Origin of the sequence: Parasphingorhabdus sp. SCSIO 66989 (genome assembly GCF_032852305.1) — a bacterium.
Classification (GTDB): domain Bacteria; phylum Pseudomonadota; class Alphaproteobacteria; order Sphingomonadales; family Sphingomonadaceae; genus Alterisphingorhabdus; species Alterisphingorhabdus coralli.
On the sequence record NZ_CP136594.1, the window covers coordinates 342,988 to 400,658 of the forward strand.

The 57,671-nt window shown below is 58.3% G+C and carries 49 protein-coding genes and 1 tRNA gene (2 of these 50 only partly in view); 22 read left to right on the top strand and 28 right to left on the bottom strand.

Annotation, left to right across the window (positions count from 1 at the left end):
- Together RB602_RS01620 and RB602_RS01625 are read left to right on the top strand one after the other, a co-directional pair.
- On the top strand, nt 1–3,999 hold the final stretch of the coding sequence (locus tag RB602_RS01620) for a hypothetical protein (protein WP_317082347.1). 5,526 nt of this gene lie to the left of the window's left edge; the window shows 3,999 of its 9,525 coding nt (coding positions 5,527–9,525); the start codon falls outside the window, past its left edge; its stop codon occupies nt 3,997–3,999.
- A 210-nt stretch (nt 4,000–4,209) separates the two neighbouring features.
- Nucleotides 4,210–5,604, top strand: a complete 1,395-nt coding sequence (locus RB602_RS01625) for a mechanosensitive ion channel family protein (protein WP_317082349.1) — start codon at nt 4,210–4,212, stop codon at nt 5,602–5,604.
- Between the two features lie 1,656 nt (nt 5,605–7,260).
- Here the strand turns inward: RB602_RS01625 and RB602_RS01630 are convergent.
- The 10 genes from RB602_RS01630 to RB602_RS01675 all read right to left on the bottom strand — a co-directional run bounded on the left by RB602_RS01630 (nt 7,261) and on the right by RB602_RS01675 (nt 19,208).
- Nucleotides 7,261–9,933: a carboxypeptidase-like regulatory domain-containing protein gene (locus tag RB602_RS01630; protein WP_317082351.1), complete on the bottom strand. Its 2,673-nt coding sequence runs from the start codon at nt 9,931–9,933 to the stop codon at nt 7,261–7,263.
- A gap of 154 nt (nt 9,934–10,087) precedes the next feature.
- Nucleotides 10,088–10,930, bottom strand: coding sequence for a fimbrial biogenesis chaperone (locus tag RB602_RS01635; RefSeq protein WP_317082352.1), 843 nt, complete (start codon nt 10,928–10,930; stop codon nt 10,088–10,090).
- A gap of 389 nt (nt 10,931–11,319) precedes the next feature.
- Nucleotides 11,320–11,817: a DUF4402 domain-containing protein gene (locus RB602_RS01640; protein ID WP_317082354.1), complete on the bottom strand. Its 498-nt coding sequence runs from the start codon at nt 11,815–11,817 to the stop codon at nt 11,320–11,322.
- A 254-nt stretch (nt 11,818–12,071) separates the two neighbouring features.
- Complete coding sequence (locus tag RB602_RS01645) at nt 12,072–13,118, bottom strand: ParB/RepB/Spo0J family partition protein (protein WP_317082356.1); 1,047 nt, start codon at nt 13,116–13,118, stop codon at nt 12,072–12,074.
- A complete protein-coding gene (locus tag RB602_RS01650; protein WP_317082358.1) occupies nt 13,115–13,900 on the bottom strand; it encodes a ParA family protein in 786 nt (261 codons plus the stop codon). The genes RB602_RS01645 and RB602_RS01650 overlap by 4 nt, the downstream gene beginning before the upstream one ends.
- 65 nt (nt 13,901–13,965) lie before the next feature.
- Nucleotides 13,966–14,532 carry a 16S rRNA (guanine(527)-N(7))-methyltransferase RsmG gene (rsmG, locus tag RB602_RS01655; RefSeq protein WP_317084617.1) on the bottom strand — a complete coding sequence of 189 codons (567 nt, stop codon included), beginning with the start codon at nt 14,530–14,532 and terminating at the stop codon, nt 13,966–13,968.
- A 95-nt stretch (nt 14,533–14,627) separates the two neighbouring features.
- The gene (gene mnmG / locus RB602_RS01660; protein ID WP_317082360.1) at nt 14,628–16,475 is read right to left on the bottom strand and encodes a tRNA uridine-5-carboxymethylaminomethyl(34) synthesis enzyme MnmG; all 1,848 of its coding nucleotides are present in this window, start codon (nt 16,473–16,475) and stop codon (nt 14,628–14,630) included.
- 77 nt (nt 16,476–16,552) lie between these two features.
- Nucleotides 16,553–17,575, bottom strand: coding sequence for a RhuM family protein (gene rhuM / locus RB602_RS01665; RefSeq protein ID WP_317082362.1), 1,023 nt, complete (start codon nt 17,573–17,575; stop codon nt 16,553–16,555).
- 66 nt (nt 17,576–17,641) lie between these two features.
- Nucleotides 17,642–18,928 carry a tRNA uridine-5-carboxymethylaminomethyl(34) synthesis GTPase MnmE gene (gene mnmE, locus RB602_RS01670; RefSeq protein WP_317082364.1) on the bottom strand — a complete coding sequence of 429 codons (1,287 nt, stop codon included), beginning with the start codon at nt 18,926–18,928 and terminating at the stop codon, nt 17,642–17,644.
- Between the two features lie 10 nt (nt 18,929–18,938).
- Nucleotides 18,939–19,208, bottom strand: a complete 270-nt coding sequence (locus tag RB602_RS01675) for a DUF6489 family protein (protein ID WP_317082366.1) — start codon at nt 19,206–19,208, stop codon at nt 18,939–18,941.
- Nucleotides 19,209–19,333: 125 nt separating this feature from the next.
- Here RB602_RS01675 and RB602_RS01680 point away from each other — a divergent pair, with 125 nt between their 5' ends.
- Complete coding sequence (locus RB602_RS01680; protein WP_317082368.1) at nt 19,334–20,035, top strand: dienelactone hydrolase family protein; 702 nt, start codon at nt 19,334–19,336, stop codon at nt 20,033–20,035.
- A 129-nt stretch (nt 20,036–20,164) separates the two neighbouring features.
- Here the strand turns inward: RB602_RS01680 and RB602_RS01685 are convergent, their stop codons facing one another.
- The 4 genes from RB602_RS01685 to hemE all read right to left on the bottom strand — a co-directional run bounded on the left by RB602_RS01685 (nt 20,165) and on the right by hemE (nt 23,873).
- Nucleotides 20,165–20,899: a YjbE family putative metal transport protein gene (locus RB602_RS01685; RefSeq protein ID WP_317082370.1), complete on the bottom strand. Its 735-nt coding sequence runs from the start codon at nt 20,897–20,899 to the stop codon at nt 20,165–20,167.
- 30 nt (nt 20,900–20,929) lie between these two features.
- Nucleotides 20,930–22,186, bottom strand: a complete 1,257-nt coding sequence (gene rho / locus RB602_RS01690; RefSeq protein ID WP_317082372.1) for a transcription termination factor Rho — start codon at nt 22,184–22,186, stop codon at nt 20,930–20,932.
- A gap of 184 nt (nt 22,187–22,370) precedes the next feature.
- Nucleotides 22,371–22,811, bottom strand: coding sequence for a CopD family protein (locus RB602_RS01695; protein WP_317082374.1), 441 nt, complete (start codon nt 22,809–22,811; stop codon nt 22,371–22,373).
- Nucleotides 22,812–22,832: 21 nt separating this feature from the next.
- Nucleotides 22,833–23,873: a uroporphyrinogen decarboxylase gene (gene hemE, locus RB602_RS01700; RefSeq protein ID WP_317082376.1), complete on the bottom strand. Its 1,041-nt coding sequence runs from the start codon at nt 23,871–23,873 to the stop codon at nt 22,833–22,835.
- A 356-nt stretch (nt 23,874–24,229) separates the two neighbouring features.
- On the opposite strand from hemE, the gene RB602_RS01705 reads away from it, so the two are divergent.
- The 10 genes from RB602_RS01705 (at nt 24,230) to RB602_RS01750 (ending at nt 30,863) form a co-directional block, all read left to right on the top strand.
- On the top strand, nt 24,230–25,090 hold the full coding sequence (locus RB602_RS01705; protein WP_317082378.1) for a pyruvate, water dikinase regulatory protein: 861 nt from the start codon (nt 24,230–24,232) through the stop codon (nt 25,088–25,090).
- Complete coding sequence (locus RB602_RS01710) at nt 25,087–25,683, top strand: Maf family protein (RefSeq protein WP_317082380.1); 597 nt, start codon at nt 25,087–25,089, stop codon at nt 25,681–25,683. Before RB602_RS01705 ends, RB602_RS01710 begins: the two co-directional genes overlap by 4 nt.
- Nucleotides 25,680–26,516, top strand: coding sequence for a shikimate dehydrogenase (gene aroE, locus RB602_RS01715; RefSeq protein WP_317082382.1), 837 nt, complete (start codon nt 25,680–25,682; stop codon nt 26,514–26,516). Before RB602_RS01710 ends, aroE begins: the two co-directional genes overlap by 4 nt.
- Nucleotides 26,513–27,166, top strand: a complete 654-nt coding sequence (gene coaE / locus RB602_RS01720; protein WP_317082384.1) for a dephospho-CoA kinase — start codon at nt 26,513–26,515, stop codon at nt 27,164–27,166. Before aroE ends, coaE begins: the two co-directional genes overlap by 4 nt.
- Before the next feature lie 17 nt (nt 27,167–27,183).
- On the top strand, nt 27,184–27,909 hold the full coding sequence (gene dnaQ / locus RB602_RS01725; RefSeq protein ID WP_317082386.1) for a DNA polymerase III subunit epsilon: 726 nt from the start codon (nt 27,184–27,186) through the stop codon (nt 27,907–27,909).
- Nucleotides 27,910–27,957: 48 nt separating this feature from the next.
- The gene (gene hpf, locus RB602_RS01730; RefSeq protein ID WP_317082388.1) at nt 27,958–28,536 is read left to right on the top strand and encodes a ribosome hibernation-promoting factor, HPF/YfiA family; all 579 of its coding nucleotides are present in this window, start codon (nt 27,958–27,960) and stop codon (nt 28,534–28,536) included.
- A gap of 101 nt (nt 28,537–28,637) precedes the next feature.
- Nucleotides 28,638–29,114 carry a PTS sugar transporter subunit IIA gene (locus RB602_RS01735; protein ID WP_317082390.1) on the top strand — a complete coding sequence of 159 codons (477 nt, stop codon included), beginning with the start codon at nt 28,638–28,640 and terminating at the stop codon, nt 29,112–29,114.
- Entirely contained in the window at nt 29,111–29,584 is a 474-nt protein-coding gene (locus RB602_RS01740) for a PaaI family thioesterase (protein WP_317082392.1), read from the top strand. The genes RB602_RS01735 and RB602_RS01740 overlap by 4 nt, the downstream gene beginning before the upstream one ends.
- 23 nt (nt 29,585–29,607) lie before the next feature.
- Nucleotides 29,608–29,952, top strand: a complete 345-nt coding sequence (locus RB602_RS01745; protein WP_317082394.1) for a DUF1491 family protein — start codon at nt 29,608–29,610, stop codon at nt 29,950–29,952.
- 179 nt (nt 29,953–30,131) lie between these two features.
- Complete coding sequence (locus RB602_RS01750; protein WP_317082396.1) at nt 30,132–30,863, top strand: cell wall hydrolase; 732 nt, start codon at nt 30,132–30,134, stop codon at nt 30,861–30,863.
- Between the two features lie 247 nt (nt 30,864–31,110).
- Here the strand turns inward: RB602_RS01750 and dapD are convergent, their stop codons facing one another.
- Nucleotides 31,111–31,965 (bottom strand): 2,3,4,5-tetrahydropyridine-2,6-dicarboxylate N-succinyltransferase, encoded by an 855-nt coding sequence (gene dapD, locus RB602_RS01755; RefSeq protein WP_317082398.1) that lies wholly within the window; start codon nt 31,963–31,965, stop codon nt 31,111–31,113.
- On the bottom strand, nt 31,962–32,696 hold the full coding sequence (locus tag RB602_RS01760; RefSeq protein ID WP_317082399.1) for a pyrimidine 5'-nucleotidase: 735 nt from the start codon (nt 32,694–32,696) through the stop codon (nt 31,962–31,964). The genes dapD and RB602_RS01760 overlap by 4 nt, the downstream gene beginning before the upstream one ends.
- Nucleotides 32,697–32,873: 177 nt before the next feature.
- On the opposite strand from RB602_RS01760, the gene RB602_RS01765 reads away from it, so the two are divergent.
- Nucleotides 32,874–35,330, top strand: coding sequence for a S8 family peptidase (locus RB602_RS01765; protein WP_317082401.1), 2,457 nt, complete (start codon nt 32,874–32,876; stop codon nt 35,328–35,330).
- Here the strand turns inward: RB602_RS01765 and queG are convergent.
- On the bottom strand, nt 35,327–36,469 hold the full coding sequence (gene queG / locus RB602_RS01770; RefSeq protein WP_317084618.1) for a tRNA epoxyqueuosine(34) reductase QueG: 1,143 nt from the start codon (nt 36,467–36,469) through the stop codon (nt 35,327–35,329). The genes RB602_RS01765 and queG overlap by 4 nt on opposite strands.
- A 125-nt stretch (nt 36,470–36,594) precedes the next feature.
- Here queG and RB602_RS01775 point away from each other — a divergent pair, with 125 nt between their 5' ends.
- The 4 genes from RB602_RS01775 to msrB all read left to right on the top strand — a co-directional run bounded on the left by RB602_RS01775 (nt 36,595) and on the right by msrB (nt 40,855).
- A complete protein-coding gene (locus RB602_RS01775; protein ID WP_317082404.1) occupies nt 36,595–37,533 on the top strand; it encodes an ABC transporter ATP-binding protein in 939 nt (312 codons plus the stop codon).
- Complete coding sequence (locus RB602_RS01780) at nt 37,530–38,747, top strand: ABC transporter permease (protein ID WP_317082405.1); 1,218 nt, start codon at nt 37,530–37,532, stop codon at nt 38,745–38,747. Before RB602_RS01775 ends, RB602_RS01780 begins: the two co-directional genes overlap by 4 nt.
- Before the next feature lie 206 nt (nt 38,748–38,953).
- The gene (locus RB602_RS01785; RefSeq protein ID WP_317082407.1) at nt 38,954–40,267 is read left to right on the top strand and encodes a cytochrome P450; all 1,314 of its coding nucleotides are present in this window, start codon (nt 38,954–38,956) and stop codon (nt 40,265–40,267) included.
- An 81-nt stretch (nt 40,268–40,348) separates the two neighbouring features.
- Entirely contained in the window at nt 40,349–40,855 is a 507-nt protein-coding gene (msrB, locus tag RB602_RS01790) for a peptide-methionine (R)-S-oxide reductase MsrB (protein WP_317082409.1), read from the top strand.
- 203 nt (nt 40,856–41,058) lie between these two features.
- Here the strand turns inward: msrB and RB602_RS01795 are convergent, their stop codons facing one another.
- The 3 genes from RB602_RS01795 to RB602_RS01805 are packed head-to-tail and all read right to left on the bottom strand — an operon-like array spanning nt 41,059 to nt 43,391.
- Nucleotides 41,059–41,433 carry a VOC family protein gene (locus tag RB602_RS01795; RefSeq protein WP_317082411.1) on the bottom strand — a complete coding sequence of 125 codons (375 nt, stop codon included), beginning with the start codon at nt 41,431–41,433 and terminating at the stop codon, nt 41,059–41,061.
- Nucleotides 41,434–41,474: 41 nt separating this feature from the next.
- The gene (locus RB602_RS01800; protein WP_317082413.1) at nt 41,475–42,149 is read right to left on the bottom strand and encodes an RlmE family RNA methyltransferase; all 675 of its coding nucleotides are present in this window, start codon (nt 42,147–42,149) and stop codon (nt 41,475–41,477) included.
- 3 nt (nt 42,150–42,152) lie between these two features.
- The gene (locus RB602_RS01805; RefSeq protein ID WP_406568428.1) at nt 42,153–43,391 is read right to left on the bottom strand and encodes a Ppx/GppA phosphatase family protein; all 1,239 of its coding nucleotides are present in this window, start codon (nt 43,389–43,391) and stop codon (nt 42,153–42,155) included.
- Between the two features lie 163 nt (nt 43,392–43,554).
- Between RB602_RS01805 and RB602_RS01810 the strand changes: the two genes are divergently transcribed.
- Nucleotides 43,555–43,628, top strand: a tRNA-Gln gene (locus RB602_RS01810).
- A 16-nt stretch (nt 43,629–43,644) separates the two neighbouring features.
- On the opposite strand, the gene RB602_RS01815 is transcribed toward RB602_RS01810, so the two are convergent.
- The gene (locus RB602_RS01815; protein ID WP_317082419.1) at nt 43,645–44,694 is read right to left on the bottom strand and encodes a tetratricopeptide repeat protein; all 1,050 of its coding nucleotides are present in this window, start codon (nt 44,692–44,694) and stop codon (nt 43,645–43,647) included.
- Nucleotides 44,695–44,928: 234 nt separating this feature from the next.
- On the opposite strand from RB602_RS01815, the gene RB602_RS01820 reads away from it, so the two are divergent.
- Nucleotides 44,929–45,228 carry a hypothetical protein gene (locus tag RB602_RS01820; RefSeq protein ID WP_317082421.1) on the top strand — a complete coding sequence of 100 codons (300 nt, stop codon included), beginning with the start codon at nt 44,929–44,931 and terminating at the stop codon, nt 45,226–45,228.
- Nucleotides 45,229–45,569: 341 nt separating this feature from the next.
- On the opposite strand, the gene RB602_RS01825 is transcribed toward RB602_RS01820, so the two are convergent.
- Nucleotides 45,570–46,238, bottom strand: coding sequence for a putative 2OG-Fe(II) oxygenase (locus tag RB602_RS01825; RefSeq protein ID WP_317082423.1), 669 nt, complete (start codon nt 46,236–46,238; stop codon nt 45,570–45,572).
- Nucleotides 46,239–46,363: 125 nt separating this feature from the next.
- Between RB602_RS01825 and RB602_RS01830 the strand changes: the two genes are divergently transcribed.
- Nucleotides 46,364–47,263 carry an HpcH/HpaI aldolase/citrate lyase family protein gene (locus RB602_RS01830; RefSeq protein ID WP_317082425.1) on the top strand — a complete coding sequence of 300 codons (900 nt, stop codon included), beginning with the start codon at nt 46,364–46,366 and terminating at the stop codon, nt 47,261–47,263.
- Nucleotides 47,264–47,365: 102 nt separating this feature from the next.
- Here RB602_RS01830 and RB602_RS01835 read toward each other — a convergent pair whose 3' ends face one another.
- Together RB602_RS01835 and RB602_RS01840 are read right to left on the bottom strand one after the other, a co-directional pair.
- A complete protein-coding gene (locus tag RB602_RS01835) occupies nt 47,366–49,828 on the bottom strand; it encodes a YbcC family protein (protein WP_317082427.1) in 2,463 nt (820 codons plus the stop codon).
- 12 nt (nt 49,829–49,840) lie between these two features.
- Nucleotides 49,841–51,412 carry a proton-conducting transporter transmembrane domain-containing protein gene (locus RB602_RS01840; RefSeq protein ID WP_317082428.1) on the bottom strand — a complete coding sequence of 524 codons (1,572 nt, stop codon included), beginning with the start codon at nt 51,410–51,412 and terminating at the stop codon, nt 49,841–49,843.
- A gap of 118 nt (nt 51,413–51,530) precedes the next feature.
- Between RB602_RS01840 and RB602_RS01845 the strand changes: the two genes are divergently transcribed.
- On the top strand, nt 51,531–52,403 hold the full coding sequence (locus RB602_RS01845) for a LysR family transcriptional regulator (protein ID WP_317082429.1): 873 nt from the start codon (nt 51,531–51,533) through the stop codon (nt 52,401–52,403).
- 3 nt (nt 52,404–52,406) lie between these two features.
- Here the strand turns inward: RB602_RS01845 and RB602_RS01850 are convergent, their stop codons facing one another.
- The 4 genes in view from RB602_RS01850 to RB602_RS01865 are tightly spaced (at most 38 nt apart) and all read right to left on the bottom strand, a layout consistent with a single transcriptional unit that may run on beyond the window.
- Nucleotides 52,407–53,765 carry an alpha,alpha-trehalose-phosphate synthase (UDP-forming) gene (locus RB602_RS01850; RefSeq protein ID WP_317082431.1) on the bottom strand — a complete coding sequence of 453 codons (1,359 nt, stop codon included), beginning with the start codon at nt 53,763–53,765 and terminating at the stop codon, nt 52,407–52,409.
- A 13-nt stretch (nt 53,766–53,778) separates the two neighbouring features.
- Entirely contained in the window at nt 53,779–55,563 is a 1,785-nt protein-coding gene (locus RB602_RS01855; RefSeq protein ID WP_317084620.1) for a glycoside hydrolase family 15 protein, read from the bottom strand.
- Nucleotides 55,564–55,601: 38 nt separating this feature from the next.
- Nucleotides 55,602–56,384, bottom strand: a complete 783-nt coding sequence (gene otsB, locus RB602_RS01860) for a trehalose-phosphatase (RefSeq protein WP_317082433.1) — start codon at nt 56,382–56,384, stop codon at nt 55,602–55,604.
- Nucleotides 56,385–57,671 carry the 3' portion of a gamma-glutamyltransferase family protein gene (locus RB602_RS01865; RefSeq protein ID WP_317082435.1) on the bottom strand. The gene runs 507 nt beyond the window's last position, so the window shows 1,287 of its 1,794 coding nt (coding positions 508–1,794); the start codon falls outside the window, past its right edge — the gene reads right to left on this strand; the stop codon is at nt 56,385–56,387. It abuts the gene before it with no gap.

The following is a 57,671-nucleotide window of genomic DNA, read 5'->3' on the forward strand; positions in this document are numbered from 1 at the left end:
ACCGTGGGCCAGTTGAACGCCGCCATCAGCGGCGCGGGCTTTGCCGGCAGCGACTATGTCGTCGTCAACTCCACCGGCACAGCGGCCAGCGCGACCGGCACCGATGCAATTGCCATTGGTCAGGAAGCGGTGGCGAGCGGCCCGGTAGCGCTCGCTATCGGACGCGGAGCCGATGCGACCCAGTCCCAATCGGTTGCGCTGGGTGCCTCCGCAGAAGCCTTGGGCGGCGGTTCAACCGCTGTCGGCTTCAGCGCGGAAGCAACCGAGGGTGACGCAACCGCCATCGGCAATGCGGCCGAAGCCTTGGGCGCGGATGCCACGGCAGTCGGCGCAGGCTCGGCGGCCTTTGCTGACAGTGTCGGGGTGGGCGCAGGCGCTCAGGCCCAGAATGAGCGCGCCATTGCTGTGGGGCGCACCGTGGTTGCCGCTGGTGAAGGCGCGATTGCGATTGGCAGCGATGGTAATGACGTCGACTTTCCTTCTGATCCCAATATCGAGATCGGTGCGCAGGCCATAGGTGACTATGCCATCGCGCTGGGGGCGGATGCGGTCGCCCTGGGCGAAAGCTCCATCGCCACGGGTGATGGCGCGTCTGCGGCCGGGCTCGATTCCATTGCCATTGGCACCTTTTCCACCGCGACCAATGTCGACAGCGTTGCGATAGGCTTTAACGCGCTCGCCGATGGCGATTTCGCGGTCGCCTTTGGCTCAGAAAGCCTGGCATCGGGTGAAGATGCGGTGGCCTTGGGCGCGCAGGCCGTTGCCCTTGCTGATGACGCCATAGCGATTGGCGATGACAGTCTGGTCGAGGGCGATAACGGCATTGCCATTGGCGATGATGCCAGGGCGCTGGCCGCCGATGGGGTGGCGATAGGCGAAAGCGCCTTTATTGATACCACTGCGCAAAACAGCCTGGCCTTCGGTAAAGACGCATCGGCAACAGCGGCCAATGCGGTGGCGCTGGGGGCTGGCTCGGTCGCTGATCAGGCGGATACGGTCTCTGTGGGTGCCAGTGGCGCTGAACGTCGTATCGTCAATGTTGCTGACGGCAGCGCAGCAACGGATGCAGCGACTGTCGGCCAGGTCGATACTGTAGCCACAGCAGCAGCAGCGGCACAGGGCGATGCAACACAGGCGCTGGCAAATGCGGCCGCAGCCCAATCGTCGGCTGATGGCGCTCAGGGTGATGCGACGCAGGCTTTGGCGGATGCGGCTTCTGCTCAGACAGCGGCAGATGCTAATGCGGACGAACTCGTCTTCTTCGCGGCCAATGGTGCAGGCGCGGCAAGCGTGACTGGTGCAAACTCGGTCGCTATCGGTGCCGGTTCGGTGGCTGATGAGGATAACACCGTTTCGGTTGGCGCGGCGGGTAGTGAGCGCCGTATTGTCAATGTTGCCGATGGCACCGCAGATGCGGATGCAGCTACGGTCGGGCAGCTCAATACCGCCATCGCCAATGTCTCTGTCGGCGGTAATCCCTTTGTTGCGATCAACAGCACCGGTCTGGCCGCCAATGCGAGCGGCGCAAATGCGGTGGCGATAGGGCAGGCAAGTGCAGCCTCGGGCGCAAATGCAGTGGCCTTGGGCGCGGACTCGGTTGCGGATCGCGATAATAGCGTTTCTGTGGGTGCGGCCGGCAGCGAGCGGCAGATCACCAATCTCGCCGCTGGCACACAGGACAGCGATGCGGTCAATCTGGCGCAGCTGACTGCGGTGGGTGATGCAACTACCACCGCGCAAACTGCGGCCGATGCGGCGCAGAATGACGCGACACAGGCGCTGACAGATGCAGCCGCCGCGCAAGGTGATGCAACACAGGCCCTTGCGGACGCAGCAACAGCGCAAACTGCGGCGGACGATGCCCAGACCGATGCCGATCAGGCTCTGTCCGATGCTTCGGATGCGCAAGCCAGTGCGGATGCAGCTCAGGACAGCGCCGATGCCAATGCCGAAGAGCTGGCCTATTTTGATGTCAACTCCACTGGCGCAGGCGCGGTGGCTTTCGGCACAGATGGCATAGCCATCGGACAAAATGCACAGGTCGGCAATGGTGCCGTTAACGGCATTGCCCTCGGCAATGGCGCGATTGTCGGCGACAACATCACCAATGCGGTGGCGCTGGGCGCGGGATCGGTCGCCGATCGCAACAGCACTGTCTCTGTTGGCGCGGTGGGCAGCGAGCGGCAGATCGTCAATGTTGCAGCCGGAACGCAGGATACGGACGCGGTCAATCTGGCACAGCTGACGACCGTGGGCGATGCCGCCAGCACAGCGCAAACCGCCGCCGATGCGGCGCAAAATGATGCTACACAGGCGCTGGCCGATGCCGCCGGTGCGCAGGGCACTGCCGACACCGCTTTGGCCAATGCCGCCACCGCCCAAAGCTCTGCCGATCAGGCGCTCAGCGAGAATGTCACCCAAAATGGCCTGATCGCTGGCAACGCCGCCAGTGCGGCCGCGGCGCAAAACACGGCAGATCAGGCGCTTGCCGATGCGGCGACGGCGCAAGGCACCGCTGATACGGCCCTGGCCAATGCCGCCACGGCGCAATCATCGGCCGATCAGGCATTGGCCGAAAATGTTGTGCAAGATGGCCTGATCGCCGCCAACGCCACCAGTGCAGCCGCAGCGCAAAGCACTGCGGATCAGGCATTGGCGGACGCCGCGACTGCAAAGGGAACCGCGGATACGGCGTTGGCCAATGCCGCCGCTGCCCAATCATCAGCGGATCAGGCGCTCAGTGAGAATGTTGTGCAGGATGGCCTTATCGCCGCCAACACGGCAAGCGCAGCAGCTGCGCAAAACACCGCCGATCAAGCACTGTCCGATGCTGCAACCGCGCAAGGGACGGCCAATACGGCCATATCCAATGCCGCGGCGGCACAGGCGCGAGCCGATCAGGCGTTTAACGATGCCGCGACGGCGCAGCTAACAGCAGACGAGGCTCGGGTTGAGGCGCGCGACGCCATGATGGCCGCGACGCAGGCTGGTGTGGACAGTGCCGAAGCTCAGGCACAGGCCGATGCGGCGTTTCAACGTGCGGTTGAGGCGCAGGCCGATGCCGATCTGGCCCGCAACAATGCAATGCAGGCGCAGGTGGACGCCGATGCGGCCTTTGCGCTCGCCGAGAGCAACAGCGAGGAGCTGGAATATTTTGCGGTTAATTCAACTGAACCAGGCTCCAGCGCAACCGGCAGCGATGCAGTTGCCATCGGCCCACAAAGCACGGCATCGGGCGACCGCTCGGTGGCCATTGGTGCCATGGCCGAGGCCAGCAACGGCCAGTCGGTCTCCATCGGCTATAGCAATGTCGCCAGCGGCGATGGCGCGGTCGCTATCGGCAATCCCAATAGCGCCATCGGCACCGGAGCGGTGGCGCTGGGCGCAGGCAATAGTGCTACCGGCACCGGTGCCGTTGCCTTGGGCAATCTGAATGTCGCCAATGGAGAAGGGGCAATCGCACTGGGCAATGGCGCAATGGCCACTGCCGATGGCGCCGTCGCGATCGGCAATGGTGCCATCGCCGATCGTCCCAACCATGTTGCGCTGGGCTCAAGCGTCTCAACCTATCGGTTTGCAGGTCTCACTTCTGATGTCAGCAATGCCGCGCAACAGGGCGTTGTCAGTCTGGTCACCACCGACGCACTGGGCAATCTTGGTACCAGCAGCCTCAACCTCGCCTCGCTCAACCAGCTGGATGGCCGGGTGGCGACGCTGGAAGGGCAGATGGTCGCCGCTTTCGATCTCGCCAATACGGTGGACCGCGATGCGCAGCGCGGCATCGCCTCGATCGCAGCACAAGCCAACCCGCATTTCCCAAGCGCAGCGGGGCGGACAAGCTATGCCAGCAACTTTGCGGTGTATCGCGGTGAGGTCGGCTTCTCCCTCGGCCTGATGCATCGCCTCGACAGCGAAGCACCATTCGCGGTCACCGCAGGTGTGAGCTATGCAGGCGGCAACTCGACCGCAGTGCGTGCCGGCATTGCCGGGGAGTTTTGAGGGCACATCAAACTATCTCGTGCGGCAAACAATGACCCGGGGCCAAAGCCCCGGGTCTTGTTCGGCTGTCCAAGATGGCTCTGCTTGCTGACAAGCCGTTACACTATGGACCAGCTTTGGCGTTGTTCCACCGGTTATGCATGATAGACTGGGCAAACAGCAGCCATACAGGACTGCCTCGTTCCCCTTTTCACGATTTCCGGTGATAGCATGTTGCGGCCCCATATTCTTCTATTTGCCCTCGGCCTGTTTCTGGCGGCTTCCCCTGTGTTGGCACAAGAAGCCGAGCTAGAGATTCCCGAGGCGGAAGAGCCGCTTGACCCGGATGATGTGCGCACGGCGCTGGAAGATATTATCGATGGTGAGGATGCTGACCCGGCGGAAGCGATCAGCACCGGCAATCCGGATATCGCCATCGACGCGCTCGACATTGTTCTCGAGCCGCTGACGGCGGGGGAGCTGGAGCCCGAAATTGCCGGATGGCAGGCGCTGCTGCGCGCCGCGATTGAGGATCTGGCCGCTGCCGAGATGGAGCTGTATCGCTTCAACCAGCAGCGGGCGCGTGCGGCGGCGCAAGATGCGGGCATCAGCGAAACGGACGCCGAGGGCGACACAGTCAGCCCGGAAAAGCTGGCGCTGATCGACCGGATATCGGCCTTGCGCGAGGTGCGCACCGCGCGGGCGGATCGGTTGCGCCATGTGCTCGATACCCAGATTGCCCGGGGCGGTGACCCGGAAGATCAGGAAGAGGTCCGCGCCTATATCGCCGATGTTGGCGGCGTGCGTGTCGATACGCAAAATCTGCAGACCACCATGTTAACGGTGCAGGAATGGGCCGGCGCGCGCGATGGTGGCCAGCGGCTGTTGCGCAATATCGGCGCGGTGCTGCTCAGCACATTGGGCTGGTATGTGCTTGGCTGGATCATCGGGCTGATCGTCTCGCGCACCTTTCGCCGCGCCGATCTTTCCTCCGAATTGCTCAGCCGCTTCCTGCGCAAATGGATTGCGCGCATTGCCGGCTTGCTCGGTTTCCTGTTCGGGCTGGCGTCTATCGGCGTCAATATGACCCCGGTTCTCGCCTCTATCGGCGCGGCGGGCTTTATCCTCGCCTTTGCGCTGCAGAACACCATCAGCAATTTTGCCAATGGCATATTGATCCTGTTCCAGCGGCCCTTTGATGCCGGGGACGAGATTGAGGCGGCGGGCGTGACCGGCATTGTCGAGCATGTCTCGCTCTTCTCCACCCATCTCAGCACCGCAGAAAACCGCAAGGTGATTATCCCCAATAATATGATCTGGGACGATGTGGTGGTCAATTCCACTGGCACCGAAACGCGGCGGCTCTCCATCGAAATCGAGGTCAGTGCCGATGATCATGATCTGGACGAGGCAGAGGCCAAGCTGGAGCAGATCATGAATGAGCATCCCGACATTCTGCCCGACCCGGCCCCCGAAGCGACGCTCACCGGCGTCAGCGCCGAGGCGATCACCTTCACCTGCTGGCCCTGGGTGCTGACCAAGGACAAAGACCGAATGCGCCGCGAACTGGTGGCCCAATTCGGCCGCGAGCTTTCAGTGCTGAAGGGCGTGACCAAGAACCGGTAGCGCAGGGCTTCGGGTTACGTTTACGGTTCACGCGATCCCTTAATTGTCGATATGCGCGGCGCAATTGTGGCAGTCTGATAGCCCCCCAAGCCCTCCCCTGGAGGGGAGGGCTTATTGTGTCGCACAAAGGCGCAAAGGCACAAAGATGCTATCCCCTTGGCGCAACCCCTTAGTGCCTTTGCGCCTTCGCGCGAGCATATATTCCCCTACCGCTTGTGGTAATGGTTAGGGTATGCGGCAACGAGCTTAGTGATCTTAGAAAACATGAAAATCAGCACCATATTCGCTATTACAATCGCCAATACGATAGCCCAAAACTCTCCGCGTCGATCATAACCCACAGCTGGTCCAATCACTGAATGGATTAGTTCAACATAAACCGCAAAGAATGAAAAACAAAAATGATTGGCCTTCATACATTCAATTTGCGAATATATTTCAATCGCAATCCAGATATTTAGACCCAATGCAAATGCAGCATTCAATCTCATGATTCTTCATTCTGAGTAGGTAGAAAGCCCTCCGCGCCGCAGTGGGAACATTTTTTGGGAAGCCAGAAAGGCCCATAGAGTGTCGACAATATAAGCCACTTGCCGCTTCTTAGCCACGGCAGACGCCCGCAATTCAGGCATTTTTCCGTGTAGGCGCACATAGGGAGAAACATCAGTACTACGCCAGTAAAAGCCCGAATACCCGATTGGCTCTGGCTGCCGAATATGATCACATAAAAGAAACATACAGCTAAATAAATCCAAATACGAATACGCATCGACATTAAATAAGACATTTATTGTCCTCAGAACTACACTAAATAAGTCGACAGTCTAATAAACCCCTTAATTACCGAGAGGAAGGCGCAGGGGTAATTCGGGGATAGTTTCATGGGCAATGCGCTCAAACGCGACCGAAGCCATCAAAAACTGTCCCCGAATTACCCCGAATTACGCGAATTGCCTCAGCACCCTCTTACACGCTCTAACAATACGCACACCAAACATGTCCTACAAGCGCCATCGCTGCTATTCTTGTTTCGGCTCTTTCTATCCGTTGATCTCCCGCGACTATTTTCGCTGTTTACGGGCAAATGTGTCACCCGGCCTGTCTGGGTGCAAGCTATTGGCTTAAGCCATTGCCTTGCAACAGGAAAATGGCCGCACCACGCCCAATCCCTACGAAAATTACAGGGTGACACCCTGTCACTTGTGTCACCTTTGGTTGGAATATCTCCGCGCCTCCGTGTCTCCGCGTGAGACTATTTCCCGCCCGATTGCGGGCAAGGTTTGTTCAAAAGGCATTGCGCGAGTGGCGGGCCCCCACCCCGCTGCGACTAAGCGCCTTACGGCGCCAAGTCTCGCTGCCCCTCCCCTAAAGGTGGAGGGGGTATAGCGCACAACCCCTTTGCGTCCTTCGCCTCTTCGCGAGAAACACTTGGCATTGCGAGAGCCTGCCACTTTGTTAGTCGGCAGCGACTATAGCAGCATATTGCCTGTGCCCCTCCACCACCTTTGGTGGTCCCCCTCCCCGAGACAAGCTCGGGGAGGATTTTCCTCTCCGCGACTTCGCGTCTCCGCGTGAGATCATTCACGCGTTTCTGCAGCTCATAGGCGTGAACTTTGTGAACTTTGTGCAGCCATCATGCACGCCAGGGCACCGTCCCTAATCCTGCGCCTCGGCAATCCGTCGCCGCCAGCCCTGTATGCGGATGGCACCCAGATTGACCAACGGTTCAGCATCATCCAGCACTATCGCCGGGGCCTTGAGTAGCTGGTCCGCCTCGATGGCATCTGCGGAGAGCTTTTCGACCCGCAGGGTATAGCGGCCATAGGGCACGCGATCGAACAGGAAGAAACCGTCAAATTCGGTCTCGGTGCTGGTGTGTATCCGGCCTTCCACGTCGAGAAGTTCCAGCTTCACCCCGCCAATACCGGTGCCGCTGGGCCGCACCAATGTGCCGTCTATCTCGCCCGCCGCCACCAGCGGCAGCTCGACCCGTGCGGCGACGCCCGGTCTTGGGGTCACCACGATCCCGGCACCGGCGGGCTGCAAATAGGGATCGGGCAGGCTGCCGGCATCGACGCCGACCAGCACCGGCTGAAACGGTTGCAAGCCATCGATCACCGAGCGGCCATTGGCATCAGTCGGGGTCAGCGCCACGGTGCGTCCGGCGGTCAGTTCGACATCGGCTTCCAGCGGCTCATCATGCTGGCGGATGCCATCGGCATTGATATCGCGGAACACCGTCGCCATCACCTGGCCATTGGTCGCCAGCCGCTCATTGCTGAAACGCAGCTGGCCATTGCGCGGATCGGGGCCGAGGCTGAAGGCAAGATTGATCCCGGCGGCAAAAGACCCATCGCTGGCCGCTTCAACACTGGTGTTCAATGAGAATTTGTCAAACTGGCGGATATAGCCAATGCCCAGGCGGGTGCGGTCAAGCTGGGCGTCAAAGCCAAGCTCTGCACGCCAGTTGGACCGCCGGCCCTGTCGCCATTCGCCGACTATGGTAGCTGATTGGAAGCGCGACTCCGGCGACAGACGGAAACGCGACTCCCCGCGCAGGCGGAACTTGCCAAGCCGGATATTGGCGCGCAACGCGGTGTCGAGCAGACCATCGGGGTCAGGGCCAAAGCGGCTGGTATTGCGCACCCATTGCACCTCGCTGGTCAGCGACAGGTTACGCACCGCATAGGAGAAGCGGCCCGACGCCTCGAGCGTATCATTGCCAGTATTGCGCGATCGGTGCACCGCCTCCACCTCAATCGGGATGGTCGCATCGCCAGAACGGAAAAAGTGCGTCAGCGACAGGCGCTGGCGCCGGGTGACATTTTCCTGCAGCTGATCGGACCGGAAGCCATCATTGCCCCAGATGCTTTCCGCACGGACAAAGCTCTGGCCGAACTGACCAAGAAACTGCCCGCGCACGGCATGATTGCCATCTGCATCATAAGCTCCGGAGATTTCGATCAGTGCTTGTCCGACGGCCCTGCGGCCCGACAACTCGAAGATGTTCGATCTCCTGCCAAAGATATTGAGGCTGTGAAACGCCGCGCCCAGCGATGTTCGCTTGTCGAGGCCATGTTCCAGCCCTAATGTGCCGCGCCAACCCTGGGTCGGCACCTCAACCGGATCGCGCAGCGTGATCAGATCGCGTCCGGCCTGGGTTGCACCGGCCCAATAATAGGTGTCGCCTGGCGGAATACTGTCCTGCCCCACCGGCAATGACAGCTTTTCGCGGCGTACCTGACCTTGCGGGCCGTAGAGCACGATCTCGAAATCATTGACCCCGAACAGCAGCGGCACATCGATAAATTCATAGCGGCCATCGGCGCGGTTCTCGGTAAAAGCCAAAAGCTGGCCATTGCGATACAGCTCGGCATCCCAGCCGACGGGCAGCGATCCACGAAAGCTGGTGCGGTCAAAGGTGTCGGGGCGCTGGAGCGGACGATTGGTCACCAGCGCACCACGGCCAATCACGCTTTGCGCCACCAAGGGCGTGGAAATGGTCGCGACATCGCCCACCGCCACCTGTGTCGCCTTGAGCGGGCCCAGCATGTCACCGCGTGGATCGGCGCGATAGGCCCGTACACGCAGGCTGTTCGGCACGCCTTCATTGTCCGATGCCAGCCGTGCATCGACCGAGGCCTTGCCAATCTCGCCCGAGGCAAACAGTTCATAGCGCACATCAAACTGCCCCCTGCCCTGCGCCTGGTCGCGCAATCCGCCGACCGACAAAACCGCATCAACCGAAGGCGTTTCCCAGACCGAATAAGGCTGGTCCGCCTGCGGCAGATCGGCAAGGTCAAAGGCCTTGACCGGGCGGATACGTGCGGCACGCGCCTTGCGTTCAGCGGCGCGCTGAAACGGCAATTTGCGCTCCGAGGTCAGCAGCAACAGCGCATTGGAAAGATCAGGGGTCAGTGTCACGCCCAGCCAGTTGGACAAAGCGCGGCTATCCACGCACCAGCCTTCGGGCGTATCATAAAGATCGCCCGGCGCCAGTGACTGCCTCTTGTTCATGTTTTGTACTATATTCTGGTCACGGTCAACGGTGAGATTTTCCTCCTCCGCGAAAATCCAGCCAGTTGCGCGGCGCGACTTTTTGTCAAGCCGCACCGGAATATCGAGCGCCATAATCACATCGGCAAAATCGACGCAGACGCCCCTATCGGTGACATAGCCGCGCACCCCATCACCCAGTCGGAACTGGCCTGAGCGGATATCGAGAAGCAGAAAATCATCGTCATTGGCCTGCCAGCCATTGCTCGCACTATCGCTACCTATGGTGAACGATGCCTCCGCGGCGCTTTCATTTTGCGCAAAGCCAGGCACGGCAAAAACCGCAGACAGACAGGCTGTCGCTGCGGCTAATGCTCTGAAAACAGGCTTTTTTAGGGAAAGGAGAGAGATCATGATATTGCGATTTGCAGATCAGCAGGGCCAGCCGGGTATATGCCCGCTCCTCTCTGGCCGAGCGCCCAGGTGCCTATTGCAGCACCGTGTCCATCTTGGTGATCAGGCCGCCGCCGGCATTGCTCGCCTCATAATAGGCAATCGACACTGGCCCTTTCATCGCGCTGGCCAGCTCCTCCGGGATCGGGAAGCGCACCGTGCGGCCATCCAGCTCGGGATAGACGGCGATACCGCGTGCCACCAGCAATGGCTCGTCTGCACCCGGCTTGGTCACGCGAATCTCGCCAAAGGTCGAACCCTCGCCCAGCCGCGCCAGATCGAAAGCCAGCGCTGCGCCTTCATTGTCACGCTCGATGCGGCCATTGGCGATGCTCGCCGTAGCCTCGAGGCGGCCTTTGCGCACGATAATCGGGATGGTCACGCCGTAGATCGGGGTCAGGGCAATGGCGAGGCCTTCGGTCGGCGCTTCGCTCTGCTCTGTCACTGAACGCGCATCGGGAATGGCACGGAACAGCATATGTGCACGATATTCGCCATCGGGCAGATCCGCAGGTGGACGGATACCGATGCGGATCGCCTGGGGCTGGTTCGGCGGCAGGGTGACGCGGCGTGGCGCATAGCGGATCATTTTCAGCGCCGCCTGTTCCAGCGCATTGGCCTCTTCCTGGCTAACCTCATCAAGACGGCCATCAGCCGTCATCCGCCGCAATTCCAGGCTGATGCGATAGGTAGCGGTCTCATCGCCGACATTGTTGAGGATCACCTCGGTGCCGCGCTGCCCATCGAGCACCACCCGCGTCGGCGCGACCAGCAAGTCGCCGCCCGCAGCATGCGCCGGACTTGTTGCCAGAGTGCCTAGCGTACAGACCGACAAAGCGGCATATGTAAGAAAAGCGGCGAGACAGCTACGAAACATGCGGATAATCCCTCTGCGATATGTGTCAGGACACACAGGCAGAAAACTCTCCCCGCCAGTGCATCCGCTCACCGCATGTCATCGCTGAATATGGTTGATATTTCGCTAACCATAGCTGTCAGCGTTTTGGAAACCCGCTTTCGCGTTGCATTGCACCGTCATTGCGAGGAGCGAAGCGACGACGCAATCCAGTGCGGTTTATGATGGCCCTGGATTGCCGCGCTCCCTCTGGTCGCTCGCAATGACGCATGGAATTGGGTGTTTGGGAAACTCGGCCTCGTCTACGTTTTAAGCATAAAAAAGGTGCCCAACGCGCGAGCGCCAGACACCTTGAGCTTTTATATGTGAGGCCGAATTAAATGCGCATCGGCTCGTAGTTGGATCAGCTATTACTGATAATCGACGGTCACTTCAAAAGTGCCACTATAGGCACCATCGGCCTGGCTATCGCCAACGGTCAGCGTGCCGCCGACGGCGAAGCTGTCACCACCGGCGAGAACCAAAGTGGCGTCCGAACCAGACAGAGCAGCAGTCATGCTGTCGCCGTCATTATTGGTCAGCGTCACATTGTTGTCGACGGTGATATCAACGGTTTCGCCGGTGGTACCGGTAACGTCAAAACCTGCGGCCGAGACGGTGCCCGAGCATACCAGGTTCGCATCACAAGCGGAAAGCGCGCCTGCTGCGCTGATAACCACATCACCACCGGTATCCCCGACAACGATGGTGCCGAAGTTCAGCGCCGAGCCGTCCGATTCAACCGTAACCTGTTGCAGAATTTCTGCGGTCGCAACGGCTTCTGCCGTATCTGCATGTGCAGCGGTTGAGGTCATGGCCGCCATAGCCGCAGCCGAAACTGCCATTGCTTTAAAAATCGTCTTGTTCATCTCTGGTCCCTTCCAAATCGCACCGTGCGATAATAGTGAAAGCCGATGCCCGTTTCACGGCGCATCGTGATGAATGGCAAATCCCACTCCATTCGCGGACGCTTATGACGATCAGCGGTTCAGGCTTTGCTGAAGATTATGGTTAATGGCGCATTAGGAAATGGCGTTACCCAGCATTTACCATGACGGTTCACCAGAGCTTTTCTACCAAAGCCAGGCAAGAAAAGCGATATTATTGCTTTAATATCAGTATATTAAAGGAAATCGCCCGACAATCTCTGACATAGCAAATCAAGCTGGTCGAGACTGGAATAGCGCACCGAAATATCGCCAGATGTGCCATTGGCCCCTGGCTTTATACTGACATTCATGCCGAGAAGATCAGACAAATGCCGCTCAACCGCCGCGATATCCGATTCGGCCTGTCCGGCCAGGGGAGCGCTTTTTGTCTCCAGCTTTTGCTTTGAAGGCTTGGGTGCGTCGCCCGCACGCGCCAGCTTCTCCACCTCGCGCACCGACAGACCCTGCTTGACCACCCGCTGCGCCAGATCCTGTGGTGCTGGGGAGTTGATCAGCGCCCGGGCATGACCCATGGAGAGATCGCCTTTATCAACCATCTCCAGCACCGCATCAGGCAGCGCCAACAGCCGCATCATATTAACGACATGGCTGCGCGACTTGTCGACCAGCTGCGCCAGATCGGCGGGACTGAGCTGCTGCTGTTCGGTCATCTGCTTATAGGCGCGTGCTTCTTCAACCGGTGTCAGGTCTTCGCGCTGAATATTCTCGATCAAGGCAATGGCGAGCGTCTGCTCATCGTCGAGATCGCGGACAATGGCGGGGATTTCGTGCAATCGTGCCCGCTGTGCCGCGCGCCAACGCCGTTCCCCGGCCACCAGCTGATAATGGCCGCTCTTATTGGCAGGCCGCACGATAATCGGCTGGATCACCCCGCGCTGGGCTATGCTCGCGGCCAGCTCATCAAGCGCGGCGTCAGCAAAATAGCGGCGGGGCTGATCGGGATGCGGCGCAATATTGGCAACCGAGATCGAAGCCACGCCATTGGCAGCAGGCGGCGCGGCAATCGTCGTGCCTTCTGCTTCAGAAACAGAGCCAGCCTCAGCCGAACGGGCCGCAATGGGCCGTTCGGGGCGGGCCTCGCCCAACAGGGCGCTCAGACCCCTACCCAATCCGCTAGGCCGCTTGGATGCCGCTACTGTCTTTTTGACACTGGCCTTTTTGTCACCCTTCTTCTCGCTGTTCTTTTTCTTGGTCATCTTGGTCTCGGTGCTTTCGCTCATGCGGCAACCTTTCGTTCGGGCAAGCGGGCAATCAATTCTTTGGCAAGGTCAATATAGGCGGCAGACCCAGCGCAGCGGTGATCATAGATAAGTGCCGGCATGCCGTGGCTTGGTGCTTCAGAAAGGCGCACATTACGCGGGATCACCGTTTCAAACACCAGATCGCCCAGACATTCGCGCACATCCTCGCTGACATGGTCAGTCAGCCGATTGCGGCGGTCATGCATGGTGAGGACCACGCCCAAAATGGCAAGGTCAGGGTTGAATACCTGCTGCACCCGTTCGACCGTCTGGAGCAACTGACTCAGCCCTTCCAGTGCGAAGAACTCGCATTGCAGCGGCACCAGCAGCGAATTGGCTGCAACCAGCGCGTTGAGGGTCAACAAGCCAAGAGATGGCGGGCAATCGATCAGGCATACATCATAGCCCTTACCCCGGCTTGCTTCGGCTATCGCGTTTTTCAGCCGCTCGGTTCTGTCTTCGAGTTCAACCATTTCGACCTCCGCACCGGACAGATCAACGGTCGCAGGCACGACTTCAAGGTTGGGAATGTTTGTCGGTCGGGCGCTGTCAGCAATCGTGGCATTGCCAGTGAGCACGTTATAGCTAGAACGCTCGCGCTCACCCAGCGGGACACCCAGACCGGTCGAGGCATTGCCCTGTGGATCAAGGTCAATCAGCAAAGTGCGCCAGCCTGTCGCCGCCAAGGCGGTGGAAACATTGATCGCCGAGGTGGTTTTGCCCACCCCACCCTTCTGATTCGCGACGGCTATGGTGATCATTTTGGCGTCATTCCTTTGCGCATTTGACCGCCAAAGCGATCTGCTCCACTGAAAACGCCATATAATCAGGCGCTTATCTTGCCCTGGCCGCACAAAATCCCGGCGTCGGGATCGGTGAGCGAGTGTTTCACGTGAAACAGTTTCTGCCATTTGCGCGGCAGGGCGTCCAGTTCATGTACCGCATTTTTGCCTTTGGGCAGAATCCAGAAAGTGTTTTCTGTGGAAAAGCGCCCCGCCAAAGTCAGCAATTTCGGCAAAGGCGCAAAGGCGCGGGCAGTGATGACACCCGTTTCGCAGCTCTCCATGGCCTCCAATCGACCGCCAAAAATCGTTACGCTATTGGCGAGATCGAGCGCATCGACCACCTGCTGAAGAAACTCTACACGCTTGCGGCGCGACTCTACCAGGATGGCCGGCATATCCGTGCAAATTGCCACAACGAGGCCGGGCAATCCGGGGCCGGAACCCAGATCAAGCCATGGTCCCCGATGATCGTCGGGAATATGCTGTAGTAGCTGCGCACTATCGACAATATGCCGCGCCCAGACCGTCTCCAGCGTCGAGCGCGCAATCAGATTTTGCTGTTCTGACTCAGCCTTGAGCATCGCGACATAGCGCTCAAGCCGCTCCATCGTTTCACGTGAAACACCAAGATCATGCGCCAGCCATTCGCGCGCAGCCTGGTCCGTGGTGATAATGGAATGCGTCACAAGATCGCGAGATCAGTCTAGGCAGCGCGTCGCTTGGCATGGACCAAAATCGCCGACAGCGCCGCAGGGGTAATGCCGCGAATACGTGATGCCGCGGCGAGAGTTTCCGGGCGCGCTGCTGTCAAGCGGTCAATCATCTCGTTGGAAAGGCCGGGAAGAGCGCTATAATCCAGATCATCGGGCAGGCTGATCCGCTCACTATTGCGGATATCGCGAAGCTCTGCATCCTGCCGCTTGAGATAAGGCGCATAGCGCGCATCTTCGGTAATCTCGTCAGCCAGCTCCGCCTCACACGCTAGATCAGGGCGGATCGTCGCGATATCGTCGAGATGGATGTTGGGAAAGCGCAGCCAGTCAAACAGGCTCTGCTTACCCGCATCGCGCTTGACGGCAATATCCGCCGCTATCAGCGCTTCTGCACCGACCTGCTCGTCCAGAGCCTCGACGATACGCGTCTTGCTAGCCGCCCGCTCCTCAAACCAGCGGGAGCGCTCGGCACCAACGCAGCCGGTTGCAATCGCCATTCCCGTCAGCCGGTCCGAAGCATTGTTGGCGCGTAAGCGCAGCCGATACTCGGCCCGCGAGGTGAGCATGCGATAGGGCTCCGTCACCCCATGCAGCACCAGGTCATCAATCATTACCGCGATATAGCTATTGGCACGGTCAAGGGTCGGCATCGCCTTGTCCTGCACTGCACAGGCCGCCGCCATCCCCGCAACCAGTCCCTGCGCCGCCGCTTCTTCATAGCCGGTGGTGCCATTAATCTGCCCAGCGCAATACAGGCCGGGAATCGCCGACAGCTGCAAATCGCGGCCCAAAGCGCGCGGATCAATATGGTCATATTCGACCGCATAGCCCGGAATAACGATTTCCGCGCGCTCAAGCCCGGCCATGGCATTGACCATCGCCTGCTGAATATCGGTCGGCAGCGATGTGCTGATGCCATTGGGATAGATCAGCGGATCATCCAGCCCCTCAGGCTCCAAGAAAACCTGATGCCCGTCACGGTCGCCAAAGCGGTGAATCTTGTCCTCAATCGACGGACAATAGCGCGGCCCTTCACCCTGAATATCGCCACCAAATAGCGGCGAGCGATCAAGGCCGGAGCGGATAAGATCATGCGCCTTCTCATTGGTCCGCGTAATCGCGCAGAACAGTGCCGGATTGGTGCGTTCTTTTGTCAGCGGCGACATGGTCCAGTCGTCGTCATCGCTGGGCTGCACTTCCAAGCGGCTCCAGTCGATGGTGCGGCCATCGATCCGCGGCGGCGTTCCGGTCTTGAGCCGCGCCATCGGCAGATCATGGCCGTAAAGCTGATCGGCCAGCTTTGTTGCCGCCCGTTCTTCGATCCGGCCACCCTCATAACGCTCATCGCCGCGGAACAATCGCCCACCGAGAAAGGTTCCCGTCGCCAATATCACCCGTTCGCCATGGACAATGCTGCTATCACCCAGCACCACGCCTGAAAGCTTGCCATTGGGCATATGTAACGACGCCGCTTCGCCCTCGACCACGGTCAGCGTGTCCAAGTCAGCCATCATCTGCTGGATAGCGGCGCGGTAGAGCTTGCGATCCGCCTGCACCCGCGGCCCCTGCACCGCACTGCCCTTGCTACGGTTGAGCATGCGGTAATGGATCGCCGCCGCATCCGAGGCGCGGCCGATCAGCCCGTCAAACGCATCGACTTCACGCACCAAATGGCCCTTACCCAGGCCGCCCATGGCCGGGTTGCACGACATCGCTCCCAGCCCATCACGGCTGAAGCTGATCAGCGCCACGCGGCAGCCCATGCGCGCCGCGACCGCCGCGGCTTCGCACCCGGCATGGCCACCGCCGACCACAATAATGTCAAATGTCTGGCTCATGGCTGCGCCCTATAACTGCGGGTCAAAGACTCTGATAAGTCTGCAATCCACCGAAAGTGTTTCACGTGAAACATTGCCTACTTTTTCTCTTTGCGCAGTCGTTTGGCCTGCTTCCTTAAATCGTCAATGTTACTAACGACCTGATCGGCTAAAGCAGCCTTTTGTTCTTCTCTCCATAATACATATTCGCGTTTAGCATGCCGGTCTGCGTCAGCTTTACGGACTGTCCCACCACTCTGCAAGATGCTACGTCCTAAATCCTTGAGTTGTTTGTCCAACAAAATAGCTGCCTGAGACATGGTCGTCAGTCTTCCCAGATCAAGCTGATCTTCGAATATGTCTAACAAGATCGATGTCAGCCGATTCAATTCGTTAATCTCGGTTTTGCCAAGATAGTTTTTTGATACAGTCACATCTGATTTGCGAATATTGGCTTTTGGCCAGTTGGTAAGGCCAAGGTTTTCGGAGCGCGCGTTTGCTCTGTTTTTGATGATTTCTGACGGTGTTGATGAACTCACCGCATAGACCAGCTTGGCCTGTGTTCTCCGATAAAACTCGGTCCATTTGGACGAACCCGGCTCATAATCCTGGCACATTGCACATATGTTTTTGAGTTCGCGGTAAAGATTTGCCTCATCTGAGCGAATATCACGGACTATTTCCCGGAGTTCTTTTATACGGTCATAGTTTTCAGGATTTTTGAGCCGAGGGGTGTCAATAACAAAACCTTTTGATGCAAATTGCACCAGTTTGTCGGTTGCCCATTTGCGGAAGATAGTCGCCTGCTTCGATGATACTCGATATCCCACTGATATGACCATATCGAGACTGTAAATTGCGGTAGGCTTGGTTGATGAAGCACTTTGCATTTTCTGCAAATTGCTACTGTCCAGCTCCCCTTCATCGAGAATATTGTTGATGTGTCGCGATATGACCGAAACATCCCGCCCATAAAGCTCGGCTATCTGAGCTTGCGTCATCCAAAGAGCATCTGAAGTATAACGCAGCTCTACCTTAGCACCCTCGTCATCGCCATAAATGAGAACAGGGATACCATTCTCCTCTTCGGTCAGATGGACGGGCTCATTACTACTAACCATATTGACCCCCATAGAACAATAAGTGAACAATATAGGCTTGCTTCCGCGCTGGCAAGCTCTTCCGGATTACTTCCCGATGCAGAATTTTCCGAACAGCGTATCGAGCATATCCTCAACATGGCTGCGACCGGTAATCTGGTCGAGCGCGAGACGTGCCAGACGCAATTCTTCGCCCACCACCAGCATATCCTCACCCAGTTGCGCTCGACCCAGTGCCTCGGCAAAAGCACGCAAAAGGCCGCGCTGCCGCGCATTCCAGGCGGGTTGGTCCAGTGGCGGCAATAGAGTTTGCGCCAATTTGGTAAGCTGGGAGATCAGCGCTTCAACCCCCTCCCCTGTTTTGGCTGACACAACACAATCGGCCCCGGCTTTATCAGCCCCAAGATCGGCCTTGGCGGCAATATCGATCAAAGCCGGATGATCGGGCTTGTCCCACGCTGCGCCCAGCCATAGCACGATATCTGCCCGCACCAGTGCCTGTTGCGCCCGGTTTATGCCGATGGCCTCGACCGCGTCAGCGCTATCCTCGCGCAATCCGGCGGTATCGGTGAAGATATAGGCGATACCGTTCAGCGTTACCGGCGCCTCGATAATATCGCGTGTGGTTCCGGCAATATCGGTGACAATCGCCGCTTCGCGCTGCACCAGCCGATTGAGCAAAGTCGACTTGCCCGCATTGGGCGGCCCGGCAATCACCACGCGCAGGCCGTCATGCAATCGCTCCGCCGGTGGCGTTGCCAGCGCTGTCTCCACCTCACTCGCAAGATCGGAGAGAAAACGGCGCAGCTTCTCTGCCGAGGCGGCATCGACATCATCCTCATCGGAAAAATCGAGCTCGGATTCGACCAGTGCCGAGCCTTGCAATAATCGCTGCCGCCAATCCTCAATCTGGCGCGATAGCAGGCCACCAGCCTGATCAAGTGCCTGTTTGCGCTGGCGCTCGGTTTCTGCCGCGAGGAGATCGGACAGCGCCTCGGCCTCGGCCAGATCCATCACGCCATTGGCAAAGGCGCGGCGGGTAAATTCGCCTGCCTCGGCGGGACGGCAGCCGTCAATCGCGCCCAATGCGGCACTGACCGCGACAATCACCGCCCTGCCCCCATGGCAATGCAGCTCGGCACAGTCCTCGCCTGTCGCGGTGCGCGGTCCGGGGAACCACAGCACCAGCGCACTATCGAGGATATGGCTATCCACCGGATGTTTAAGCGAACGCAATACCGCGCGGCGCGGTTCGGGTAGTTCTCCCGCCAGTGCTGTTAGCGCAGCACCACTATGCGGACCGCTGATACGGATAACCGATATGGCCGAAGGCGGCGCGCCGCTCGACACGGCAAAGATCGTGTCCGGCGACATGAGGGTTTGGTCAGTCCTTCTTCTTGTCCGAACTGCTCTTGCTACTTCCGGTCATCCCTGCGGCCCCGGCCTGCATCAGCGACTGGAAGAAGCGCATCCCCATCTCGCCCATCGGCGCGATGTTCTTGGTCAGCGTCTGCATCTGCTCGAGCGTAGTTGCGCCTTTCATCATATCCTTGACGCTATCGACATAGGCCTGGTTGACCTCGCTGACATCGGGCAGCCCCAACAGGCGGCGCATCTCTTCCGGTGTGCAATCCAGTTCGACATTCATTTTCATGGTTCTTCTCCCGAAAAGCGAGCGCATGGCATCGCCTGCTGATTTGCCCTTAACCCGTAACAGATTGTCGCTAATGTGCGCCTGAAACGACCGAAAAGCAATGACCGAGGAAAGGACAAGTCTATATGGGCAGCATGGAAAATATCGCAACTGGTGAGGGTGACAGCGAATTTGGGGCCTATGTCAGCACGCCTGATGCGGCGGCGCCGAAAGCTGCAATTATTGTGATTCAGGAAATCTTCGGCGTCAATCGCGGCATTCGCAGCAAATGTGATGCATGGGCCGAGGCTGGCTATCTCGCCATCGCACCTGATCTGTTTTGGCGGCTGCAACCGGGCATTGCACTCGACCCCGATGTTGAGAGCGAATTCCAGCAGGCGCTCGATTGGATGGGTAAATTCAATCAGGATCAGGGAGTGCGTGATATCGCCGCAACTATCGACCATGCCCGCGCAGCCATGGACGGTGGTAAGGTCGGCTGTGTCGGCTACTGCCTCGGCGGTCGCCTTGCCTTTATGGCCGCTGCGCGCACCGATATTGATGCCTCGGTCGGCTATTATGGCGTCGGCATTGATGGCCTATTGGGCGAGAAGGACGCGATTACCACACCCTTGATGTTGCATATCCCGACCGAAGACGGCTTTGTCGATGCCGCGACGCAAAAGGCAATGCATGAATGGCTGGATGATCATCCGCAGATCGTGCTGCATGACTATGTCGGGCTTGATCACGGCTTTGCAACGGAATTTGGCAAACGCCGCGATGAAGAAGCCGCGCAACTCGCGGATGGGCGTACTGCGGCCTTTTTTGCCGAGCATTTGGGTTAAAGTCTTTGCGATTTCAGCTTTAGCCATTCCATTCTAATCGTTCTTCTCGAGCGAAGTCGAGAGACATTGTAACTGGAGAACTGTGTCTCGACTACGCTCGACACGAACGGAGTTTAACGAAGGCCTCGCTTAACCCATTGCCAACTGCATCAACCCGACATTCGGATCGACAAAACCGTCATAGATCATGGTGCAGGCAACATAGATAATCACCAGCAGGCCGAGATAGGCGATCCATTTATAGCGCTCGATATATTTGGCGATGATATTGGCGGCGAGGCCCATCAAAGCCACCGACAGTAACAGGCCGATTACCAATATCCCGGGATGCTCGCGCGCGGCGCCGGCGACGCCGAGGACATTGTCGAGGCTCATCGACACGTCCGCCGCGGTTACCGCCCAGACAGCGCCCCAGAAGCTTTTGGACGGTGCCAGACCACTATCCTCATCGCCTTCAATTTCAGGCGAACCCTCTGATTCTCCGCCCATTTCGCGGATTTCGCGCCAGAAGCGCCACGCCACCCAGAGCAGCAAAAGGCCGCCTGCGAGAATCAATCCGACAATGCCGAGCAAGACACTCACCATCAGAGCGAAGACAATGCGCAGCACCAGGGCCGCACTAATCCCGATCAGGATGACTTTGCGCCGCTGATCTGCTGGCAGTCCGGCGGCGAGTGCGCCGACAACGATGGCGTTATCAGCGGCGAACACCAGATCGATGAGAATGACCTGACCAAAGGCCCAAAGCGAGGATGGCGAGCCAAATCCGCTGAGGTCATTCATAATCGCCAGCCACAGCGCGCCGAAGGAGTCATAGCCTCCCATGAACGCGCTCGCTTGTGCCAGTTGGGTGAGAATTTCCATCTATGCTGTCCAGTACGGTGTTTAATCCGCTTACTGGTTCATACTATCGAAGAAATCTTCGTTGGTCTTGGAATCCTTCATCTTGTCGAGCAGGAATTCCATCGCGTCGATGGTGCCCATCTGCATCAATATGCGGCGCAAGACCCACATCTTGCTGAGCGTATCCTTCTCGACCAGAATTTCTTCCTTACGCGTGCCGGACTTGCCGACATCGAGCGCCGGGAAGATGCGCTTGTCAGCAACCTTGCGATCGAGCACGATCTCGCTGTTGCCGGTGCCCTTGAATTCCTCAAAGATCACCTCGTCCATGCGGCTGCCAGTATCGATCAGGGCGGTTGCGATAATCGAGAGCGAACCGCCCTCTTCAATATTCCGCGCTGCGCCAAAGAACCGCTTGGGGCGTTGCAAGGCATTGGCATCGACACCGCCGGTCAGCACCTTGCCCGAGCTGGGGACCACTGTATTATAGGCGCGGCCCAGTCGTGTAATCGAGTCGAGCAGGATGACCACATCATGCTTATGCTCGACTAGGCGTTTGGCCTTTTCAATAACCATTTCAGCGACTTGTACGTGGCGGCTGGCGGGCTCATCAAAGGTGGAGCTGATCACCTCGCCATTGACCGAGCGCTGCATATCGGTCACTTCTTCCGGGCGCTCGTCAATCAGCAGCACCAGCAGATAGACCTCGGGGTGATTGTCGGTAATCGCCTTGGCAATATTCTGCAACAGCACCGTTTTACCGGTACGCGGCGGCGCGACGATCAGTGCGCGCTGGCCTTTACCCTGGGGCGAGATGATATCGATCACCCGCGCCGATTTGTCCTTCACCGTCGGATCAAGCGTATCCAGCGACAGCTTCTGATCGGGATAAAGCGGGGTCAAATTGTCGAAGTTAACACGGGTGCGGACCGCCTGCGGATCTTCAAAATTAACTTCGGTAAGCTTGGTCAGAGCAAAATAGCGCTCGCCATCACGCGGCCCGCGAATTTCGCCCTCTACCGTATCACCGGTGCGCAGACCGAATTTGCGAACCTGATTGGGGGATACGTAGATATCATCGGGGCCGGCAAGATAATTGGCTTCGGGTGAGCGCAAAAAGCCAAAGCCATCGGACAGCACTTCAATCGTGCCGAGACCCATAATCTGCTCGCCATCCTCAGCCAGTTGTTTGAGAATGCCAAACATCAGATCCTGACGCCGCATGGTTGAGGCGCCTTCAACCCCCAGTTCTTCCGCCATGGAGACGAGTTCAGCAGGGGTTTTCTGTTTTAGTTCTTTAAGATGCATGACGCACAAATCCGAGTTGAAAAGAGAGTCTGGCCAGCGTGAAACAGTCAGATCGAAATGAGAAAAGCTAGCGCGGTTACTATTTGGGGAGTGGCGCTATATACCCGAACGGGCTTGGCGCAATAAATACGCTCTCCGGTGCTCCATGTCAATGAAACACCGTGCTGACATTATGATAGTCTGCCTAAATCGGCCGGACGATAACCAATATTACAATAATCGCCGCGGCAATGCCGGGCACTTCATTGAGCAGGCGCAAAGTCTTGCCGCTCATCGGTCGCTCACCGCGCGCCAATTTCTTCGAATATCCGACCATCCAGCCATGATAACCTGACAACAATAGCACAAACAGCAGCTTGGCATGGAACCAGCCCTGGCTGAATGCCCCGGTATAATAAGCCAGTGCCAGGCCGACGATCCAGACAATGATCAAAGACGGGTTGAGAATAATCTTGCGCAGACGTGCTTCGCGCTCAACCCATTGTGCATCCTCGGTCGATCCTTCGGGTGACTCCTGGTGATAGACAAAAAAGCGAGGCAGCATGAACAACCCCGCCATCCAGAAGATGACGAAGATCAGATGCGCCGATTTAAGCCATTCATAGAGCAATGCGAAGATATCCATCAGAGTCCGGGAGATGCAAAGTTATGATCCACTACGCACAAGAGTAAGCAGCTTCTCGACATGTGCAATAGGGGTTTCCTTGATAATGCCATGGCCGAGGTTGAAAATATGTGGCCGCTCGGAAAATGCCTCGAATATGTGTGCCACAGCGCTATCGAGTGCCTCACCGCCCTCTAGCAAAGCTAGCGGATCAAGGTTGCCCTGCACCGGCATATCAGCCGGGAGGTAAGTATGTGCCCAGACCGGGTCCACCGTCTCGTCAATCCCCAGCGCATCGATGCCGGTTTCACGGGCATAAGCAGGCAGCTTGCCACCTGCGCCTTTGGGGAAGCCGATAATCGGCGTATCGGGATGGCGTTGTTTCAGCGCGGCTACAATCGCCGCATTGGGCGCGATCACCCAGCGCTCAAACTGTGCCGGAGACAATGTCCCTGCCCAGCTGTCAAACAGCTGTACCGCATCAACACCCGCCTTTATCTGACCTGAAAGATACTCCACGGTCTGCGCGGTAATGGCATCGATCAGGGCGCTGAACGCGGCGACATCCTGATAGGCCATAATTCGCGCCTCGGCCTGATCCTTGCTCCCCTGCCCGTGCACCATATAAGTCGCCACCGTCCAGGGTGATCCGGCAAAGCCCAAAAGCGCACGCTCTTTATCATAATCGTTGTCGAGCATATGGCGCACTAGGCGCACTGTCTCATAAATCGGATTCAGACGCTCCGGCACCGCTTCAAGGCCTGCAAGGTCATGATCAACCATTTTCGGGCTCAGATGCGGTCCCTCGCCCGCGAGAAAGGCAAGATCCTGCCCCATCGCATGCGGGATATTCAAAATGTCGGCAAACAGGATCGCCGCATCAAAGCCGAAACGACGGATCGGCTGGATCGTAATTTCCGCCGCAGCCTCGCTATCATAGACCAGCTCAAGAAAGCCGCCCTTCTTTGCCCGCAATTCGCGATATTCGGGAAGATACCGCCCTGCCTGGCGCATAAGCCAGACGGGACGGGTTTCGGTGCGCTCGCCTTTGAGCTGCCTTACGATCAGTGCATTCTCGCTCATATATAATCTTTATATATTAGAATCTTTAGATGATGTTTGTTGTCGGGATGACAAATGGGATAAAACCTCTTTGCAGCAATTTTCGACAGATTGACAGAGCGGATTCATGGTTTGGTTAATGAGTCGTTTGCCTTATCCGCATTTTGCACAGGCTGTGGATGGACAAAGTGCCATGTGGATATCTGGTGGGAGAAAAATCGACGCTATGGGCAGAAAAACAGCATTGGCATTTGTCCGCTGATTTGTGCACAGGCTTTCCAGAGGGTTTATGCGCGGAGATTGCGGAGCGTGAAATCGCGACGCTATGGCGATGATCACAGCGTTGATAGATATCAGAGGATCAGAAAGCAAAGGCCATGGGCGCAAAACAGTTGCATCTCCATCTCCTGTCTGACTCTACCGGTGAAACGCTGGAAAATATCGCCAAGGCATCGCTGGCGCAATTTGATGGCGTCGAGATTATCAAGCATTTCTGGCCGATGGTGCGTTCGGAAAGCCATTTGGACCGGATATTGACCGAAGTGGCGGCCAATCCAGGCTTGGTATTGTTCACCCTTGTGAATCCAACGACGCGGCGCAAGCTGGAGCGGCAATGCCGCACATTAGGATTGCCTGCGGTACCGGCACTGGATGCCGTGACCGATGCTCTCTCTAATCTGCTGGGGCAAGAAGCGAAAGCGCGGCCGGGGCGTCAGCATATATTGGATGCCGCCTATTTTGAGCGGGTCGAGGCGATTCAGTTCACCATTGCGCATGATGATGGCGTTGCCTGGGAGAATTGGGAGGAGGCGGATATCGTGCTGGCGGGTGTTTCGCGTTCATCCAAAACGCCAACCTCAATCTATCTCGCCAATCGTGGATTTAAGGTGGCGAATATCCCTATCGTCCCGCAATCGCCGCCGCCCGATGCGCTGTATAATCTGAAATTTCCATTGGTGGTCGGCCTCACCACCAATGCCGACCGGCTGGTGCAGGTGCGGCGCAACCGTCTGTTATCGTTGAATCAGGCCCCGGAAACCGATTATGTTGATGCCGATGCGGTGCAGGAAGAAATTCGCTACGCCCGGAGGATGTTTGCCGATAATGGCTGGCCGGTGATTGATGTGACACGCCGGTCCATCGAAGAAACGGCAGCGGCGATTATCAATTTGGTCAATGATCGGGCGATGGCGCGGTCGCAGGGTGATGGCGAGACCGCCGAGCAGTATAAAGCATGAACCTGATCCTCGCATCGCAAAGCCAGTCCCGACAGACTATGCTGCGCAATGCCGGCGTCCCCTTCGTGGAGCAAGCTGCGCATCTGGATGAAGAAACATTGCGCGACGGTTTGGTCGATCGGGGCACCAGTCCGCGCAATATCGCCGATGCTCTTGCCGAGGCAAAAGCGCTAAAAATCTCGCTGACCCATGGCGAAGCGCTGGTCCTCGGTTCCGATCAGATATTGGAAACCGCTGATGGTTCGATGCTCAGCAAAGCACCCTCACCCGAAGCGGCCAAAGCGCATTTGCAAAGGCTTTCCGGGCAAAGACATACACTGCATAGCGCTGCCGTGATCGCGGAAAATGGCGAGCCCGTATGGCGCGCACTCGAGAGCGTCAAAATGACTATGCGCCCGCTCAGCGATGATTTCATTGATGACTATGTCGCCGCGCATTGGCAGGCGATACGCTATTGTGTCGGTTGCTATCAGATGGAAGGCGCAGGCGCGCAGCTTTTTGCCCGGATCGAGGGCAGCCATTTTGCGATATTGGGGATGCCGTTATTGCCGGTACTCGGCTTTTTGCGCGAACGGGGGATGCTGCCACAATGAGTTTTGACACCCGTTTTGATCGACCGACAGCAGAGGTGATTGGCGATCCGATCAGCCATAGCAAATCGCCTCTGATTCATCGTTTCTGGCTGGAACAGCTCGGATTGAATGGCGATTATCAGGCCTGTCATGTCGCGCCCGATCTATTGGCAGATTATTTCGCAGCGCGGCGGAGCGATCCCAATTGGCGCGGTTGCAATGTCACCATCCCGCATAAACTGGCGGTGCTAGACCATGCCGAAGATCGTGGCGGGGTTAAGCAAAGCATCGGTGCCGCGAACACGGTGTTTCGCGAAGATGGCAAGGACAGTCTGATCGCAACCAATACCGATGCTGCCGGATTCTACGCGCCCTTGTCGCAAAGCGATTTGTCCGGTCGCTCGGCTTTGGTTATCGGTGCCGGTGGTGCGGCGCGCGCGGTGCTGTTTGCGCTGGCGCGGGCCGAGATTGGCACGGTGGCGCTGATGGCGCGCAACCCGCTCAAGGCGATGGCGTTGCTCTCGGGTCTTGGTGTCAAGGGCGAAGTCATCGGCTTTGATGCACCCCTGCCCGCTGCCGATCTGTTGATCAACGCCAGCCCGCTTGGGATGACCGGTTTTGATCCCCTACCCGATCTGGATCTGGGTCGCCTGCCGAATCATGCCATTGTCTATGATCTGGTCTATGCGCCGCTTGAGACAGAGCTGCTGTCTGTCGCCAAAGCGCGCGGTCTGGAGACGATTGACGGCCTGTCAATGCTGATTGGTCAGGCTGCTCTGGCGTTTGAGCTGTTCTTTGGCGCTGCGGTTCCGGCTGATAGTGAGCAGCAATTACGCGAGAAGCTGATCGCATGACACAAAGCACGCAGCACAGTCGCCCGCATATTATCGGCCTCACCGGCTCGATCGGCATGGGCAAATCCACCGTTGCGGATATGTTTCGCGATAATGGTGTGCCGGTGTTCGATGCTGATGCCGCAGTGCATATCCTGCAAGGACCGGGCGGTGAATTGGTCAGCGCGATTGAAGCGGAATTTCCCGGTACGACTATCGGCGAAGGGTCAGATGCTTATGTTGATCGCCAGAAACTCGGCGCGGCGGTATTGGGTGACAAGGACAAGCTGGCGCGGCTGGAGGCGCTGATGCACCCGGCGGTCGGTGAGATGCGGGCGCAGTTTTTTGCCGATAATGCCGATGTGCCGATGGTGGTGTTCGATATTCCGTTGCTGTTTGAAAAAGGCGGTGCGGATTACGTCGATACCATTGTCACGGTATCCGCGCCTGGCGATGTCCAGCGCGAACGGGTATTGGCGCGGCCTGGCATGAGCGAAGAGAAATTTGCGCATATCCTCGGCCTGCAAACGCCCGATGCGGAAAAGCGCGCGCGGTCTGATCATGTTGTCGACACTGGTGTCACGCTCGAGGAAACCGCCGCGGCAGTGAAACAGCTGGTGGACCAGATCGGACAAAAACTTGCACAAAATGCCGATCAATCTGATATATAGTCATAGAAGGGTACTATATGCGCGAGATTGTTTTCGACACCGAAACCACCGGATTTGAGCCGGGACTCGATGGTGGCGACCGGATGGTCGAAATTGGCTGCATAGAAATGATCGACCGGATAGAAACCGGACGTACTTATCATTGTTATTTCAATCCTGAACGATCCATGCCTGCTGCGGCAGAAGAAGTGCATGGTCTGAGCGACGCCTTCCTTTCGGACAAACCGCTCTTCGCCAGCAAGGCCGAGGAAATCCTGGAATTTATCGGCGACGCTAACCTTGTGGCGCATAACGCCGCTTTTGACTTCAAATTCCTCAACGCAGAGCTGGAATGGGCGGGCCATGCGCCGGTATCGATGGACCGCATGGTCGATACGCTGGCCATTGCCCGCGCCAAGCATAGTGGTGCCAAGCTGTCGCTTGATGCGTTGTGCACTCGCTATGGCATTGATCGCAGCCAGCGGGTGAAGCATGGCGCACTGCTCGATGCCGAGTTGCTGACACAAGTCTATATTGAACTCACCGGCGGCCGCCAGATCGGTCTGGGACTCGATGCCGAGGCCGCTGCGCCGGCTGTCGAGGCTGTGAATATAATCAGCCCGAGCAACAAGACCGTGCGCCCTGCCCGACCGCATCATGCCAGCGCAGAAGAGCGCGAGCGACACCGGGCATTTCTGGAAAAAGTGGATGACCCCTTGTGGGAAAAGCTGGAGGCGCATATTGCGATCCGAATTTCGGGATAGCCGAAATAACAAACATATATATTTCAGTAAGATAGTTAGGTTTACATTATGGATATTCGCGTTTCAGGTCATCAGGTGGACACCGGTTCGGCTTTGCAGACCCATGTCGAAGACCGACTGGGCGCGATTGTTGACAAATATTTCGACAAGGCGATTTCGGCGCATGTGACGCTAAGCAAGGGGCCGCATGACAGTTTTGTCGTCGATATTGTCATGCATGTGATGCAGGGCCTGATCCTTAAAGGCTCGGCCCAGGGCCAGGAAGCCCATCCGGCTTTTGATGGCGCGGCCGACAAGATCGAGAAGCAGCTACGCCGCTATATGCGCCGGTTGAAGGACCGGCATGAGAAGATGCAGCACGCTGCGAAGATGGACGAGGCCGCCTATACCGTGTTTGAAACGCCCGATAGCGATGAGGAACCGGAAAGCCAGGAGGCGTCCGATGCGCCTCCGGTCATTGCCGAAACCCGGGTCGATATTCCTGAAGCATCGGTTTCTGATGCGGTGATGATGCTCGATCTGCGCAACACCTCGGCGCTGATGTTCAAAAACACTGGCACTGGCGCGCATAATATGGTTTATCGCCGCTCCGACGGCACCATCGGCTGGGTCGAACCGCAAGAATAAGACCGATTGTCCGTTAATCGGGCTGAACCGAGCCCTGCTGTCCGGCGCTTAATCTCGCCTAAATCTCGATGCGTTAGAGAGTCTTGAGGACCTGAAAAAACATGATGTATCAAGATACCCGATTGCTGGTGCTTGATCGCGAGGCCGTGGTCACCGGGCTAGCCATTGCGAACAAGAAGCAGCTATTTGACATTATTGCTGAGCAGTTCGCCCATATTTATGGGCTGGACCGACAGCAATGCCTCGACTTGCTGAGCGCCCGCGAGGATATGGGCAGCACAGGCTTTGGCCGCGGCATCGCCATTCCGCATGCCCGGATTGAGGGGATTACCCGTCCGGTGGCACTGTTCCTTCAGCTTGATCAGTCAATTGATTATATGGCGGTGGATTCCGAGCCGGTGGATCTGGTCTGGGCCATGCTGTCTCCAGCCAATCAGGGCGCGCTGCATCTGCGCGCACTGGCGCATGTGTCGCGGTTGCTCCGCGATGAGGCGCTGGTGAGCCAGTTGCGCGGGGCCGATGATGGCAATGCGATCCATGCTCTGCTCGGCGAAAAGCTGCAGCGCAAGGCAGCATGAGCGGCGCGAACACCCTGGAACAAGCCAGTCAGGGTGCTGCCGCCCATTTCCGTTCGCTTGAATCGCTTTATGCCTCAGCGCAGATCAATGCATTGTTTGACTCACAGCTCAGTATTGCTGCTGAGGGCCAGTCGGTTATCGAGTTCACCATAACCCCTGCCGTCTATCATGCCGCCGGAGCGGCGCATGGCACGATTTATTTCAAAATGCTCGATGATGCCGCCTTTTATGCTGCGAACTCGATGGTCAGTGATCGGTTTCTGCTGACCACCGCATTCAACCTGCACTTTACCAAGCCGGTAAAGGAAGGAAAAGTGCGCGCCGAGGGCAAATGGATATCGGGTCATCGCCGGGTGTTGGTCGCCGAATCGCGGCTGGTTGACACGGAAGGCGATGAGATCGGTCGCGGCACCGGCACCTTTATGCGCTCGCATATCGGGCTGAGCGGCCTTGATGGTTATCACCAATAAATTCGCCACTTCCGGGCCGAACCATGATTGAGCCACGTATCGCGACTCACATCCGGGTGCGCGCCTTGCGACAAACTGTCGAGGCTGAGGGTGGATTTGCGATTGTGTTACAAAAGGGCGATCCGGTTTCTGGCGCGCTTCTGGTGCAACAGCTAAAAAATGGCAGAAACCCTGTCCTTTTTGAGCAAATGCCAAATTTTGACGGCCCCGGCGAATGGCTGGAAATCAAACAGGAAAATCCTGATAACCTACAGGAATATAAAGATTATTTATCGCGACGCATGGAGCGTGATCGCGATTTATGGCTGATTGAACTGGATATCGCTGATAGCGCACAACTGGTCGCCCTATTGCAATCCATTGGTTGACTCTTGTTACAAGATCGCTATTTGCGCCCCCACATTGATAAAGGCGTAGGCAGTCTGTGAACTGAGGCAGATGAGCGCGCAGACGGGGGGCCGTCGAAATTGTCCGAGTGGCTGATCATAAAGATCGGCTGCAGAATGGCATTTTCACCAGACGCGCTCACCGCACATATATTTGGTATATGAGTAAGAAACTGCAGATCGCGAGCGCGGTGGCTGTCACCGCGTCGACCCTGACCGTCCTTATGACCGGCGATGTTGGTCTGGCCTATGATCAGATGATCGGCAATGCGGCGGCACAGGAAATTTCTGACAGCAAAATGGAAGCACAGGTCGCCCCCGAGGTTATTATTGCCGAAACCGAGGGTGAAGATGGTGCGACCGACGGCGAGATCGTGGCCGATACCGCTGCCGATGGCGAAGGCGCCATGGTGCAGCCGCTGCCTGCAGACTATAAGACCCCGGAAGAAAAGCAGGCCGAAGCGCCCGTTCTCACCGGCGCAGACAGCTTGCGTGAGCTGGTGCGTCTGCAGGACGGCAATGCTGGCATGGATGAGCAACTGCGCTGCCTTGCCGGTGCGGTCTATTTTGAATCCAAGGGTGAATCTCTGCGCGGCCAATTGGCGGTGGCGCATGTGGTGAAGGCGCGTAAGCAATCGTCGCGCTTCCCCAATAGCTATTGCGGCGTTGTCTATCAGCGCAGCCAATTCTCTTTCGTGCGCGGCGGCAAGATGCCACGGATCAACACCGGCAGCCAGGCCTGGGCCAATGCCAAGGCGATTGCCCGCATTGCTGATCAGGATGCGTGGAAAAGCGATGTTGATGGCGCTCTGTTCTTCCATGCGCGTTACGTTAATCCGCGCTGGCGTCTGACGCGTATTGCGCAGATCGATAATCACGTCTTTTATCGCTGATATCCAAGCGAGCAAGATCACCAAAAGGCGGCGTCGGGCAACCGGCGCCGCTTTTTTATTCCTCCCCATTTTGGGGAGGGGGACCAGCGAAGCTGGTGGAGGGGCACCGTCGGCATGTTCCAATCTGCCGATTTCAACGGCCTCAGCCAAGGCTTTGTTACTTCCTCAGTTAACACAGCATTATATTGCCTGTGCCCCTCCACCGCCGTTGGCGGTCCCCCTCCCCCAAGGGGGAGGATATATGCGATCAATCGCGCAGCAGCTCGTTAATCCCGGTCTTGGCACGCGTCTGGGCGTCCACAGTCTTCACGATAACCGCGCAATAGAGTGACGGCCCCATGCTGCCATCGGGCAAGGGCTTGCCGGGCAGGCTGCCAGGCACCACCACCGCATAGGGCGGCACCTTGCCGATATGTACTTCGCCACTGGCACGATCGACAATCTTGGTCGAAGCGCCGAGATAGACACCCATGGAGAGCACCGCGCCCTTGCCCACGGTCACACCCTCGGCCACTTCCGCCCGCGCGCCGATAAAGGCGCCATCTTCAATCACCACTGGACCAGCCTGTAGCGGCTCCAATACGCCACCAATGCCAGCACCGCCGGAGATATGGACATTCATGCCAATCTGGGCGCAGCTGCCGACCGTGGCCCAGGTGTCGACCATCGTGCCTTCATCAACATAGGCACCGATATTCACAAAGCTGGGCATCAATACGACGTTCTTGCCGATGAACGAGCCAGCGCGGACAATCGCGCCCGGGACGGCGCGGAAACCCGCCTCACGAAAGCGGTTCTCACCCCATCCGGCGAATTTGGACGGCACTTTATCATACCATCCGGCGCTGCCTGGTCCGCCATCGATCGGCACATTATCATTCAGCCGGAAAGACAGAAGTACCGCTTTCTTCAGCCATTGGTTGACCTTCCATCCACCCTGCGCGTCTGGTTCGGCCACCCGCGCGCCGCCATTGTCGAGCAGGTCGAGCGCGGCATTCACCGCATCGCGTTCTGCGCCCAGGCTGGTGGTGTTGAGCATATCCCGCTTCTCCCAGGCGGCGTCGATGGTCTCGGCGAGGCTGGCATGGTGCTGCGATGTCATAGAATTGCGGTCCTTTTATTCTGTGGCTCAGATGCGCGCTTATCCTGATTAAGCGATGCGGTAATCGTTGCAAGCGCCTGTGACAGGTCTTTGATATGCAGGTCAATATGTTCCGGATCATGGCCATGATCGCCAAGCTCTGAACCATTGTCGATCCACACCGTTGCCATGCCGCGCTTTTTCGCAGGCAACAGGTTGCGCGCCATATCCTCAAAGAACAGCGACTGGCGCGGATCAATATCCAGCGTCTCGATAAGGCTGTCATAGGCATGGTCTTCGGGCTTGGGCTGATAGCGGGTGGCATGAATATCATGGATGCCGCTGAATAATGCGCTCAGGCCGAGCCGCTCCAGCACTTTTGCCGCATAGGTCGCATCGGCATTGGTGAAGATATATTTCTCGCCCGGCAAATCCGCAATCTGCCGCGCCAGATCAGGCCGGGGGTCGAGCGCCGCCATATCAATATCATGGACAAATTCGAGAAAGTCATGCGGATCAATGCCGTGATGGTGCATCAGCCCGGCCAAGGTCGTGCCATGGTCGCGAAAATAGCGTTTCTGAATGATCCGCGCATCACCGGCATCAACGCCGAGCAGCTCTGAGATATAGCGCCCCATTTTGACATCGATCAGATCAAACAGGCCAAGATCGGCAGAATAGAGCGTGTTGTCGAGATCGAATACCCAATAACGGACATGGTCAAAATGCGGTGAAGGTGTGGGGGAAGCCATGGCGAGGGGCATATTGTCCCAATCTGGCAAAGGCAAGCATCCATGATGGACTCAATTATAAAGAGGGCGCAACATCAGTCGCGACTCAAAAATTTCTTTGTCTGAGCGGTTAAGCGCCGTCCCTGGCCGCCGTCACTAAGGGGGTAGTTTCACCACGATCACGCGCACGGGGGTCTCATGGCATCGGCATATTCAAACGCAGACGAAAAACGGATTATTGCTGGCGGACTGCGCTGCCAATTGCGTTGCGGGGTAGCGGCCATGGCGATGGCTGTGCTGAGTGGTTGCGGCGGTTCGGGCGATAATGGCCCGGTCAGCACTCCCGTACCGCCAGTTGCTGGCCCTCCGCCGCAAACACAGGACCCTGCTCCTACCTCGTCGCAGGCCCCTGCCCCCTCGCCGACCAATTTCAACACCAGCGAATTTCGCCGCTCCGATGGCCCTGATTTTCACAATGCGATGACCGCATGGGAAGCAGGGGCGACGGGCGAGGGCGTCACCATCGGCGTTATCGATAGTGGGATCGACACTGACAGTCCCGAGTTTGCCGGACGAATTGATGCGCGTTCACGCGATGTTGCCGGGACGCGCGGACTTGAAGATGAAGGCGGCCATGGTACTGCGGTGGCGACAGTAGCCGCGGCTGCGCGCAATGGTCAGGGTGTGATGGGTATGGCCTTTGATGCCAATCTGCTGGTGCTGCGCGCCGACTCACCTGGAAGTTGCTCAACCATGTCGGGCTCGGGAAGCACTGGTAATCCGTGCCGCTATACCAACACCGCCATTGCTGCGGGCCTTGATCATGCGGTCAATAGCGGCGCGCGTATCGTCAATATCTCACTGGGCGGTACCAGCCCCAATGCCACCTTGCGCGATGCGGTGGCGCGGGCGACGGCTGAAGGCGTTGTTGTGATCGTTTCGGCGGGCAATGATGGCAATGTCGTTGGCGCTGACGCCAGCGCGCCCAATGCCTTTGCCTCAGGTCTGGCCAATGCCGGTAATGGCCTGGTGATTATTGCCGGATCGGTCGATGATACCGGTGCGATATCCGATTTCAGCAACCGCGCGGGCAGTTTTGGTGCAAGCTTCCTTACTGCCAGAGGCGAGCGCATCTGCTGCGTCTATGAAAATGGCGCGATTGCCAATGATGAGGGCTTTGTCAGCGTCTATAGCGGCACTTCTTTCGCTGCGCCGCAAATTGCCGGTGCGGCGGCATTGCTTGCACAGGCTTTCCCCAATTTGAGCGGCAGTGAGATTGTCGAACTGCTGATGACGACCGCTGATGATGCCGGAGCATCGGGTGTTGATGCGATTTATGGCCGTGGTGTGCTGAATCTGGAAGAGGCGTTCTCGCCGCAGGGGCAGATGAGCCTTGCCGGGACCAGCATGGCTCTCTCGGCTTTTTCCCGTACCGGCATGACGTCAGCCGCCATGGGCGATGCAGCACAAACCGGCCAGGGGCTTGGCGCGGTGATATTGGACGGGTTTGATCGTGCCTTTGCGGTTGATCTCGCGCGGTCGGTGCAGACAGCGCAGATTGAGCGCAAGCTGACCCCGGCGCTGATCCCGATGGGGCGTAACCGGGTTGCCAGCGGTGGCGAGACTCGCATTGCGCTCACGGTTTCCGAGCGGCCCGACAGCCCGACACTGGTTGAGCGGCTGCGGCTTTCGGGGCGCGATGCCGATCGAGCGCAGATTCTTGGTGGCTCGATCATCACCAAGATTGCGCCGAAAACCGGGTTTGCTATTGGCCTGAACAGCAGTGCCCATGGCCTCACCGCCCAGCTTCAGGGCGCATCAGGCCCGGCGTTCCTGGTCGCCGATAATGGCAGCACCCGGTTCGGCCAGTTGCGCATCGTCGATGGATCGGTTGCGGTGCGGCAGAGCTTTGGTGGTTTTTCGGTAACTGCCTCGGCGGAAAGCGGCGACGCCTTGATGGCCGGGGATGATCTGCTTGGCCGTTTGTTCTTCGGTGACGCCATGCAGCCCAATGATGCACTGGATCGGCAGCGGTTCAATAATGGCTATCGCAGTGCCTCGCTTGCGCTAGACCGGCGCTGGCAGCTACCCGGTGGCGGTTTGGATACTGCCTTGGCTGTGAGCTGGGTTGATGAGGCGGAAACCATTTTGGGCGCGCGCTTTGATCCGGCCTTTGGCGCCAATGGCGCGACCAGCCTGTTTATCGATGCGCGCTTTGGTCTCGACCTGCCCGATCGCTGGCGCTTTGGCGGCGAATGGCGTCAGGGCTTCACCCGGGCGCGGGCGGGCGGCATGATGGCAGGGACTGGCGAGATGCTCAGCACCGCCTTTGCCTTTGATGTGTCGCGCCGCTCCATGTTCCGTAAGCATGACCGGCTGGCGCTGCGCTTCTCACAGCCGCTGCGGGTAAGCCGGGGCGGCGTCGATTTCCTGCTGCCCATTGGCTATGATTATGCCAGTGAGAGCGCGCAATTTGGCCTAAGCCGCTTCAATCTGGCTCCGCGCGGGCGTGAGCTGGTGGGAGAAATTGCCTATAGCATGCCGCTTTGGGGCGGGGCGCTGTCAGGCAATGCCTTTATCCGCCAGGAGCCCGGGCATTTTGCAACGGCCGAGGACGATATCGGGTTGGCGCTACGCTATGGCTTGAATTTCTAGGCCGGGCATTCTCCGCGCCATTCGCTTTGAACCGCAGGGTCTGGTTCATCCGCCTCGCATTCATGGCGCAATGCCGCCAAGCGATCCGGATCGAGTTGCCGCAACCCCCATATGGCCGCGCCGCGCACTATCGCGCTGTCATCGCCGACTAGGTGCGCCAAGGCGTCGGCGAAGCGGATATTGCCGCTATTCCCGGCGGCAATACAGGCATTGCGCACGATCCGGTCGCGCCCGGAGCGCTTGATCGCGGAACCGGCAAACACACTGGCAAAGCTCTCTCTATCGAGCGTCAACAACGCATCAAGATCGGGGAGGACAAATTCTGCGCGCGGCAGAAAGGCGCGGTTGCGCTGCGCTTCTTCAGCAAATTTGTTCCATGGGCAGGCGGCAAGGCAATCATCACAGCCATAGACATGATTGCCCACGGCGGCGCGAAATTCATGCGCAATCGGGCCGCCATGCTCAATGGTGAGATAGGAGATACAGCGCCGTGCATCGAGTCTGTAGGGGGCAGGAAACGCCTTTGTCGGGCAGATATCGAGACAGGCGCTGCAACTGCCACAGCTGTCGCGTCCGGCACCGCTGGCGGGCAGATCAAGATTGGTATAGATTGCACCAAGGAACAGCCAGCTGCCATGGCTATAACTAACCATATTGGTGTGTTTCCCCTGCCAGCCTAACCCAGCAGCCTCAGCCAGCGCTTTTTCCATCACCGGCGCGGTATCGACAAAAACCTTCACTTCTGGCGTTTGGTCGGGATGGCTGCACCCATGTTCGTCTATGATCCAGCGCGCCAGCGCCTTGAGCGCCTTTTTGACATGCTTGTGATAATCGCCGCCCTGGGCATAGACCGAGATCAGGCCATTATCTCTATGCGCCAGACTGTCGAGCGGGTCATGATCGGGGGCATAGCTCATCCCCAGCATGATCACCGATTGGACATCGGGCCATAATGTCGGTGGCTGGGCGCGCTGGTCCTTGCGGCTGTCCATCCACAGCATTTCGCCATGGCATCCCTGGTCAATCCATTGATGCAGCCGCTCGCCGACTTGGGGAGACAATGTTGCGGGAGCAATACCGATATCGGCAAAACCCAGCGCCAAGGCTTCGGCACGCAGCCGGCCCACAAAGCCGTCCATCGGTGGCGCGGTGGCAAGATCGGCACCGTTTAACTTTTTCTTGCCGCTTGCCATGCTACCTCGCTATTCCCCATTGCCATCAGCGTGTCAGGCCACAGCCTCGGCCATATCGAAGGGATTTGTGAGTGTCAGATTATGCCATTGAGGCGCACGGGCTTGTCAAGAATTTTGACGATGTCCGCGCCGTGGACGGAATTGACCTGACGGTCCCCAAGGGCAGCATTTTGGGCATATTGGGCCCCAATGGCGCGGGCAAAACCACGACCTTGCGGATGTTGCTCGGCATTATTGACCCGGACGAAGGCGGCTGTCGGCTTTTGGGCCATGAACGCCCGCTCGATGCGGCGCATGATGTTGGCTATCTGCCAGAAGAGCGCGGTCTTTATCCAGCAATGAAAGCATTTGACGCCATCGCCTTTATGGGCGCTTTGCGCGGCCTGCCGTTGGCTGAGGGCCGACAGCGCGCGCGGGTGCTGCTTGATGAGGCGGGTCTGGGCCATGCTGCCGACAAGGAAGTGCGGATGCTCTCCAAGGGCATGGCGCAGACGGTGCAACTGCTCGGCACCATTGTCCACCGCCCCAAGCTGATTGTGCTGGATGAGCCATTTTCCGGGCTCGATGCGCTCAATCAGGCGAAGCTGGAGCGATTGATCCGCTCGCAAGCGGAAGCCGGGGTGACGGTGATCTTCTCCACCCATGTCATCGCCCATGCCGAGCGCCTGTGCGAGGATGTCGCGATTATCGCGGGCGGGAAGATCCCCTTTTCCGGCAAGGTTTCTGAAGCGCGCGACCGGTTGCGGCCACAGGTGCGGCTGGAAACGCGCTGTCTGGAAGGCGCATGGCGCAGCGCCATTCCGGCTGAATGCCAGCCCGAGGGCCATTTCTGGCACTTCACCCTGCCCGAAACCGGGGTCGAGCCGCTGCTCAAGGCGTTGGTCGAGGGCGATGCCGGGGTGCAATCACTAGCGATTGAGCGGCCCGGTCTGCATGATGCCTTTGTCGCCATAGCCGGAGAAGCGGCGGCAGCGCAGATGGAGCGCGATCAGGAGGAGGAAGAGGCATGAACGAGACCATTCGCGCCGCCTGGGTTATTGCCCGTCGCGATTTTGCCGCGATCGTCTTTTCCAAGGCGTTCTTTTTCTTTCTGCTGGGGCCACTCTTCCCGGTTGCTCTGGGTCTGGCGGCGGGTGGCCTGACGCAGCAGGTGGCGCGCGACATTGACCAGCCGACCGCGGCGCTGCTTATGGCCGATGAAGACGCTGCCGCGATTGCAGAAGCCCATGCGACCCTGACTGAGCAACTAGGCGAGCGCCGTCTGCCCGCGCTGGAACGCATCGCGCCGGATGGCAGCGGCGAGGCCCAGATTGCCGCGCTGCTCAACCGGGGCGAGGGCGATGACAAGAGTCTTGATGCTGTGCTCTCAGGCGATCTTTCCAAGCCGGTATTGACCGCGCCCGCTGCCTTTGCCGAGCGCTGGGAAGGGCAATTGGCCTTGCTGATGGACTATGCGCGCTCCGGCAAGGTCGCCACTGGCCCACCATTGACCCAGAATATCGTCACCGATTCCAGCGGCCTGCAGCAACAGCGCCAGCGCCTCACCGCGCAATTGGCGCAGGGGCTGCTCTTCCTGCTCACCATGTTGCTGGCCGGCATGGTGCTATCCAATCTGGTCGAGGAAAAGACCAACAAGATTATCGAGATTCTGGCCGCGGCCATCCCCATCGATTCGATTTTTCTCGGCAAGCTTTTTGCCATGCTGGCCATGGCGCTGATCGGCATTGCGGTATGGATGGTGTTTGTCATTGGCGGGATCACGCTGTTTGGTGATGGCCTGCCGCAATTGCCAACGCCTGCTGTCGGCTGGCCGCTGTTTATCATGCTTGGCTTTGTCTATTTTGCCATGGCCTATTTGCTGCTCGGCTCGCTTTTTCTCGGCATTGGCGCGCTGGCGACCACGGTGCGGGAGGTGCAGACATTATCAATGCCCGTCACCATGGCGCAGGTGCTGGTGTTCTTCCTCGCCGCCTATTCGGTGCCGCGCACCGGCGAATGGATCGAATGGAGCGCGGTGCTGTTTCCGTTAAGCTCCCCCTTCGCCATGCTGGCGCGGGCGGCGCAACAGGGCGATGTGCTGCAGCATATCCTTGCCCTGGGCTGGCAGATTGGCTGGGCGCTGCTGATCATCCGCTTCGGCGCGGGAATCTTCCGCCGCAATGTCATGAAATCGGGGCCGGCAACGACAAAAACCGGATTCCTGGCTGCCTTTGGACGCGGCTGATCGCAATCCTGTCTCCAGTTAAGGCTAAGGAAAGGGTTGCGATAGAATAGTTTGCGTCAAAGGTATTGACATTATTGTCAATACAGACAGACTGGTTTCGAAAAGCAACTTAAGATCGTCCTGACAGGATGATAATAGAGAATCGAAAAAGATGACCGCTGACCAACAGCGGCGCTTGAGGATATAGCTTGATAGGAGAGAAGATCATGGCCAGCCAAGCGGCAATTGATACGTCAGGACTTACCAAAGCCCCAACCGCGGTTGAGGCGCTGAAAAACTGGTATAGCAACAATCCACAGACTGAAGAGGAAGACGCCAATCCGCGCGATGTCAGCCGGGCCGTGCTGTACTCCAAGGATTTGTGGCGCGCGCCCTTTGCCGAGATGCGGGCCAATGCGCCGATCAACAAGGTCGAAGACTCCTTTTACGGCCCTTATTGGAATATTACCTCGCACAAGGTGATCCAGCATGTCGAAGCTCTGCCCGAGCTATTCTCTTCCGACATCAGCAATGGCGGCATAACCATCGCCGAGCCGCCCGAGGAACGGGAATTTGATATGCCGATGTTCATCGCCATGGACCGGCCCAAACATACCGGCCAGCGGCGCACTGTCGCCCCGGCCTTTACCCCGGCCAAGATGAAAGACATGGAAGCCGAGATTCGCGCACGCACCGGCGAAGTGCTCGACAGCCTGCCCTGGGACGAGGAATTTGACTGGGTCGACAAGGTGTCGATCGAACTGACCACCGGCATGCTGGCCATCCTGTTTGATTTCCCATGGGACGATCGCCGTCTGCTGACCTTCTGGTCCGATTGGGCCGGCGATGTGGAACTGACACGCGCCCGGGAACTTGAGGAAAAGCGGCGCGAAATCCTGTTTGAGATGGGCGGCTATTTCATGCAGCTGTGGAATCAGCGGGTCAATGCCGAGCCGACGCCCGATCTGATCTCGATGATGATCCATAGCGAAGCGATGAATGATATGGATTTCCATGAGTTTATGGGCAATCTGGTGCTGCTGATTGTCGGCGGCAATGACACGACGCGCAACTCCATGTCGGCGGTGGCCTATGGCCTGACCCAATTCCCCGAACAACGCGCCAAGCTGCAGCAAAATCCTGATCTGATCCCCAATGCGGTTCAGGAGATTATCCGCTGGCAGACTCCCTTGTCGCATATGCGCCGCACCGCGACCGAGGACACCGATCTGTTTGGCCATGAGATCAAGAAAGGCGACAAGCTGATCCTGTGGTATATTTCGGCCAATCGCGATGAAGAGGTGTTTGAGGATGCCGACCAGATCATCGTTGATCGTCCCAATGCCCGGCGCAACCTCTCTTTCGGCTATGGCATTCACCGCTGTGTCGGCGCGCGTCTCGCCGAATTGCAGTTGCGGGTTCTGCTCGAAGAAATGGCGGCGCGGCGGATGCAGGTGGATGTCACCGGTCCGGTCGAGCGGGTCCATGCCTGTTTCGTCCATGGCTATCGCGAAATGCCGGTGAAGATCAGCAAATATTGATCCGGGCATTCATTCTGTAACCCTGATCACATCACTGGCGAACTCCTTGCTGGATGACTATATCCTGCAAGGACAGATATAATGGCAACAGAACGCAGACATATATTGGCCGGATTGGCCGCAGGCGGTGTTATCATGGCCGGGCTGGGCGTGAGCCGCATCGGCATCGGTGCCGCGCCTGCCTCGGCCAAAGGCAAACGCTTTCCCATTAGCCGCAGCGATGCCGAGTGGAAGAAGCGGCTTACCCCGATGCAATATTATGTGCTGCGTCAGGAAGGCACTGAACGCGCCTTCACCAGTCGGTTGAATAAGGAAAAGCGCAGCGGCACTTTTCTCTGCGCCGGATGCAATCACCCCGTGTTCCGCTCTGCCGACAAATATGACAGCGGCACCGGCTGGCCCAGCTTCACCCGCGCAGTAAGCGCCAATATTGGCACCAGCACCGATTACAAGATCGGCGTGCCGCGCACCGAGGTCCATTGCAGCCGCTGTGGCGGCCATTTGGGCCATGTGTTTAACGATGGCCCAAGACCGACCGGCAAGCGCTGGTGCATCAATGGTGCGGCGTTGAGATTCCGGCCAGCCTGATTGCGCCTTTGCTGTCCTACACTAAATTGGGCTGCTATATTTAGCGGGCATTATCCTCGCCCCTGCCGCTTATGCCGCACTCCATTTCCAACATAATGTCCAACACAGCCACGTATTTCTGCGGCGTTCTAGTGGAACCTTTGTAACTTTCGTCAAGCCAGCTTGACGCTTTCCATCAAATTTCGGCCATCAATCCAAGGCTATCAATCCTCAGGCACCGCCTTTTGCTGCCATAGCTCGATTTTCACGCCATCAAGATCCATGATCCAGGCAAATTCGCCATAGCCTTCATCGACATGATCCAGCACCTCGACATCGCGTGATTTCAGCAGGGCGATAAAGCCTTGCAGATCATCGACCCGCAGATTGATCATAAAGCGCTCATTGCTGGGTTTGAGATATTCGCCATCGGTGAAATGGCTGATCAGGCTATAGGGAGATTCGCCCGCTTCTTCCGACCATTTGAGCAAGGGGCCATATTCGCCATCCAGCCCCAGCTTGTCGCGATACCAAGCGCGCGTAGCTTCCGGGTCTTTCACTATATGGAATATGCCGCCCAGTCCGGTGATTTTTGCCATAGCTCTGTCCTCCCCTATGGGAAGGATAACATAGACAGAGCCTATTTGCCCTTAAACTTCTGCGCGATGACATACCATTCGGACGAGCCTTTGCGGCTGGCCGGGGGCTTGGCATGTTTGACGGTGGCAAAGTGGCGCTTCAATTGCGCCAGCAGATCGGCATCGGTGCCACCGGCAAAGACCTTGGAGACAAAAGCGCCACCGGGCGCGAGATTCTGGATGGCGAAATCCGCCGCTGCCTCGACCAGACCCATGGTGCGCAGATGGTCGGTCTGCTTATGCCCGACTGTATTGGCGGCCATATCGGAGAGCACCAGATCAGGCGCCGCACCCAGCGCCTCGGTGATCATATCGGGCGCATCATCGTCCATAAAGTCATGCTCGAAAATGGTGACGCCCTCAATCGGATCGGTGGGCAGCAGATCAATGCCCACAACCTTGGCCTTGGGTGATGCCGCACGCACCAGCTGCGCCCAGCCGCCGGGTGCAATGCCAAGGTCAACCACATGCCGCGCCTGGCGCACAAAGTTGAAGCGCTCATCAAGCTCAGCCAGCTTATAGGCTGCGCGCGAGCGATAGCCATCGGCCTTGGCGCGTTTGACATAGGGGTCATTGAGCTGGCGTGTCAGCCAGCGCGCCGAGGATTCCTTGCGGTTGCGATTCTTGCGCAGCCGCTTTTCCGAGTCGGCACGGCCGCGATTGGAAGAACGCGCCATGGCCTAGCTTTTCTTTGGGGTGCGCCCGCGCCCGCGATTGCCAGAGCGGTTCCTGGAGCGGCTCCGGCCATTGCCCTTGGCTTTGCGGCCGTTCGTCGATTTGGGCACAGAATTGGCAGCCATCAACCCGCGCAGAATCCCTTCCCGAATCCCGCGATCCGCGACGCCGAGCCGTTCGGCTGGCCAGATATCGAGAATCGCCTCAAGGATGGCGCAGCCGGCAATCACCAGATCGGCCCGTTCCTTGCCGATGCACGGCACATCGCGCCGCTCATCAACATGCATCGCCCCCAGCTCCTGGCTGATATCGCGCATCGATTGCGCCGGGACGATCAGGCCATCAATCGCCGAGCGGTTATAGCAGGGCAGTTTGAGATGCAGGCTGGCCAGTGTCGTGACCGTGCCGCTGGTGCCGAGCATGCGATAGCTGTCGCCGTCCTTGTGCGGTAGCCGTTTGGCAAATTCGCGGAAGCTCTCCAGCGCAGTTGCGCGCATCTTCTCATATCCGGCAATCCGGCTTTCGCTGCTGCTGGCATCAACGTCTACGCTTTCGGTGAGCGAAACCACGCCATAGGGGACGCTGACCCAATCGCGGATTTCCGGTGCGCGGCCATCGGTATCGATCAGCACCAGCTCGGTCGATCCGCCGCCAATATCAAAGATCAGCGCCGGGCCTTGCCCCGGTTCAAGCAGGATATGACAGCCCAAGACCGCCAGCCGCGCCTCTTCCTCGGCGCTGATAATGTCGAGCATGATGCCGGTTTCGCGGCGGACGCGCTCGATAAATTCCTCGCCATTGCTGGCGCGGCGACAGGCCTCGGTGGCGACCGAGCGGGCGAGCACAACATTGCGACGTTTGAGCTTGTCGGCACAGACGGACAGGGCGGCAACCGCGCGGTCCATCGCCTGTTGGCTGAGCTTGCCTTCACCGGCCAGTCCTTCACCGAGCCGAACCACGCGCGAAAAGGCATCGACGACAACAAAGCTGTCGCCTGCCGGTTTGGCGATCAGCAAGCGGCAATTATTGGTGCCCAGATCAATCGCGGCATAGGCGCGGCGGGCGCGGGCAGGGCGGTTGTGGCGATTGAGATTATGCTGCGCGGGTGACCGTGGCTGACGGTTGTTGCTGCTTGCCGGATTTCCGGCCTGTATTTGTGCATCCGTTGATGAGGACCGGGCCTCAATAGGGGAAGCACTTTGCGGGTCCGCACCGGATGCCATGGGCGATTGACGCTCCACCATGGCACTTACTCTTATCTCATCAGGGCGGAACATTCCGCCTCCACTTGAAAGCCAAGTTAACGGCATGACCTGCATCCCGCAACCATTTTGCGTGTCACGGATCGGGACAGCCGGGTGAATCGCTTGACAGGCGCAGAAGAGCGCGATAATTGCCGCGCCTCTTTGCCCCGTCGTCTAATGGCAAGACTACGGACTCTGACTCCGTCAATCGAGGTTCGAATCCTCGCGGGGCATCCAGCCTGTAATCGATGGTTTAGCGTGTTAGCCCGTTTAGCTTTTCGCGCGCCGTCTCATCATCGGGGACGATGGCGAGCAGCCGTTCTAGCCTTGCGATGGCGATTTCGCGATTGCCCAGTGCTTCGGCTATCTCAGCCGACAACACCAGCCCCGGCGGATAGTCATGCACATAATCGGGCATGGACTGCAATATGTCATTGGCACCACGATAGTCCTCGCGCGCAAACGCCAGACGGGCTTTTTGATATTGCAGGAATGGAAAACCGGGATGCTCTGCTTCGGTTTGCGCGATCAGCTTCTCTGCGGCATCATAATTGCCCATATCAATCTCCACCCCGACAATATTGGCGAGCGGGACAGCATGGCCCGGGTAGCGCTTGGCAATATTGGCATAGCGTGTTTTGGCGCCCGTCAGATCCTCATCAAGGATCTGCAACTCCGCCTGCACCAGTAACGCTTCATAATTGTCATCATCACGGGCGAGGGCGTTGGTGGCAGCGGTGCGGGCCAGCTCGTCGTCGCCGCGGGTTATGGCATCGCGTGCCACAAGCGCGTGAAGATCAGCATTGTCATTATGACGCTCCAGTGCCTCGGCAAAAAGATCGGCATTGTCGTCAAGCGTGCCATTCTCGCGATGCGCCCAGATCAGCATGCGGTACATCTCGCCATTGCGCGCCTCTGGCGCGATCGGTTCAAGCCGGTCAATCGCCTTTTGTGGTACGCCACGCATGATATCGCTATGCGCGAGCAACGCGGAACGGGTGGCGTCATCGGTGCCATTATCGGAGATTTTGCCGATAGCAGCCTGCGCCGCCAGTCCATCGCCCAGCGCCAACATGGTACGGGCATAGAGCAGATTGGCAGCATCATCATTCGGGCTGTTATCGAGCAGATTGAGCAGGTGAATCCGCGCGGTGCGATAATCATTCGCGGCAAAGGCGGTTTGGGCATCATCCATGGTCGATTGCGGCCCGATGCCGCAGGCGGGCAGCATCGCGATCAGCAGTGCAGGCATCAGCCATGCAAAGACGCGCTGCCATGTCGGGGAGAGGGCTGTCTGGTTCATCTTGGTCAGACTAGCCACATTTGCTGAAGAATCCATAAAACAAAAGGGGCTGGACACAGGCCCAACCCCTTTCGTGTCTTTCGAAGCCATAGGCTTGTCGGTGATTAGTCCGATTGCTTTTTCTTCAGCAATCGGCGTCCGCCAACCAAGCCGCCTGCGCCCAGTCCAAAGAGCAACAGTGCCCCCGGTGCCGGGACTGGCGTTCCGCCGGTTGAACCGCCGGTTGAGCCACCAGTGCTGGTGCTGCTGGTCGAGCTTGAGGCACCCGAACTCGTGCTGGTCGATGACGAGGTTGAGGTCGAAGTCGAGCTGGAAGTTGAACCGCCGCTAGAGGTCGAGCTGGTTGAACCGCCGGTGCTTGTGCTGGTTGAGCTTGAGCTTGAAGACGATGACGAGCTGCTGCCTGAGGAACTCTTGGACCCACCGGTAGAGCTTTTCGAGCCACCGGTTGAACTCTTGGAGCCGCCCGATGAGCTTTTCGAACCGCATTTGCTCGACCAGCGACCGCATTTGCTGCTCTTTGACCAGCCATAGGTGCGGCCATAGTTGCGATCATCATCGTCATCATCATATTCGTAATCATCATCATCGGCGTACGCGGTATCGGCGGTCGCCAGCAAGCCACCGGAAGCACCTGTGGCAACCATTGCGCCTATCGCAACAGCCTTGGTGAGTTTCGCATATCTCATTTCATGCCCCTTTGTTGAAGCTTACCCAATATCCTGTGGATCCGAATATTTCGTTTCCCTCACCCAATGGTAAAGCATGTGGCGTGCCAGAATCGGGAAAGCCCTGAAAAGCCGGGCTTTGCAATGGTTAACGGCTATGAACGGCCTGCATGAATTGTCAAAGATTCCGACAATTGCGGCGCGAAATCAGGTCCAGATTCCCAGCATATGGGCATAGGGCGTGATATGCGTATTGGCATATTTGTCGAAGGCTTTAGCCTTTTTGGGGTGCGGGAAATGGTTGCCGCTGATCGATACGCGCTTTTCCTGGCTCATATTGCGCTTGGTGTAATGCGGCGCATAGGAGGGGAAGAGCAACAGCGTGCCCACCTCAGGTTCCAGCTGAACATGATTGCGCCGCGCCACTGCCTCCAGCACAAACACAATCGCGCCGCTATTTTCCGGATAGTTGCTGTAATAAACCCAGGAAATGCCATCGGGCCAGTCATTGCGGATATGGGTGTGATAATCGGTATTCTGCCCCGGATTGAGAATATGGCCCCAGGTCTCGCAATCCTCCAGATCCTCAAAATGCGGATTCAGGCGGCGGATAAAGCCGTCAATCCGCCCCAGCAGCTTGGCGACTTCGGGATGGTCATAGGGCAGCAGCGAGTCCTCGGATTTGGTGTCATTGCTGTCATTGCAACGGCGATCCTCTTCCTTGGCCACAACCGCGCGGGTGATCTCCGCATTGTCGAGATCATGCCCGATCGGCACCCGCAAATGACCGACAGACAGCAGCGGCTCATAATAGGCAAACGGGTCTTCCTCAAAGGCGATCAGATCAGGCTGAGTCACGGGCTGCATTGTGTTCATAATGGGCTTTCTCGCTCTTGTTTTCCGCGACCATACTAACGCCAAGCCTTTAAGCTTTGGTTTAGCATAGCCGTGCACCATAGACACCGGATTGACCATGGAGTGTATAGCGGCCAGAAAAGGCCATGGTCAAAAACCCTGCGTCATCCTCCGCTCCCGCGATCTGCCCGCGCCGCAGCGCGCTCTATATGCCCGCCAGCAATGAACGCGCCCTCGCCAAGGCGCGGACCTTGGATTGCGATGTGGTGATTTTCGATCTGGAAGACGCGGTCGCGCCCGATACCAAAGAGGTAGCGCGGGAGACCTTGGCACAGGCACTGGCTGAAGCCGATTATGGCCATCGCGAGCTGGTTTTGCGGGTTAATGGCCGTGATACGCCATGGTTTGCCGATGATCTGGCACTGGCCGCGCGTCTGTCACTTGATGCCGTGTTGCTGCCCAAGGTTGGTAGCCCTGATGATGTGCATGCGCTGGCGGAAAGCATGGCGGCTATGGGTGTTGCGAAGACTGTCGCGCTATGGGCGATGATCGAAACGCCAGCGGCGATTTTGGCGTTGGGTGATATCGCTGGCAGCGCATCAGACACCGGACTTTCGGCTTTTGTTGTCGGGACCAATGATCTTGCCAAGGACATGCGGCTACAGGCTGATGCCGAGCGCACCGCCTTTCAGATGGCGCTTTCAACCACGGTGATGGCTGCCCGGGCGCATGGTCTGGTCGCGCTCGACGGCGTGTTTAACGGCATTGGCGATGCCGATGGACTGGTGCGTGAGGCAGAGCAGGGCAGGCGTTTGGGCTTTGATGGCAAGACGGTGATTCATCCATCACAGATTGAAGCCTGCAATCAGGTTTTTGCGCCTGATCCCGACGCGCTCACAGAGGCGCATGCGATTATCGCGGCTTTTGCCGAGCCGGATAATGCCGATAAGGGCGTGATCAGTCTGAACGGCAAGATGGTCGAGCGATTGCATCTGGCCGAAGCTGAGCGGCTGGTGGCGGAAGCCGAGGCGATCGCGACGCGCTAAAAGCTTCCGTTCGTGTCGAGCGTAGTCGAGACACAGTACTCTACTTGCCGCGGCCTCTCGACTTCGCTCGAGGCGAACGGATATACTGGTCACTTCGCTAGATCAAAATTCCGCCCACTCGCCGCCACCGGCATATTTCTTCGCGACCTTGCCATCACCATCCATATGAAAAAGATGGACCCAGCCATGGTCTAGCAAATGGCGGACATGATCATGGCCTGCGATGATTTTATTCATCGCGTCAATCGGCGCTTCGATGATGACGTTAAGCCGCATCGGTTCGTGGATCAGCTTCTCGCCATCATGCAGCGATTGCCAGGAAAGCCCGGTGCGCAGATCGCCGCCATGGCCTTCCAACACGCCGACCTTGCCGACCACATTGTGCAGTGTCTTGTCGCCACAACCAAAGGTGACATTGTCGACGGTCGAGGCATAATATTGCAGGTTGATCCAGCTCGCGACCACCATCGGCGCGGTCATGATCAGTTCCAATATCGCCTTTTCGCTATCGGCTTCGGCATCATAATTGTGCAGGAAGGCACGGCCGTCGAGATTGATATTCTGCGTCCGCTTGCGCGGTGCGGCGATGAAAGCAGCGCATCCGGCGAGACCCCATTCGGGACGCACCTGACTCCAGTCATTGGAGCGCGCCAGCACTTCCTCGGTGATGCTGACATCGCTGCGCAGATTGAGCTTGGCGGCGCGCTCGCGGCGGGTGGTTTCGCCAGCGGTTTTCAGCGCCTGCTTGAGCTGCTTCAGCTCATCGCGATGGCTGTCGGGAATGCCACAGGTATCGAACAGCACCACTTCATCGGTGGTGGTGTCATGCAGGCCGGCGACGAAGATGGTATCGTCGGGAATGATCTGACCGCGTTCGGCGAGACCGGCGCGCACTTCGGGATCATTCAGCAGCATCACCGAGACCCGGGCGTTGGAATCGCCGGCATGGCCGCCACAGGCACCGCAATCGAGGCCGCTGGCATGGGGGTTGTTGACACTGGTTGAGCCATGGCCGGTGAGCACCACCAGCCGCGCCAGATTGCTGGTCAGCGTCATGCCGCCGAGCATGCCAGCGGCCAGATCAACGCGCTCTTCGACCGGAATGCCGGTAGCATTATGATAATGCTCCAGCGTAGGCGCGAGCTTATCGGCCATATCCTTGCCAACGCCGCGCTCTGCCGGATTGGGGCCGGGACGGGTAACGCCCAACGTATCGGTAATCAGCTTGGAGGCAAAACCAAGGCCGAGTGTTTCGACAAAAGCGAAAGACGAGATCGCCCCCATTTTGAGCGCATACCATGCCGCGCGGGTCGCCTCGCTGATCCGCTTGGCGCCTATGATTTTCTCGTTCTTGTCAGCATCGCCGCTGCTCTCGGCGATCTCGAAACCGGGGTTGAGCAACACCGGGCATTGCAGTGCGCCATCCTCTGCGCCCAGAGGTACATATTCAATCGCGGCACCAAAGAAACCGGCGAAGCCGATGGTCTCCATGCCCGGCATCGCGGCTTCGAGTGCGCGGCGATAGACTTCGGAGCGGACATCAATGCAGAACACTGCCTGTGCTGCAGGGCGGGTGTCGCCGCCATCGTCTTTTTGCGCGTTGAGCTTGCCGACCAGGTCTGTCTGCCAGCTGAGCTCATAGGCATTGTGCACGGCATGCAGCAGTGCCAGCCAGTCACCATTTTCCCGGCCCTGCGCTTCGGCCAGCGCCACTGCCCATTGGTGCTGTTCCTCAGCTGTTGCCGTCTTCCACAAAGCCCAGTCCCAGGCGAGGCGGATCGCCAGCACCTGCATCACACTGTCATTGCTCTCGCCTTTCAGCTCAAAGCCCCAGGCGATATAGCGGGCATAGCTCGCCCAGCCATTGATGCTCATCAGCAACCGGTCAAACACCATTTCCAGCTGGTCAGCGCTGAGGCCCATATCGGTTGCCATCTCGGCAATTGCCTGTTGTGGATCATCAGGCAGAGCGTTGAACAATGGACGCAGACCCTTCAGACCGGCAATATTCGGGGTCTTGTCGATGCTGGCAAAGGTCTTCCACGCGGCAAAAATCGAGGTGCCAAGATCGGGCCGCCAATCAGCCTGCCCCTCGTCAAAATGCGCCATTGCCCAATGCGAGATGCGATCGACAAGAAAGCTCTCAATCGCCCAGCCGCGAGTCTCGTCGAGCAGTCCGGCCATGGAAGGTGCCTGATTAAGCTCGGCGTCCATCACCGTCAGTCTGGCGACCACCGCATCGGTGCGCTCGTCAATGTTCGCGGCTTTGAGCGCAGCGGTCAGAGCCGCGTCATCTATGCGGCCGGAATCAATCGCTTCGATATATTCAGTGGGCGCAAGCGTCAGCGGCGAGCCGGCGCTTTGGCCCAGCCATTCAGCAGCGCTCAGAAAGCTTTTATCGGCAATGCCGAAATAGGGATTTACCGCGACGAAATGTTTGAGCGGCCAACAGGGTGCGATACGCACACAGGATGTGGCAATTGCTTTCTCCAGTGCTTCAGCGGGAATATGCATCACTGCCGAAGCAGAGGCGGGCAGGTCTTTTACGGCCTGAATGGCGTTCATGGTCATACTCCCTTATACAGCCTTGCTCTGGCCGCGCGAGGCGCCGACCAGACGATTGAACATGGCGTTGGCGTAAAAGCCGTTGGTGGTGTGGATGCGCATTGCCTCGGCAAAGCGGGTCCGCGCGATTGAGGCGGGCAGGTGCTGCACTGCCATCAACAGGACGAAGCTGACGGTAAAGCCGATCATCATCGCTACCAGCACCGGTGAGGTTATCGCCTTGGCTGGGAGGCTGTCGCCCACCATCCAGGCGGCACCGATCTGCAGCCCGAAATAAAGCGCCGAAAGGGCAACCGAGGCCGCGCCGATACGCATCACGCTCGCGGCCCAGCTTTTTGCCGCAAGGCTCTTGGCCATGAAGCGGGCGAGCGCCAGCACCAGCACCGCGCCGAATACCATCCAGCCCGGCTTTTCAGTAAGCTGGACACCCATTAGCGAGCCGATACCAACATAGAAGGTCAGCGCCGCCGCAGCGCCAACCGCGAAACGCGAGAAATCGGGGCGGCTATAGGCGCCGTGGGTGGTCGGCACGCGCACCGCGTCAATCACGCTGCCTGAAGAGAGGAAGCTGTGCGCCTTGTAGAGCGAGTGTGCAATGATATGCAGCAGGGCCAGCGAAAAGGCACCAAAGCCGCATTGCATCAGCATGAAGCCCATTTGCGCAACGGTGGACCAGGCAAGCTGGTTCTTGATGCGCGACTGGGTGAGCATGACGGCAACACCAATCAACGCGGTGACGCCGCCGACAAAGGCCAGCAGCCAGAGCGAGGGCAGGGCGAGCAGCATGACATCGGCAAAGCGGATGACGAGAAAACCCCCGGCATTGACGATACCGGCGTGCAGCAGGGCGGAGACCGGAGTCGGGGTTTCCATGACCTCGATCAGCCAGCCATGGGTAGGAAACTGCGCCGATTTAAGCAGTGCCGCCAATGCGATCAGGCAGGCAGCGATGGTAATGCTGGTCGAGCCTTGACCGGCTTCAGCCGCCGCAAGAATGGCGCTGATCTGGGTTTCGCCAAAGGCGCTGACGAGCAGGGCGAAAGCCGCGATCAGACTGATATCGCCAAGCCGCGCGACCACGGTGCGCTTGCGCGCGGCGACGGTAGCTGCCGGGCGGTCCTTGAAGAAGATCAGCAGTTTGTGCAGACCCAGGCTGGTGGCAATCCAGGCCAGGGCAAGCTGGAACAATGTGCCCGAGAGCACCAGGAACATCACCGCAGCAAGGGTCAGGCACATCCAGCCAAGAAAACGGCCCTGTGCCGCATCACCGTCGAGATAGTTGCGGCTATATTGCAGCACGATCACGCCGATAAAGGCGATCAGGGTAAAGAGCGAGGTGCTTAACGGGTCGATACGGTCACCCAAGGCGAACCACCCGCTGCCAATGACCATGCCATCACCTGGACCAAAGGCTATGAGGACGCCAATGGTACCCAATGCTGCGACCATGGCAAAAAGGCTGGCAAAACGGCTGGCCGCCAGCGCTCTGCCGGGCCTGAGGCCGGGATTGCGGAAGCAGACCAGTCCGGCCAGAATCAGCGCCACTGGGCCCAGAGTAGGAAGGAGTGTCAACAGGTTAGGCATATACCGCTCCAGAGAAAATGCATTTCCACGGCTCTAGGCGATGCGATGTCATTCGCTAAATTCAATGTTTGCAGGATATCATTCTGTTTTATATATATTGGGGCAAAGGATTATCTTTGTGGCACAGCTTAACTATAACCATCTGCGCTATTTCTGGGCGGTGGCGCATGAGGGCAATCTCACCCGTGCGGCGGATAAGCTCAACGTGTCGCAATCGGCGCTCTCGGTGCAGATACAAAAGCTCGAAGCGCAGCTCGACCAGAGCCTCTTTGAGCGGCGCGGCAAGAGGCTGCACTTGACCGAGGCCGGCCATATCGCGCTCGACTATGCCGATTCCATCTTTGCCACCGGCGATGAACTGCTCGGCACATTGCGCGATCAGCACAGCGCTGAACGCTATACATTCCGCGTCGGTGCCGTCTCCACCCTGTCGCGCAATTTCCAGATTCAGTTTTTAGAGCCACTGCTGGGCCGTGATGATGTTCATATCACCATCGATTCCGGCAATTTCCGTAGCCTGCAGGAAAAACTCGAAAACCATGAGATTGATGTGCTGCTGACCAATATGCCGCCGCAGCGCGACAGCGAGTCTAACTGGGCGGCGCATCTGATTGACGAGCAACCGGTGAGCCTGATCGCGCATCCCGATTTTGCGAAGCATGAGCAGGCTCTGGATAGCATCCTCTGCACCTCTCCGCTCATCCTCCCTTCTGCCGAAAGCAGCATCCGCGGCACATTTGATGCCATGGTTGCCCGGATGGGGCTCACCGTGCAGGTCGCCGCCGAGGCAGATGATATGGCGATGCTCCGTCTTTTGGCGCGGGCGAAGAAGGGCCTGGCGGTGATCCCGCCCATCGTTGTGCAGGAAGAATTGCGCAGCGGCGAACTGGTTCAGGTGGCCGAATTGCCCGGCATGGTTGAGGATTTCTACGCCATCACCCTGTCGCGGCGCTTCCCCAATCCGCTTTTGGAAGAGCTAATAAGCGTTTGAATGCTAGCGCAGATATTGGGTGAATTTCTCGCGCCACCAGATGACGTCGGTCTTTTCCATAACATCCATCATTGCGCGCCAGCGGCGTTGGCGTTCTTCCAGCGGCATGGCGAGCGCGGTGCTGATCGCGTCGGAAAGCTCCTCGGCGGAATAGGGATTGACCAGTAGCGCCTCGGTCAGCTGCAGCGATGCCCCGGCAAAGCGCGACAGGATCAATACGCCCGGGTCTTCCGGGTCCTGCGCCACGACAAATTCCTTGGCTACAAGGTTCATGCCATCGCGCAGCGGTGTCACCAAAGCCGCTTTGGCGGCACGGTATATGCCCGCCAGCTCGACGCGGGGATAGCCGCGATTGGCATAGCGGATCGGGGTCCAGTCAACATGGGCAAAAGCGCCGTTGATGCGCCCGGTCTGGGCATCCAGTGCGGCACGGATTTCCTGATAGCTCTCCACCTCGCCGCGTGATGGCGGCGCAATCTGCACCATCACAACCTCGCGCTGCTGTTCGGGATTGTCGGTGAAGAAACGCTCCAGCCCGTTGAAACGCTCCTCCAGCCCCTTGGAATAGTCGAGCCGATCAACGCCGACGATCAGCTTGCGGTCCTGCAGACTGGCGCGCATCTTATCGTGCGCTTTGTCGGCGTCTTCGGACTGGCTGGCGGCGAGAAACTCGGTGTGATCAAGACCGATAGGACAGGCGATCGCCTTTAGCGTCAAATCGCCATAGCTGATGGTTTCGCCGTCAATGTTCGCCCCCAGTTCCTTCTCGCAATAATGGCGAAAGCTCTCCAGCCATTCCTCGGTTTGAAAGCCGACAACATCATAGGCGAAGAGCGACTCCACCAGCCGCTGATGATAAGGCAGCGCCACCAAAAGCCGCGTGGGCGGCCAGGGTGTGTGCAGAAAAAAACCGACCTTGTTGTTGCAGCCCAGCTTGCGCAGTCGATAGCCCAAGGGAATCAGATGGTAATCATGCACCCAGACCGCGTCACCGGGTTCGATCAGCGGCAGGACGGTATCGGCAAAGCGGTTGTTGACCCGCTCATAGCCCTCGCCAAAGCTGCGCTCATATTCGGCCAGATCGATGCGATAGTGGAACAGCGGCCAGAGCGTGCGATTGGCAAAACCATTGTAATATTCATCGACATCCTGCTCATCGAGATCAATCGTTGCGGTGCGCACACCGCCATGCTCCTCAATGTCGAGATGCCCGGTAAATGTCTCGACCCGCTGGCCGGACCAGCCGAACCACAGGCCATTATTCTGCCGCAAGGCCGAATTGAGTGCGACCGCCAGCCCGCCCTGCGCGCCGCCCTGTTTCCATTTGGAAACCCGGTTGGAGATAACGACCAAGCGGCTCATTTGGGCTTTCTGTTCATCGCAACTCGCTCCATGGTCGGCTCAACAGCACCGCGCAATTGATGATCCCCACCAGCGAATAGGTCTGCGGATAATTGCCCCACAGCTCGCCGGTTGCCGGATCAATATCCTCGGACAATAAACCGGCGGCCGTCCGCCGCGCCAGCATTTCCTCAAAAAGATGCCGCGCCTCGGTTTCGCGGCCTGACAGGTGCAGCGCCTCGATCAGCCAGAAGGTGCAGACATTGAACGCGGTTTGCGGCATGCCGAAATCATCCTCGGCGGCGTAGCGCAGCATATGGTTGCCACGGCGCAGCGCCTCTTCCAGCGTTGTCAACGTACTGCGGAATTTGGGGTCATTGGCATCGAGAAAGCGCAGATCAAGCAGCTGCAACAGGCTGGCATCGCGGTCATCGCCCTCAAACGTCGCCGATAGCGCTTCGCTATTCTCGTTCCACGCCTGTTTCAGGATCATGTCTTTCATTGTCGCCGCGCGCCGCGCCCAATGCTGCGCCCGTTCCTCCAAGCCCAGCATATTGGCGACATTGGCGAGCCGATCACATGCGGCCCAGCACATCACCGCAGAATAGGTATGGACATGCTCCCTTGTGCGCAATTCCCATAGCCCTGCATCGGGTTTGTCATAGACCTCCCAGGCGAGTTCTCCGACCAGTTCCAGCGCCTCGAAATCCTCTTCTCCCGACATGCGCAACAGGCGATGGTCCCAAAAGGCTTGCGCCGAGGACAAGACAATCTGGCCATAGGCGTCGTGCTGGGTCTGGTCATAGGCCTGATTGCCGACACGCACTGGACCCATGCCGCGATAGCCGGGCAGATGCTCCGCCTCGGTCTCGTTCAGTTCAGCATGCCCAAGCACGCCATAAAGCGGCTGAATATGTCCGTCGGTGGCATTGTCGACAATGTTGCGCAGATATTCGAGATAGGATTCGAGCACATCCAGCGCGCCGATACGGTTCAGCGCCTCAACCGTGTAATAGGCATCACGGATCCAGCAATAGCGATAGTCCCAATTGCGGCCACTATCGGCATGTTCGGGGATCGAGGTGGTCATCGCCGCGACAATCGCGCCGCTATCCTCATGCTGACACAGCTTCAGCGTGATAGCCGAGCGGATGACTTCCTGCTGCCATTCCGCCGGAATCGCCAGAGTGCGGACCCAGCGCTGCCAGCTATAGATGGTGTCGGTCATCATCTTCGAGACCGTCTCGCCCAGTGGGCCGACAAAGCTTTCATCCGGGCCAAAGAAGAAATGCAGATTGCGTTCGACCCGGAAGCTGTTTTCGACCGAGATATGCCCAATAGGGGCATCGGTGCTGAGCCGCATATTCATTGCCGCCAGCGGATAGCGGATATGGTTGGAGCCGAAAGAGAGCTTTGGCCTCTCCTTGCCCCAGCTGGACAGCGGCCGCAGCTTCACCTTGATGCGCGGCGATCCCGATACCGGTCGCACGATGCGGGCAAAGGCCGTGGGACGGTAGATGCGCCCGCGCTGGGCCCGGCGCGGACAGAAATCGAATATGTCAATGGCGCTGCCATTGCTGTCGGTCTTGCGGGTGCGCAGGACAGGCGTATTGCGGACATAGGCCTGCTCGACGGAAACACAGTTTTCCAGATCAATGCTCCAGAAACCCTGTGCCTCTTCATCGGCAAAATCATCATTGTTGAGTAGGGCGCAAAAAGCCGGATCACCATCAATCCGCGGCAGGCAGCCCCAGATCAGCCGCGCTTCACTGTCGATCAGGGCCGAAGCCTGACAATTGCCGATCGGCCATAGCTCCAAATTGCGCTGTTGCGTAGTGTCAGACGCCGCTGCTGCGCTCACAAATGCTTCCCCTGTTCTGCGTCGGTGATGATCGCCGCGAGATAATCATGCACGGCGCTTACATCATCTAACGCATAGCTTGCATGGGTTTGCTCCGAAACGCCAACCTTAATTCCAAAGCCGCCCAGTGCTTTGGCGGCGCGGAAGCCATCTTCATCGGTGACATCGTCGCCGATAAATACCGGACGTCCTGCGTTGAATGGCTGCTGCTGCATCAGAGCGGTGAGCCCCACGCCCTTATCGGCAGTATCGCCGCGCAGCTCATAGATCATCTTGCCGGAATGAACCGAGAGGCCAAAGCGATCAGCGACATCATGTGCCTGCGCCTTGCAGGTCTCGGCTAGTTGCGGCGCAAGCCGATAATGCAGGCCGATGCCCAGCGCCTTTTGCTCGACCAGCACGCCCTCATGCCGTTCGGCAAACTGTGTCAGCGCCGCATAAGCGTGCGCCAAGCCGTCGCCGCGTGGTGCTGCTGCCACAGACTGGCCCGGCAGCGCGATTTCGGCGCCATGACTTCCCGAGATTGCGATATTCTGCAGGCCGAAACCGTCTCTCAGGCTGGCCACATCTCGGCCAGAAATAATTGCCACTCGGCCTTCTAATGCACGATCCAAGCCAGCCAATAGCGCTCTAGTCTGCTCGGGCACCACCACCGCATCGGGCGTATCGGCCAGCGCTACCAATGTCCCGTCAAAGTCGAGAAACAGCGACGCCCCCTCAAGCAGGCTCTGCGGTGGCTGTGTCAATGGCATCCGGTCTATGCCCTGCTCGCGCGCCACTCAATATCCCAACGCCTGCCCGTCTTTGCGCATCTCTGTCGCGCCATGATAGACACCGGTTTCCGGGTCGCGGACAATTGCCTGATAACCGCCAAACATCACACCATTGTCGACCACTTCAACTTTGTGCCCCATGGCTTGAAGCCGTTCGATGGTCTCTGGCGAAATCCCAGGCTCGACATGCAACACGCCGAGCAGATCAGCATCTTGGATGTTGAGCGGATCGGTGGGTGCACGCCCGCCTTCATGGTTGAGCCGCGCCGCATCGCCTGCTTCCTGCAGGTTCATGCCATAATCGACAATATTGACCATCACCTGCACATGCCCCTGTGGCTGCATGCCGCCTCCCATCAGGCCGAAAGACATATAGGGCTGGCCATCCTTCTTCATAAAAGCCGGGATGATCGTCTGGAACGGTCGTTTGCCCGGGGCATAGACATTGGGGTGATTGGGATCGAGCGAATAGAGTTCGCCGCGATCCTGAAACATAAAGCCGAGCCCATCCGCAACCAGACCGCTGCCCATGCCGCGATAATTGGACTGGATCAGCGAGACCATCATGCCGTTCTTGTCGGCAACAGTGAGGTACGTCGTGTCGCCTTCGCCCTCCAGCTTGGGTTCACCGGGGCCGAATGCAGGCGAGGCTTTTGCCGGATCAATCAAGGCAAAGCGCTCGCGGCCATATTCGTCGCTGAGCAGCCACTCCAGAGGCGCCGGCGACATATCCGGGTCGGCATAGAAGCGCGCGACATCCTCAAAGGCGAGGCGCTTGGCCTCAGTGATATAGTGCAGCACTTCGGCGCTGCCGCGCGGATATTGTGCGAGATCGACATTTTTGAGGATATTCGCCATTTGCAACGCGGCAAAGCCCTGCGAATTGGGCGGCAGTTCGCACAGCTCAAAGCCTTTGCGATAACTCACACAGCCCGGCTCCACCCATTTGCTGCTATGCGCGGCGAAATCTTCATAGCGCAAATTGCCGCCAACACGCCGCATATAGGCATCAATCGTCCGGGCAATTTCGCCTTTGTAAAAAGCATCGCGCCCGCCTTCGGCTATCAGGCTCAACGTCCTGCCAAGATCGGGATTTTTGAAAATCTCCCCGACCTTGGGCGCGCCAGTGGCGAACCAGGTAGCGCGGGCATTGGAAAAGTCGCCGATCATCGCCTCATTGCGCTCAAAAGCGCGCAAATTGCGGCTGAAATAATAGGCGATCACCGGCGATACCGGATGGCCTTCATGGGCATAGCTGATAGCGGGAGCCAGGATATCTGCCATGGGCAGCTT

Excerpts from the sequence above, each read along its gene's own strand:
- msrB (WP_317082409.1), top strand. The coding sequence starts at position 40,349 with ATGGCAACAGAACGCAGACATATATTGGCCGGATTGGCCGCAGGCGGT.
- dnaQ (WP_317082386.1), top strand. The coding sequence starts at position 27,184 with ATGCGCGAGATTGTTTTCGACACCGAAACCACCGGATTTGAGCCGGGA.
- mnmG (WP_317082360.1), bottom strand. The coding sequence starts at position 16,475 with ATGAGCCAGACATTTGACATTATTGTGGTCGGCGGTGGCCATGCCGGG.
- RB602_RS01650 (WP_317082358.1), bottom strand. The coding sequence starts at position 13,900 with ATGATCACCATAGCCGTCGCGAATCAGAAGGGTGGGGTGGGCAAAACC.
- RB602_RS01835 (WP_317082427.1), bottom strand. The coding sequence starts at position 49,828 with ATGAACGCCATTCAGGCCGTAAAAGACCTGCCCGCCTCTGCTTCGGCA.
- RB602_RS01800 (WP_317082413.1), bottom strand. The coding sequence starts at position 42,149 with ATGGCGCGTTCTTCCAATCGCGGCCGTGCCGACTCGGAAAAGCGGCTG.
- hemE (WP_317082376.1), bottom strand. The coding sequence starts at position 23,873 with ATGAGCGAGAATGCACTGATCGTAAGGCAGCTCAAAGGCGAGCGCACC.
- RB602_RS01680 (WP_317082368.1), top strand. The coding sequence starts at position 19,334 with ATGGGCAGCATGGAAAATATCGCAACTGGTGAGGGTGACAGCGAATTT.
- RB602_RS01830 (WP_317082425.1), top strand. The coding sequence starts at position 46,364 with ATGGTCAAAAACCCTGCGTCATCCTCCGCTCCCGCGATCTGCCCGCGC.
- RB602_RS01750 (WP_317082396.1), top strand. The coding sequence starts at position 30,132 with ATGAGTAAGAAACTGCAGATCGCGAGCGCGGTGGCTGTCACCGCGTCG.
- RB602_RS01675 (WP_317082366.1), bottom strand. The coding sequence starts at position 19,208 with ATGAAAATGAATGTCGAACTGGATTGCACACCGGAAGAGATGCGCCGC.
- RB602_RS01825 (WP_317082423.1), bottom strand. The coding sequence starts at position 46,238 with ATGAACACAATGCAGCCCGTGACTCAGCCTGATCTGATCGCCTTTGAG.
- coaE (WP_317082384.1), top strand. The coding sequence starts at position 26,513 with ATGACACAAAGCACGCAGCACAGTCGCCCGCATATTATCGGCCTCACC.
- RB602_RS01645 (WP_317082356.1), bottom strand. The coding sequence starts at position 13,118 with ATGAGCGAAAGCACCGAGACCAAGATGACCAAGAAAAAGAACAGCGAG.
- RB602_RS01685 (WP_317082370.1), bottom strand. The coding sequence starts at position 20,899 with ATGGAAATTCTCACCCAACTGGCACAAGCGAGCGCGTTCATGGGAGGC.
- RB602_RS01695 (WP_317082374.1), bottom strand. The coding sequence starts at position 22,811 with ATGGATATCTTCGCATTGCTCTATGAATGGCTTAAATCGGCGCATCTG.
- rsmG (WP_317084617.1), bottom strand. The coding sequence starts at position 14,532 with ATGGAGCGGCTTGAGCGCTATGTCGCGATGCTCAAGGCTGAGTCAGAA.
- rho (WP_317082372.1), bottom strand. The coding sequence starts at position 22,186 with ATGCATCTTAAAGAACTAAAACAGAAAACCCCTGCTGAACTCGTCTCC.
- RB602_RS01850 (WP_317082431.1), bottom strand. The coding sequence starts at position 53,765 with ATGAGCCGCTTGGTCGTTATCTCCAACCGGGTTTCCAAATGGAAACAG.
- RB602_RS01745 (WP_317082394.1), top strand. The coding sequence starts at position 29,608 with ATGATTGAGCCACGTATCGCGACTCACATCCGGGTGCGCGCCTTGCGA.
- dapD (WP_317082398.1), bottom strand. The coding sequence starts at position 31,965 with ATGACATCGCAGCACCATGCCAGCCTCGCCGAGACCATCGACGCCGCC.
- rhuM (WP_317082362.1), bottom strand. The coding sequence starts at position 17,575 with ATGGTTAGTAGTAATGAGCCCGTCCATCTGACCGAAGAGGAGAATGGT.
- hpf (WP_317082388.1), top strand. The coding sequence starts at position 27,958 with ATGGATATTCGCGTTTCAGGTCATCAGGTGGACACCGGTTCGGCTTTG.
- RB602_RS01735 (WP_317082390.1), top strand. The coding sequence starts at position 28,638 with ATGATGTATCAAGATACCCGATTGCTGGTGCTTGATCGCGAGGCCGTG.
- RB602_RS01635 (WP_317082352.1), bottom strand. The coding sequence starts at position 10,930 with ATGTTTCGTAGCTGTCTCGCCGCTTTTCTTACATATGCCGCTTTGTCG.
- RB602_RS01840 (WP_317082428.1), bottom strand. The coding sequence starts at position 51,412 with ATGCCTAACCTGTTGACACTCCTTCCTACTCTGGGCCCAGTGGCGCTG.
- aroE (WP_317082382.1), top strand. The coding sequence starts at position 25,680 with ATGAGTTTTGACACCCGTTTTGATCGACCGACAGCAGAGGTGATTGGC.
- RB602_RS01740 (WP_317082392.1), top strand. The coding sequence starts at position 29,111 with ATGAGCGGCGCGAACACCCTGGAACAAGCCAGTCAGGGTGCTGCCGCC.
- RB602_RS01705 (WP_317082378.1), top strand. The coding sequence starts at position 24,230 with ATGGGCGCAAAACAGTTGCATCTCCATCTCCTGTCTGACTCTACCGGT.
- RB602_RS01760 (WP_317082399.1), bottom strand. The coding sequence starts at position 32,696 with ATGGCTTCCCCCACACCTTCACCGCATTTTGACCATGTCCGTTATTGG.
- RB602_RS01640 (WP_317082354.1), bottom strand. The coding sequence starts at position 11,817 with ATGAACAAGACGATTTTTAAAGCAATGGCAGTTTCGGCTGCGGCTATG.
- RB602_RS01805 (WP_406568428.1), bottom strand. The coding sequence starts at position 43,391 with ATGGTGGAGCGTCAATCGCCCATGGCATCCGGTGCGGACCCGCAAAGT.
- RB602_RS01815 (WP_317082419.1), bottom strand. The coding sequence starts at position 44,694 with ATGAACCAGACAGCCCTCTCCCCGACATGGCAGCGCGTCTTTGCATGG.
- RB602_RS01780 (WP_317082405.1), top strand. The coding sequence starts at position 37,530 with ATGAACGAGACCATTCGCGCCGCCTGGGTTATTGCCCGTCGCGATTTT.
- queG (WP_317084618.1), bottom strand. The coding sequence starts at position 36,469 with ATGGACGGCTTTGTGGGCCGGCTGCGTGCCGAAGCCTTGGCGCTGGGT.
- RB602_RS01795 (WP_317082411.1), bottom strand. The coding sequence starts at position 41,433 with ATGGCAAAAATCACCGGACTGGGCGGCATATTCCATATAGTGAAAGAC.
- RB602_RS01765 (WP_317082401.1), top strand. The coding sequence starts at position 32,874 with ATGGCATCGGCATATTCAAACGCAGACGAAAAACGGATTATTGCTGGC.
- RB602_RS01710 (WP_317082380.1), top strand. The coding sequence starts at position 25,087 with ATGAACCTGATCCTCGCATCGCAAAGCCAGTCCCGACAGACTATGCTG.
- RB602_RS01785 (WP_317082407.1), top strand. The coding sequence starts at position 38,954 with ATGGCCAGCCAAGCGGCAATTGATACGTCAGGACTTACCAAAGCCCCA.
- RB602_RS01625 (WP_317082349.1), top strand. The coding sequence starts at position 4,210 with ATGTTGCGGCCCCATATTCTTCTATTTGCCCTCGGCCTGTTTCTGGCG.
- mnmE (WP_317082364.1), bottom strand. The coding sequence starts at position 18,928 with ATGTCGCCGGACACGATCTTTGCCGTGTCGAGCGGCGCGCCGCCTTCG.